We start from the raw sequence: 57671 nt of genomic DNA, 5'->3' as shown, positions 1-57671 counted from the left end.
TGTCATCTTGTGCGACAAATTGCCCTTGTGGGTTGGTGAACACCGCAAAATGTGGGTTAGCACTTATTGGCGAGTGGGTCAGCTCTCCCCCTAACGATGACTGAGTTGATACATCGATGCTAGTTTGAGTATGGATAGCTTGAGCATGGCTGGTTTGGGTAGTGCTTGTTTGAATAGTGCTTGCGGCGGGTTCACCGTCAAGTGCCTGCAAAAAGATATCACCCATCATCTCATTGTCGGCAAACGCCATGTCTTGCGCGTCATCAAAAGACGTATCGCTAAAATCGCGGGTTAACGCTGAGTGAGTGAGGACTGGGTTGTTATCGGTTGACATTGGGTTCATGGGCGGGTCTTTTTTTTTACTATCAAAATCAGGGTTTTTATCACTAAAATCCGATTTAACATCTAAATCAGTGGTAGGATTGGGTGGATTTTTAATCACTTTGTTAAAGCTTTTGGGCAGTTGGTCTATGCCTTGGTTTGCAAGCTTATCGGCATATTCATTGCCATCATGACCGGCATGTCCTTTGACCCATTGCCAGTCAATTTGTCGCTGCTGGCACAGCCCATCAAGTCGCTGCCATAATTCCACATTTTTGACATTTTTCCAATGTTTCTTTTTCCACCCTGCCAGCCATTCGCTGATACCTTTGATGACATAGCTAGAATCTGACCAGATTTGAATCGGTAACGCTTTTGGGCTATTTTCCAGTGCGGCAATCGCCCCCATCAGCTCCATGCGGTTGTTGGTGGTATGTGCCTCACCCCCGCAAATATCAATTTGCTCACCCGTCGGTAAAATCACCACAGCGCCAAAGCCCCCTTTACCAGGATTGCCACGGCAGGCGCCATCAGTGTAAGCAAGGGTTCGACCCACAAGGGGCGTTAAGGCATGATTTGACATAGATAACAACCCATATAAAACAGCAAAACAATCAAAAAAAATAGCCCTCAGTATAAGAAAAAAAAGCATAAAAAGCCATGCCAAAACGTCTATAATAACCGCTTATAGTTGCTATCTGCTGGTTGTAAAGGACGTCTATGCAAAAAAAATCTCGTGCGCTCGTGTCAGCTGTGTTGACCAAGGTGGGTATGGCTATGGTCTGTGCGATAAGCCTAAATTTGGCAGCTTGTAACAAGCCCCAATCCCCTGCAACGACTAGCAGCGATGACGCAAAACCGTCGCCAGCGTTATCACAACCTGCCGCTAGCGATGATGTGTTTGTGGGTTGTTACACAGTCAGCCATACAGAACCTGCCCAAATCAAAATCATTAAAAATGGTGACAACTATGCCATGCAAATGCGCGAGTTTAACGACCCCAGCAAAAATTGGGACAAGCCTGAAGCCATGCAAGTCATCGCAACAGACAGCCCAGATATACAAAAATACTTTGACATCAAAGCCGATGAACATCAATACTTAGAAAAAGTCATCGCCCGTCCCGACCGCGTGTTTGTGCTCGCCAAAATCACCGATAGTTTTGCAAGCCTAAACCCGCAATTTGACAGCCCGTATCTGGGTTATATCTACAAAGGTAGTAATACGGTCTATAAAGTGGCATGCGAGCAAACCACCAAACTTTAATCACCTGAGTCGCTGCTTGATTTGATGAGCTTGATTTGATGCTTGATTTTATGCTTGAATTAATATATCTCATCCAAATTTTAACCCAAACGATTAATAGAGAATAAGCGATGAATTTTTTTGCATGGTTAGTGCTAGGCTTAGTGGCATACACTAGTGGCTTTAGTATCCGTCATTTTCACTACAAAGACGCCGCCATCCCAACTGATAAAAAATGGCAATACACGGCGATTTTTTTTGTGGTCGCGCTCGTGGTCTTTGCGCTATTGAATTTATATGTTATGCACAAAGCTGCGCTTGATATGATGTTTGTGTTGGTATCGAGTTTGGTGGCGACAGGGGTCTTTTACTATGGTATTTCGGCAGATACCAACAATAAGATGAATCTACCGGATTAAACATACCCGATTAGTTGAACCATGATTTTTTGTAAGTCGATGAATTTGTTTGGATAATAAAATGTCTCAAAAAACGGCGAATACTCACGCCCCCATGACTACCACCCACTTGGCTGGCTTGACGCGGCGCCGACTGCTAAAAACAGGGATAGCGCTATCGGCAGCGACGGTAACGGGTGCAAAAGCGGATTTGACCATTAGCGGGCAAGTGATTAGCCAACCTTCACAGCGGTATGGGTCAAACAATGACCCTAATAACATGGCTTTTGGCGAGCCAAGCGCTATGCCCAATGGCAATACGCCCATGGAAACATTGCCCATCAATCCCCAATGGCCCCAATGGGACTTTGCGACCATCAAAGCCAATTGTGAAGCCCTCAAAGGTCGCGGTGTCCACCTCCATTTGGTAGCGCCATCGGGATTTGGTAGTGATGAACAGCGTAACTTACTGGCGATTCACCGACTCACCCAAGCGGGATTTTATATCGACAATCCAGAAGTGATTAGCCGACGTTATTTGCGCTTTGCAGGTTCAGACAGTGAGCGCTTGGACGATATTACCGCCTTACTTAATCGACCTGTACATGAGCTGCCTAAGATATTACTCGGCGTGCGTGGCGGCTATGGCGCGATGCGTTTGCTCAACAAACTAAGTGATCAGCAGTGGCGAATGCTGACGCAAAAACTCAAAGAGCGTGGCACACTACTGATGGGTTTTAGTGATTTTACTGCCTTGCAGCTTGCCATGTACGCCAAAGGTCATCTCCCCTATGTGGCAGGGGCAATGCTCAGTAGTGACTTTGGCAAAACAGAGGTGAATACCGATACCATCCAAAGTTTTATCAATCTTTGTACCCAAAACCAGCTACGTATCCAAGTGCCAGAAGCTCAGCTTTATCGTGACACTGCGCGTCCTTTGGCTAAGCCGATAAAAGGCACCTTATGGGGCGGTAATCTTAGCGTGTTATCTGCAATGGTGGGCACGCCGTATATGCCAACTGTTGACAATGGGATTTTATTTTTGGAAGATACCGGTGAGCAGCCTTACCGTATCGAGCGTATGCTACAAACCTTGGTGTTATCAGGTATTGTGGCAAAACAGCAGGCAATTGTGTTGGGCAAATTTAATTTTAGCGGCATCAGTGATGCTTACAATGGTGATTACACTTTTGATACCGTCATCCGTACCATCCAACAAACCACAGGGCGACCCATCTACACCGATTTCCCCTTTGGGCATGTGGCAAGACGCATTAATTTTCCGCTCGGTGTGCCTGTCACACTTGACAATGTCGGTAGTGGCTATCAAGCGACATTCAACCAGTTTTATCATCTTAAAACCGATGCAAACTTTGGCAATTTGGACTTAACTAAATTATTCGTCTAACGTATTTTCGGCAGATTGCTTGCCTTTTTACTTGCAAGATTAATTGTTAGACAAACGTAAAATTTTAACCGCGCCACTGGCGACCAAGGCAAAGACCAAGAGCCCAATCAACAGATCGGGATAGCGCGACTGGGTAAACCACGTTAACACCCCAGTCAAGATGACACCTAAGTTGACAATCACATCATTGGACGTGAATATCATACTGGCTTGCATATGTACGTCTTTACTTCTACTTTTCTGAAGTAGATATAGACATAAAGCATTACCGAGTAACGCCAACATCGAGATACCTATCATCATCGCAAAATTTGGTATCGTCTCTGCACCTAAAAATCGACGCACCACTTCCATCAATCCCGCTACAGCAAGCAGTAACTGCAACACACCTGCGACCTTAGCAGTCAGCTGTTTGGTTTGCAGCGAATGACCTACGGCAAACAACGCTAACCCATACACGAAGCTATCGGCAAGCATATCTAGACTATCAGCGACCAATCCCATCGAGCCGCTTAGCCAACCACTCACGGATTCTATGATAAAGAACAGCAAGTTAATAGCAAGCACTTGCCATAACAATTTGCTTTGTTGGTGATCGTTGCTAGTTTTGCTATTGGCTGCATCAGTCACTTGGGTGAGTTCCGAGCCAATGATAGAACTGTCAATATTTAGCGGCTGTAGTTGCTGCAATATCACGGCAGCATCGCCTTCGTGAATTACTGTCATCTGACGATTGGCAATATCAAAGGCTAGCGAGTGAATTCGGGTATTGGGCGCTAATGCCATCCGAATCATTTGCTCTTCAGATGGGCAATCCATTTTAGCAATTTTAAATAGCGTTTTTTGCATAACTCATCTAATTGAAGACATGGTTAATTGGGGCTTATATTATTTTAAAACCTGTTTGAATTTTAACATGCAAACAGGCTTGTAATTTTTCAAATACGCTCGCATTGACTATCAGATTTCAATTTAGAAAATCCGGTTATTGTCATGCGTTTTGGCAAATTTGGCGATATTGGCTTCGATATTTTTAGCGATATTGAGATAATAGTCGGCAAATTCATCGCCTGCGCCTTGATTGGCAATGACGGATGGCTCGCCCTTATCGGCTTGCTCGCGGATGCCTTTTGCCAGTGGTAATTGACCCAGCAGCGGCACTTGATACTGTGCTGCCATTTTATCTCCGCCGCCTTCGCCAAAAATCGCTTCGGTATGCCCACAGCTGCTACAAGTATGCAGTGCCATATTTTCTACCACGCCCAGCACAGGGATATGGGTTTTGCGGAACATCTCAATGCCTTTTTGCGCATCTAGCAAGGCAATATGCTGCGGGGTGGTCACAATCACCGCACCGGTCACAGGAATACGCTGGGCGAGCGTCAACTGAATATCCCCCGTCCCAGGTGGCATATCAATCACCAAATAATCAAGATTTGGCCAGTTGGTTTGGTTGTAAAGTTGCATCAGTGCGCCTGTGGCTTTGGCACCGCGCCAAGCAATCGGGGTGGTGTCATCACTCAACAAGCTACCGATAGATAGCATCGGTATGCCTTGCGCGGCAATCGGTACGAATTGCTCATGCTCGAGCTGCGGCTGCTGACCTGCCACGCCAAGCATACTTGGAATACTGGGGCCGTAGATATCGGCATCCAGCACGCCCACGCGTTTGCCCAATTTTTGCAGCGCCAAGGCGATATTCACTGTCGTCGTCGATTTACCAACGCCGCCTTTGCCCGAAGCCACCACAATAATATGCTCGATACGTGGATGCGGTGTTAATTCAGCTTGGGTGGTGGCTTTTTTGGCAATCGCAGGTTCAGGGGTTTCTGTGACTAATTTGTCACTTTGTGGCGCGGCCTGAGTGACGGGTGGCATGGCATTGGTGGTTTTGGGTAGGGTTGAGCCACTACCTTTGGTCGTAGGTTTTGGCGCAGTAGTGCTGTCAAACAAGGTAATATTCATATTCACTTCACTGACCCCATGAATATGTAGCTTTTGGCTCAAATCATGATGGATTTGTTCAGGATTGCAGTCATCGGGCAAGCGCAAATCCAATGTCAGACTATTACCTTGCTGTTTAACCCCTTTGACATACTGGCGAATTGGCTGGTTATTGACGCGATAGTCATCAAATAACTGATTAAGCGTGGATTCATCCACTGTCGCCACGGTTTTTGGTTTGATAAAGTTAAACATGATAGTTGCTTACCCCAATGTTGTAATTTTAACGATTTTAACCCCTGTTAAGTGGGGTTTATTGCCAATTTTCACAGAGACAGATTGAACATATCTGTGTGAAAAGTAATTTTTCTTGTTTGATTGATGCCCATTGGTTGGGAAATGATGCGATTTAAGCTATCATACAGCAATAATGACATTTTTTTAAACAAATCAATAACAGGTGTATTGTGAGAAAAATTTTAGTTACTAGCGCCCTACCCTATGCCAATGGTCCGATTCATTTGGGGCATTTGGTTGAGTACATCCAGACCGATATTTGGGTACGCGCCATGAAATCACTGGGTCATCAAGCGACCTATGTGTGTGCCGATGATGCCCATGGCACAGCGATTATGCTCAAAGCAGAAGCCAACGGTGTCACCCCTGAAGAGCAAATTGCCGATGTCAAAGCCTCCCATGAAAAAGATTTTGCGGGATTTTTGGTTGATTTTGACAACTACTACTCAACCCATAGCCCAGAAAATGAGCATTACTCTCAGCTGATTTATAATCGCTTGTATGAAAACGGTCATATCTCGCACAAAGCAGTTGAACAGCTGTATGACCCAGAAAAAGGCTTGTTTTTGGCAGACCGTTTTGTCAAAGGCGAATGCCCAAAATGTGGCGCAAAAGACCAATACGGCGATAACTGCGAAGTCTGCGGCACGACCTACAATGCCACCGAACTCAAGAACCCTTACTCAACGCTTTCAGGTGCAACGCCTGTTTTAAAATCATCCATCCATTATTTCTTTAACCTGCCAAACTTTAGCGAATTTTTGCAAAACTGGACGCGTAAAGAAGGTCGCCTGCAAACCTCTATCGCCAACAAATTACAAGAATGGTTTGATGCAGGGCTTGCCAGCTGGGATATCAGCCGCGATGCGCCGTATTTTGGCTTTAAAATCCCAAACACCCCAGCCAGTGAACCAGACAAGTATTTTTATGTGTGGCTCGATGCGCCTGTGGGTTATATGGCAAGTTTCAAAAACTTGTGTGATCAACAAGGTGCGCAGTTAGGCTTAAATTTTGATGACTATTGGTCAAAAGAAAATCATAACAACACCGAAGTTTATCACTTTATCGGTAAAGATATTGTGTATTTCCATGCCCTGTTTTGGCCGGCCATGCTTGAAGGCGCAGGATTTAGAACACCCACTGCTATCAACGCGCATGGCTTTTTGACCGTCAATGGCGAGAAAATGAGTAAATCTCGCGGCACCTTTATCAAAGCCGATACCTACTTACAAAACCTTGATCCTGAATACTTGCGTTATTACTTTGCTAGCAAATTATCAGCCAGTGTCGAAGATATCAATCTGGATCTTGAAGACTTCATGCAAAAAGTCAATTCAGACTTGGTGGGTAAAGTCGTCAATATCGCCAGCCGCTGTGCAGGATTTATCCATAAAAATCATGGTAGTAAACTGGCACTGACAATCAGCGAGCCTGCTTTGGTGCAACAAATCATTGATGCGGGCGAAGACATCGCTGCCGCTTATGAATCGCGGGAATTTAGCAAAGCCATGCGTCTGATTATGGCGTGCGCAGACAAAGCCAATGAGTACATTGATGACAAAAAACCGTGGGCACTCAACAAAGTTGAAGGTCAACAAGCCGAAGTACAAGCGGTGTGTACCGTCGCGCTTAATATCTTCCGTCAATTAGTGGTTTATCTTGCCCCGGTATTGCCATTGATGTGTGAAAAAGCACGAATTTTTCTCAATGTTGACAGCTTAGACTTTGATAGCCGTCATGCGTTATTGGTCGGGCATACCATCAACGCCTTTACCCCATTGATGCAGCGTGTTGACAAAGATAAAGTGGCTGCGATGGTGGACGCCTCAAAAGAAGATTTAAACAAACAGCCTGCTATCGCCAATCAACCAGCAAATGGGCAAGCGGGCACGAGCAAAGCCAAAGCCGCCGCTAGCGAACAACCCACTGGCGATACAGCATTGATTGGTATCGATGACTTCGCCAAAGTCACCATGACCGTAGCAAAAGTACTAGCTTGCAACAACGTGGAAGGTGCAGATAAATTGCTGCAATTTACCCTAGATGTGGGTGAGACAGATGCGCAGGGCAATGTGAAAACGCGCAATGTGTTTAGCGGTATCGCTAAATTTTATAACCCTGAACAATTGGTGGGCAAAACCGTGGTCTGCGTCACCAACCTTGCGCCACGAAAAATGAAGTTTGGTATTTCTGAAGGTATGATTTTATCGGCTGAAAAAGCGGGTCAATTGACCGTGGTTACGCTAGATGACCATATCCCTGCGGGTGCGACCCTTGCTTAATGCGCTTAACTGGGATTGACTGCTATGAATTGAAACATTTTGAAACATTCTTAATCATTTTTTTGGTCACAACAAAAAACCGCTAATAATCTTCAGCGGTTTTTTATTAAGCTATCCTAAATATCAAATAATCTATATTGTCGTACGATTAACGTTCGCCTTTGCTTACGCTGATGCGAACGGGGATAGATTTTCGATTGGCTCTAACTGGATTAGCTGCCTTATTATATTGGCAATAATGGGGTGCTTCAGCCGAAGGTAGAATAGCACCAACTACTAATACGCCTGCCATCAAGTTTGATGAGTTCATATAGCCTCCTTGTTGAGTTAGTGTACGATGATTCCATCTGTGAATCATTTACCTTTACTAAGCACAGACATGTTTAACTTAATCAACGCTGCAACGAATCGTTTAAAAAAGATAAATAATGCTGCGAGTAGAAGTTGTATTCTAAAAGATATCAAAAGATTTTCATACCATTTTATTATGACAATTTCATGAAATATCCAATTATTTTGATTCTTTATGTTTCAATTAAGGTCTTTTTGTTTCCATTAAGCGCTTTATGTAATTAAACCTACTCAGACAGCAATATTTACAACATTTTTTTAAAAGACTAATGTTCATAAAAACCGCTAAACAATAAAAAAACTTATGTATAATATGTATAGAGGATAGCAAACTTTCATTTATGTTATAGCAAACTAGTACATTGAAATACTATACTCGATTCACAAAACAAGTTTGATGATTGGGGAATACTATGTTGTCAACCACACACGGTAAATTATCCGCTCTTTGCGCCATTGTTGGATTATCTTTAGCCGCCTGCTCACCTCAGAAACCATCCGCGCAAGCTGCAGACACGGCTAGCAAACCCTCAGCCACTGCCAACCAAAAACCCAATAAAACTATCGCCATTTCTGCGATTGTGGCACACCCATCGCTTGATGCCATTCGCCAAGGTATCCTTGATGAATTGGCTGCTGAAGGGTATATCAAAGGGCAAAATCTAACCGTAAATTTTCAGTCAGCACAAGGCAATACAGCAACGGCAGGACAAATATCCAAACAATTTGTTGCTGACAAACCTGATGCCATTGTGGCAATCTCCACCCCTACTGCCCAGTCGTTGGCTGCCGCTAGCAAAGAGATACCGATTGTTTATACAGCAGTGTCAGATCCTGTGGCTGCCAAGCTCATTACTCAACAAAACACCCCGACTCAGCCCAACATCACAGGTTTATCCAGCCAATTACCGTTAGCACCGCAGCTTGACTTTATACAAAAAATCATGCCGTCAGCCAAATCCATTGGCTATGTGTTTAGTGCAGGTGAGATGAATTCGGTAGCGCTGCGAGATAAACTCAACATTGCGCTACCAAAGCGTGGCATGAACTTAGTGGATATCCCAGCCAACCGTCCGACTGACATTGCCATGGCAACTAATAGCCTTGGCGGCAAAGCCCAGTTGATTTATACCTCAATGGACAATAATGTGGCGTCGGCATTTGAATCGATGGTGCAATCAGCCAATGCGTTAAAACTTCCCATCATCGCCTCCGATGAGTTTAGCGTCCGCCGCGGTGCTACGGCAGCACTCGGTGTCAATGATTATGACTTTGGACGTACCACAGGCAAAATGGTAGGCAAAATTTTGGATGGTACACCTGTCACTCAAGTTAAACCCGAAGTGATGAACCAATTAACTTTATACGTGAGCCCAAAACACGCCCAAGCACAAGGCGTAACACTAAATCCTGAACTATTAAAAGGTGCGATTAACGTTGATACCACACCCGAGCAAAAAATTGACAAATAATTGCTATGGGTAAATAAGAAAAAACCCGCCTAACTAAATAGACGGGTTCTTCAAACTGGGCAGTGAAATGATGCGTTATTTAAAGCACATTTAAAATAACACGTGTCGCTTCAATGACATCAAGTACGCGGTTGTCAACACGTAGGCGAACTTCACCTGGGCGCGGGCGACTGATAATCTTTGCCTGGCGATAAGCATTGTTATTTAACACATAGACATTACGGTCATTATATCGCTTGACGCTGTAATAACGACTGTCTAGTTTTTTTGCCCAGCCTGGTGGTACCGCTTTACCATGTGCAACATTTTTTTGCAGACCTGGGGGCAATTGGCGATACTGCTCGTGGGTTAGGTAGCGACCCGTACGACTATCGTAGTATCGATTGTCGCTTCTGTCGCGGTCTCTATCATGGTTCGTGTTGTAGCGTTGGTTTTCTTTGCGGTCATCTTTATAGTGTTTTTGTTGCTGTTTCCAGTTTTTTTCTTGTTTATATTGAGCTTTACCATGACCGGGGTCTGCCAAAACAACGGGTGAAGCCACGAACGAGCCCGCTAAAAGTAAGCTAGTTAATAATGTCGATTTTTTCATTGTCATACACCTTTATCTGTACCTTGTATAAGTAATTTTGTATGAAGCTATATTATTATGAAATTAAAATGTAACTTAATATGACAATGCTGTGGTAATTTTCTTTCTACTTAAAAACAATGCGCTATGACTTATTAGTTAGCTGATGACTTAGCGAATTATTATTGAAAAATGATACATTAGCGAAATGAGGCAGATTGTTATGTTATAGGAATTTATCAGATAATGCCTTTTTAATCAGTTACCCAAAACTTTGATTAGGGCTACTATATATAACGCTATGCGACTGCAAAATTAGCTGATAAAATGTAAATAATGTTTAACAATGCTGTATGATATTGTTATTGAAGTGTAAGATTTTCCTTTTTTAAGATTTACCTTTTTAATTGTTACCCTATGGATGGATTTTTGGAGTGATATATGTTGAACGCTACATTTGGTGTTTCTCGTTTGACCAAAGCAATGATGCTAGGTGGAATTTGTATGGCAAGCCTGATGGGCTGTAGCCAATCTAACAATAAAACAGCTGATGCCAGTAGCGCAAGCACAGCAAGCGCAACGACAGCTGCGTCAGGCGATACCAAGTCTGTCGCTATCACGGCAATCGTTGAGCACCCAGCATTAGATGCCGTCCGTCAAGGTGTGATTGAAGAGCTGGGCAACGAAGGCTTTAAAGAAGGTCAAAACCTAAAAGTAAATTTCCAATCAGCCCAAGGCAATACGGCGACTGCCGGTCAAATTGCCAAACAATTTGCTGCGGATAAACCCGATGCCATCGTTGCTATTGCTACCCCATCGGCGCAATCCGTCATTGCAGCGACCAACTCAATTCCTGTTATTTTCTCTGCGGTTACCGACCCTGTCGAAGCGAAACTGATAAAATCTTGGGAAGCATCTGGCACCAACGTGACAGGCGCATCAGACATGTTGCCACTTGAGCCACAGATTGAGCTGATGAAAAAAGTCGTACCAAATCTCAAATCAGTCGGCTATGTATACAGCCCAGGGGAAGTCAACTCAACGGTAGTACTCAAAGAGCTTGAAACAAAATTTAAACCGATGGGTATCAACATCGTTGCGGCACCTGCACAGCGCACTACCGATATTCCCCAAGCCACTCGCGGTCTACAAGGTAAAGTTCAGCTCATCTATACCTCACTTGACAACAACGTGGTATCCGCTTATGAGTCGCTTTACCAAGCGGCTAAAGAAATCAAAGTACCCCTAGTGGCGTCCGATACTGACTCCGTTGCACGTGGTGCAGTCGCAGCAATGGGTATAAACTACAAAGACTTAGGCATCGAAACAGGTAAAATCGTTGGACGCGTCCTAAAAGGCGAGAAACCAGGTACCATCAAGCCTATCACTATGAATAAGCTTGACTTATACCTTAGTCCAAAACACGCGCAAGAAGTCGGTATTACGCTGCCACAAGAGTTAATTAGTCAGGCAGCCCAAGTAGAACCTGCGCCAAAAGCTAAACAATAAATCATTCGTTAGTTTTAGCTGTTTTAATGTGATTGCAAATTTGATTTCCCAGTGGCAACTAAAGTTTCAAAGCGCGTATTTTTACTTTAGTCGCATTACGCTTAACGCCACTTGGTTTACCTTAACACCTGACTGCTTGTTGAATTAACAAGCGGTCTTTACTTTTTTGTGTGAACAGTTATGTCGTTACTTGCTTTATTTGGTGCCCTAGAAAGTGGTCTAATCTATGCGTTAGTGGCTTTGGGCGTATACATTTCATTTCGGGTGTTAGATTTTCCAGATTTGACCGCGGATGGTAGTTTTCCCTTAGGCGGTGCTGTCGCAGGCGTGGCAATCATCGCGGATGTCAACCCTTGGCTGGCTTGTATCTTTGGTATGCTTGCTGGGGGTGTTGCAGGTTTAGTAACGGCTTGGCTACATGTCAAACTTGGTATTTTACAGCTGCTCTCCAGTATTTTAGTGATGGTCGCGCTGTATGCCGTCAATTTACGTATTATGCAAGCGCCAAACTTGGCGTTGCTCGGTGAGCCAACGATATTTGGCGAACTGGTGACTGATAGTAACGGCTATTGGATGCGCTGTGTGGTGATTGGTGGTGTGGTGATTGCTGCCAAGTTTTTCTTGGATTGGTTCTTTAGCACTGAGATGGGCTTGGCGATGCGAGCAACTGGCTCTAACCTTAGAATGTCACAAGCTCAAGGGATTGCTACCTCTCGTAGCATTTTGTTAGGTATGGCGATTTCTAACGGGCTGATTGCGCTTGCTGGTGCGATTTTTGTGCAAACCCAAGGCGGTGCCGATATTTCCATTGGTGTTGGTACCATTGTGATTGGTCTCGCTGCCGTTATCATTGGTGAAACCATCATCCCTGCCAAAAAGATGCTGTGGATTACCCTATCTGCTATTGTCGGGGCGATTCTTTATAAATTCTTTATCCAAATTGCGTTGTCAAATGATACCTTACGTGCGATTGGTTTTGGTCCTCAAGATGTTAACTTGGTCACCGCACTGCTGGTGGTGATTGCTTTAATCCTACCAAAAATCAAATCAAAAATTTTAAGCAATCGCCATAAGCATGCCGCTTAACTTGGTATCAAATAGTTGATTTTAACTTTGGCACTTAACAACTTATAAAGCAAAAGGACAATGCCTTATGATGAACGCAGACAACCTACGATTGACCTTCAATCCTGGTACGCCCATTGAAAACCCTGCCTTACGTGGTATCAGCCTGCGTATTGAGGCGGGTGAATTTGTCACGGTCATTGGTACCAACGGCGCAGGTAAGTCGACGTTTTTAAATGCCGTCGCTGGCACGATTCGGGTCGATAGCGGCAAAATTACCTTAAACAATATTGACGTGACCAAAAAATCCGCCCACCAACGGGCACACTGGGTAGCACGCGTTTTTCAAGACCCAATGGCAGGTACTTGTGAAGCCTTAACCATTGAAGAAAACATGGCACTTGCTTACAAGCGTGGCGAATCGCGTTTTTTAAAAGGCGCATTGAATCACAAAAACCGTGAAATTTTCCGTGAAAAACTGGCAATTTTAAAATTAGGGTTAGAAAATCGACTCACTGACCGTATGGGTTTGTTATCAGGCGGGCAACGCCAAGCGGTTAGCCTATTAATGGCATCCCTGCAGCCATCAAAAATTTTACTACTTGATGAACACACGGCTGCCCTTGACCCAAAAACCGCCGCTTTCGTCTTGGAACTAACCGATAAAATCGTGCAAGAAAACAATCTCACTACCATGATGGTCACTCACTCCATGCAGCAAGCGCTCAATCATGGCACGCGCACCGTCATGCTACACCAAGGGCAAGTGGTACTAGACGTATCAGGCGATGAACGCAAAGGCATGACTGTCCATGATTTACTCAATATGTTTGAACGCACCCGCGGCGAAGTGGTAGAAGATGACAGCTTAATTTTGAGCTAACTTAACTGGGCCCAATCAAATAAGATGGGTTAAATAAGATGGGTTAAATAGAATAAGTTAAATAAACCCTAGCACTTAACATGATGAAGATGGATAACATAAGTTATCCATTTTTTTACACACAGTGATAAATTAATTCTTCATAATAACACTGGATAAGCAAGCAGTGCCAATACTGCTATTTTTCTCAATTTTAATTATAAAAAACAATATCCTTTGAGGTCACTATGTTTGATTTAAAATCACTTGTTACGAAAGCTGTCGAAGACAAAACGTTAAATGTCAATGAATACATCTTTATGCCAGAGCGCGTCGATATGATGGTAAAAGATGGACGGTTAAGCTGTGTACTAAACACCAATGGTAAAGTTGATTTTATTTACCATAAAAGTGGTATTACCGAAGTGCGTTCAGGTCTACGTAAAAGTCCGTTTACCTCGTTTCGCAATGAACTTCACTATGGGGTATATGATGATGTGGTGGATGAAGTGATTGAAGCGGTTGAAAAAATCATTGGCAGTCAATCCAAATACTTTAATTTTGCGGCTGATGCAGAATAAAAAAGTCAATTATAAAAAAGCTGAAACATTACTTTTCAGCTTTTTTTATGTCTTTTATTTATAGATGATTCCTTTATTTATAGAGAATTAAAGGCGCTATCAATCGCATCATCTAATCGCTCAACCGCGATGATTTTGAGACCTTGATATTGCTCTAATTGCGTTTTGGGGGCATTGGCTTTGGGTACAATCGCATGGGTAAAGCCATGTTTTACCGCTTCTTTTAGACGCTCTTGACCATTGGGCACAGGTCTGATTTCACCCGATAGGCCTACCTCACCAAATACCGCTAGGGTATAAGGTAAAGGCTTTTCCTTGATGCTAGACGCACAGGCCAATAAAACCGCCAAATCTGAACCTGTTTCAAGCACCTTAACCCCGCCTACCACATTGACATACACATCTTGCCCATTGGTTTGGATACCGCCATGACGGTGCATGACTGCCAGCAACATAGCTAAGCGCTGATAATCTAAACCTAGTGCCATGCGCCTAGGTTGTCCTTGCGATTCATCCACTAGCGCTTGTACTTCAACCAGTAGCGGTCTGGTACCTTCACGGCTAACCATGACCACTGAGCCTGCAATCGGTTTATCATAACGACTTAAAAATATCGCCGATGGATTTGCCACTTCTTTGAGTCCTGCGTCCGTCATGGCAAAAATGCCCAACTCGTTGACGGCACCAAAACGATTTTTTACCGCACGAATCATTCGAAAACGGCTGTCCGATTGCCCTTCAAAATACAGTACCGCATCCACCATATGTTCTAGCACGCGAGGGCCTGCCAGCGCCCCTTCTTTGGTCACATGCCCGACCAAAAATAACGCTGTACCCGTTTGCTTGGCATAGCGCGTCAGAATCGCCGCTGATTCACGAATTTGACTGACCCCGCCTGGTGCGGATTGGATAGCTTCGGTAAACAAAGTCTGAATTGAGTCAATGATGGCGACGGCTGGTTGCTCTTGGGTCAAGGCCTGGCAAATCATTTCAACATTGGTTTCTGCCAATACTTTTAAGTTGTTATTGGGTAGCCCCAAACGACTAGCCCGCATCGCCACCTGTGACAACGATTCTTCACCCGTAATATACAGTGCACTTCCGGCGAGACTTTGATTTTCTGCCATGTGAATCGCCGTCTGTAGCAAGATAGTTGATTTGCCAATACCCGGATCACCCCCAATCAGCACCACAGAACCTGCCACCAAGCCACCGCCTAACACCCGATCAAACTCACCAACACCCGTTGGTAGCCTAGTATCGAGCGACATAGGCACGGCATTAAGTGGCATGACGCTCGATTGTTCGCCCGCGTAGTTGCTGGCTTTTTTGGTGACAGGTTTATGATGTGGCATGCTGACCGTCGGCGCTTCGACAAGGCTATTCCATGCGCCACATTCGGCACACTGTCCCGACCATTTGCCGAAATTTGCGCCACACTGTTGGCACACGTAGGATGATTTTGATTTTGCCATAGAGTCCAATTTGCAATGAAAAATTTAAAAATAAAGAAAAATTTAAAATAAAAAAACTTAAAGCGTATTGGTGGTGGTGAGAGGTATAAACTATGCAATGAAATTAATACGATGACATTAATGCAATGAAATTAGGGATAGCGAGCTATGTTTGACACACAAATTTTGACCCGCAAGATTGCTGTTATTTGCGACTATATTTATGGGCGACTAGGTCATAAATCCAGTAAAAAATAAACCCATATACCAAAATAAGTAAGGTCAACGAAATATCGAGCATAAACGCCTGCCACAGTCCAATATTCATCACCCACATTACCAGTGGTAAGGTAAAGCCCAACAAGCCACTTTCAAACCCCACTATATGCAGTACCCTTAGCCATAGCGGTCGAGCCAGTTTTTCACCGGTAAAAAATTTATCAAACAATAAGTTATAAATAAATGTCCAAATCATGGCGATAAATGAAATGCCAATCAGCAGCGCCAATATACTTGAGTTAGGCTGTGATTCACTATCCGTAAAGCCAAAAAAGCTGAGTAATTTTACCCAGCCTAATGATAGCAGTATGGCGATTGTCTCAAATAAAATCGCTTGCCAGATGCGTGCTTTGGTGGTCATCACGTTTTGCTTGTAACCATCTTACTAAACCCTGCTTGCTAGACCATGAAGTTTTCACCCAAGTAGACCTTACGTACCAACTCATTGTCTAAAATATGCTCTGGCGTGCCTGCCGCAATAATTTGTCCTTCACTGACAATATAAGCATGTTCACAGATAGCCAAAGTCTCACGCACGTTGTGATCGGTGATGAGCACGCCGATGCCGCGCTGTTTGAGCTTAATAATCACCTCTTTGATATCGCCTACCGAAATCGGGTCAACCCCTGCAAAAGGCTCGTCAAGCAAAATAAACTTGGGATTTGAGGCAAGGCTGCGGGCAATCTCACAGCGTCTGCGCTCACCACCAGACACGCTCATTCCTAATGAGTGGCGCACATGACCCAAATTAAATTCCCCAATCAGCTGCTCAAGTTGCTGCTGCTGCCCCGCTTTATCCAAATCTGTGCGAGTCTGCAAAATCGATAAAATATTTTCTTCAACGGTTAATTTGCGAAAAATTGACGCTTCTTGTGGTAAGTAGCCAATGCCTGATGCGGCGCGCTCGTGCATGGACAATGCCGACAAATCTTGATTGCCGAGCTGTATTTGCCCTTTGTCCATATTGACTAGACCGACGACCATATAAAAGCTGGTAGTCTTACCCGCCCCATTTGGACCGAGTAACCCAACCACTTGCCCTTGTTCTACCGAAAAAGACACGTCTTTAACCACCCAACGCTTGCCATAGCGTTTGGCAAGGTGCTGCATGATCAGAGACTGGTTGGATTGCGGTTGCGACATAATAAATCCTAGAACTAAACAATGGCAATGAACAAAGCGAAAGCAAGTTAAACAATACTAGCGATTGCGAACGCCAACACGGTTGCTCGCTTGTGGCGGAAATACCAGCTCAACACGTTGGTTATTCCCTGCTTTTGCCTCAATATCACCCACTTTTAGACTGTAATGGATAACATTGCCAGAAAAACTACCGCCATTTTGGGTCAAGCGCGCATTACCCGTGAGGGTGACGAGCCCTGTTTTGACATTGTAGTCAATTCGATTTGCCTGACCTTTCGCCAAACCCTTCTCTTGTGTCACAATTTGTTGGATAGTGGCAGGACGCCCGGTTGCGACTGCACTTTCAATAGCACGGGTTGGCGTCAAATTGACGGTTAAATTATCCGCAGCCATTTTGAGCGTGCCTTGGGTAATGGTAACGTTGCCTGTATAGCTTGTCACCCCAGAGCGCTCACTGTACGTCGCTTTATCTGCCAACAACCGAATCGGCTCATTGGCGTCTGATGGCAGGGCGTTTGCCACGTTCGATGCCGCAAGCATGCCAGCAACTAACACACCGCCAGCCATTATTAATTGTCGAGTCTTCACCACAATCATGTTAAACCTTTTATATAAAAATTTTAAAATCAACAATATAGATTAAATTAGCACCGAAGTTAAAGATTTTTGATACTCACTTAAGTCCCGTCAACATCGCAACTGAGTTGCTGTCTTAACAGTAGCCACTCTACTCCATAGAGATAGGGTTAGCTACTGTGCAGGTTGAATCATCACACTCACTTGTCCAAAACCGTAATCACCCGTTGCCAAGTCACCACTAAATTGTTTGGCATCAAACCGATTATTCCCATGGATAAAGGTCAGCGGTTCATTAGTCATCACTGTATTATTGACCAAATCACCGACAAAGTTTTTACCTATCATTTTAACAGGCAAATTCAACATACTGGTATTTTGGGTGAGCAACGGAACGCTAGTTAAGGTCACGTTACCTATCAGTTTGGCAATCTGCTTATTTTCATCCAATTGCGCTTGGTCAGCCACTAAAGTTACTTCACGCTCATTTTTTGGACGGATAACAATCTGCGGCTTGGACATCACGGCGGTATTGGCATTTTGGTAATGGGTTACCTGCGCCGCTGTTAACTGATAGCCAACACTACCTGTTTCGGTCGTTTGTAATGCTTTAATTTGCTCTGCTTGGTAATCAATATCGGTCGGTTTGAGTGACACTTGGGTCAAGCGAGCATCGTTTTGCGCATAAAAATAGGCCGATACGATAATAAATAGTAAGCCTAAAATAAATAGCGTTTTTGTTGACACGATTGCCACCTAACATTGCCAAAAAATTTGATAAAAACGGACGTTACCACACTAAACCGCATACGCAAATCACTTAAAACAAATTGCTTAAACTAAATCACTTAAAATAAATCACTTTCAAAAAAATCACTTAGAACAAATCCCTTAGCATAAGTCCCTTAAACCAAGTTATATAACCTAAATCACATAACTGGCCAAAATATCATCGTAATGACCCGTTGCTTTTAATATCAAATCACATAACTCACGAACTGCCCCTTGTCCGCCTGAGCGTGTGGTAACCATATCGACCCGTTTGATGACTTCGCCATTGGCATTTGCCACGGCTACAGCAAACCCGACGGATTGTAAGGCTTTGATATCTGGCCAATCATCACCGATATAAGCACATTCTACTAGCGAGATACCAATATTAGCTAACAATTCATTGAGCGCCGTCAATTTGTCTTCCCGCCCTTGCACGAGATGGGTGATTTTTAATTCTTTGGCACGATGAGTGACAATGTCGCTAGTACGACCGGTTATAATGGCAGTTTGAATCCCTGCTTGGTGAATACGCTGAATACCAAAGCCATCTTGAACATTAAAGCTTTTGGTTTCAACCGTGTTGGCATCATAGATAATTTTTCCATCGGACAATACACCATCCACATCCATAACCAATAGTTTAACGTTTTTTGCTTTAGTGAGCAGACTTTGCATGACTTTATCCTTATTATTGTAAGCCTAGTTACTTTAAAAGTAGTTATTTTAAGCCTATTAATTCACACCCGCATGCAGTAACTCGTGCAAGGTCAAAATACCCGCCAAAGTCTTATCATCATTAATGATTAATAGCTGATTTATCTTTTGTTCGTTCATTAATGTGAGCGCATCAGACGCACGAACATCAGGATTGACGGACTTTGGATTGGTTGACATCACCTCACTAATCTGCGTATCAAGCCCCAATTGGCGCGCTAAGCTACGGCGCAAGTCACCATCGGTAAATACGCCCACGACTTGATTGTTCGCATTGGTAATCACCGTCATCCCCAGTCTACCACCCGTCATGCTAAATAAGGCTTCGTTAAGCGTCGAATGCTCATCAATAGTTGGCAGGTTATTTACATGCATTAAGTCCTTCACTTGGGTCAATAATTTGCGACCCAATGCCCCCGCAGGGTGCGATAGAGCAAAATCTTCTGAGGTAAAATGCTTACTATGCACCAATGCCACCGCTAACGCATCTCCTAGCGCCAAAGTAGCTGTGGTACTTGATGTCGGTGCCAAACCAAGGGGACATGCTTCTTCAGATGCCCCTAAAGTCAAAGCTACATCGGCAGATCTTGGCAAAATACCGCGTTTGTCACGGCTGATACTAATGAGCGGAATGCCCAGTTTTTTTACCACAGGCAGTAACGTGCGGATTTCATCTGACTCACCTGAGTTTGAGATGCCAATTAACACATCGCCTTTGACCAACATGCCTAAGTCGCCATGACCTGCTTCACCAGGATGCATAAAAAAAGACGGCGTTCCCGTTGAGGCAAAAGTCGCTGCAATTTTGCGACCAATAAGCCCTGACTTACCCATGCCTGTCACCACCACACGCCCCTGACAGTTTTCGATCAAATGGCAAGCGGTCACAAATCGTTCATCTAGCTGTTCAATCAGCAAATCTAAAGCATGTTGTTCTGTTTTGATAGCGTCTTTGGCATGCTTTACATAATCAACCGATGCATCCAAGATAATTCCTCACTAATTTTTCAAAATGGCTGTTGGTGCGCTTTTTTTGGGCACTTATCTTTACGCGGTTATCGCTATCCGCTTATTCGGGCGTTTAATAGTTAGCATAAACAATCTTTAAAGCTAAAAATTTAAAATTTTTTAAAGTCTGATTATCATAGCGTAATTTCAGCCAATATTCACGGGATAAGTCCGAAAATACATATTTTGACAACATTTCATCGAATTTATATTAACAATCTACGCATTGCTAAATCAGTTCCAAATACACTATAAATGATAAGCTATAAAAGCTATAAAAAATGGCGAACACTGATAGGGTTCGCCACGTAATATCATGTTTGGAATTTAAAAATTAATACTTGTCTTCACCATTGCCGTTTGCATCATCGTCAAAATTGGCATCGTCTTTGGTAGGCTCAAAATTCATATTGTCGTAGCCGCTATCAAAACCACGATCAGCAAAACCACTGCGATCATACGGTGCTTGCGCAAATCCTGTACGCTCCTGCGGGTAGCCACGTGGGTCATTGTCATAACCGCCGCCATCAAAACCGCGGTCACCAAAACCACCACGATTAGCAAACCCTGTGCGATTTGCGCCATAGCCTTGTGGCTCAAAACCGCCTGTTTGACCAAAGCCCAGTTGGCTAGATTGGCCGTATCCACTTGCCCCTGGCATTGGCGTAGCTGAACGGGGATTACGGGCAGGTACCACCGTTGAAATGGCGTGTTTGTAGACCATTTGACTGACGGTGTTTTTGAGTAATACCACATATTGATCGAAAGATTCGATTTGACCTTGAAGTTTGATGCCATTGACTAAAAAAATAGACACTGGAATACGGTCTTTACGTAAAGAGTTTAAGAAAGGGTCTTGTAGTGTTTGACCTTTTGACATAGGTTTCTCCCAGAAATAAACAGAAAGTTGGTTAAATTATTATATTTTTAAACGAATTTTTAATTATACCTTATTAGCTTAATATGGATTGTCGAATCACCATATTAGATAAGCACTCAAATAGTATCACCCAAGCATGTCACTGCTGTTAACTTGTTTTTATTAGCAAATTTCTTGCTTGATCAATAGTTGCCAAGGGTCTGATATCAAAACGCTCAACCAATTGTTGTGTGCTAACCAGCTTACGCATCCATGTATATTGGCGTTTTGCTAACTGTCTTGTAGCATATAATGCCTCATTTTGCATAGTTTGTCTATAATCTTGAATTGGGGAGCTGTGCGTGTTTAGTAAAAAACGCGCCACATCATCATGAAAATTTTCTTCATTATTATCATATGTAAACACTGTTGTATTTTGTATTTTTTCTAAAAAATCCCAAGCTTGCCGGTAGCCAACGCAGCGCATGGATGGCAGATCAGCCGTGAGGTGATATTGTTGTCGCAGGGCAATCACTTCCTGCAAAAAGCCTTGTTGCCACATGATATCTAACCGAAGTGCGATGCGCTTGTGTAACCAATCACGATCTGGCATCACGGCTAAAATCTGCCAATGCTGATGTGGATTGTCGGCCAATGCCCTAGCTGGCTGGTTTTGCCAAGCGCTTAATGGCTTACCTGTTTGCAGATAGATTTCGACCGCTCTGCCAATTCTTTGGGTGTCTGTGGTTTTAAGTTGCTTAGCAAGGATAGGATCTACCTGGGTTAAATAAGCGTGTAGCTGTTCAATCCCCTGCTCGGCAATCAATTGGGTGACTTGTTGGCGAATCTCAGGCAAGGTTGCTGGGATATCATTAATACCTTGAATCAGTGCCATATAGTACATCATGGTTCCACCCACCAGCACAGCTGTTTTATTTTGCTGATGAGCAAGATTGATATGATAGTCCACATCGTTGACAAACTGGGCAACGCTGTAGCTTTGCTCAGGACTGATGATGTCAACGAGGGCATGTGGATAGTGTACCAATTCTTCACGTGTCGGTTTGGCGGTACCGATATTCATATCCCGATAAATCAAGGCAGAATCTACCGAAATAAGACGATATTTGCCTGTTTCGTAAAGTTCATACGCCAACGCTGTTTTACCACTGGCAGTAGGTGCTATAAGGCAAATCACGTCTTGTTTATCGGCTGTTATCATAGCTTATTCTGGGGATTGTTAAGGTTGCTAGCGATTAGGTAAATGCGAATGCGACAGCAGCCATTGTAGCATGTCAGTTTCACTGACTCGAATGGCATTATCAGCAATGTGGGTAAAATCAGCTTGATTCAAATAAGATTGAACATAGGCTTTATCATCACTGTCTATATGATGATATTGTAAATCAATCAGATAAAAATATCCTTGCCAAAAAATTAAAGCAAAAGTTTGATGCTGGTTTTCACATTGATGCTGTCTTTCAAATTCATGCTTGTTTTCAAATTCATGCTTGTTTTCAAATAAGGTTACTAGCTGTATCGAGTCGCTATCCGTTACCCTATCGACAGCACCCTTTATTGCTAGCTGATTTCCCATCTGGATTCCCAGCTGATAAAGCGACTGATTTTCGGCAACGTGAGTTATGTGATTGGTGGGTTTGTCATTAGGCTTTATATACTGAATGGACGTAGCTTTACCCGCAGGCAAGTTTTGAAATTTATCGACGTTACTGTCATCAGTATTTGTCATGCAAGCTTTTCGTTGCAGGGTGTTTAGCTCCATCATTTTAGGCGGCAATTGCTCTAGCATATGCTGAGACAACCAAGCTAATATATTGGTCAATGGTTGGATTTTGACTTGTTGTTTACTCGGGTGAATATTAACATTTATCCACTCGGCAGGCAGCTCAAAAGACAACGCATAGCCCATTTGTAGCGAATTATCGATGCCAATCCCTAGCTTGCGACCCACTTTTTGTATGGCCTGACTAATCGCCAAATCACTGACCAAACGATGATTGATATAAATCAGTTTTGGCAGATTATTTTTATGGGCGATAAAAAACCAGCCGGTGACTTTGGCACTTAAATCCTCTGCCTGTGCTTGTAAACCTTGCAGCGATAAATAAAATGGCTGTGCAATGTCAGCCAATGGCAAATTTAACGCTTGTTCAAGCCGCGCCAAACTAAACGCGGGCAAAAAAGGCAATGCAGCACCCTCTAAATTTTGGTGAGGGGCTTGGGCTGACTGCGTTAAGCTAAAACGCAATTTGTCTTGATGATATAATTCAATCTGCACATCGGCAAAACTAATCGCTAATCGCTGCACGACTTGTTCAATATGGGCAAATTCTGTGGCGATACTTTTTAGGTGCGAGCGTCTGCCTGGCACATTGAAGTACAAATCGCGAACGCTGACACACGTGCCGCGATGTTTTACGATAGGACGAATAGTAGCTTGGCTTACCTCACTACCGCTCACGCTCAGCTGTTGCCCTATACCGCTGTCATTGTGACTACTGGTTAATGTCAGATGCGATATCGCCGCAATGCTCGCTAGTGCCTCACCGCGAAAGCCTAAACTATGAATACCAACCAACTCATTGACATTAGCAAGTTTACTGGTGGCATGGCGAGTGACTGCAAGCGTCATGTCATCAGGATGAATTCCCATGCCGTTGTCACTAATTTGAATCAACCCAAGCCCGCCTTGCTCAATATCGATTCGAATATGAGTAGCGTTGGCATCGATCGCATTTTCAATCAGTTCTTTGACCACAGAAGCAGGGCGCGTCACTACCTCGCCAGCGGCGATTTGGTTAATAAGCAGTGGGGATAATTTATGAATACGGTTTTCAGGCAAAACTTATCGTCACTTCTCGTTGTTCGTCATCTAGGCGTTTGATATCAATGGTGGCATTGGGCGGCGTCAAATAGCCTGCTGCACGACTCGCCCACTCAATAATCACCAAACTATTTTGCTCATCTTGATATTCATAAAAACCGATAAATTCCAATTCTTCAGGATCATTGAGACGGTATAAATCGGCATGGTAAACCGGCTTAATTGTACCATCGTCCTGCGTAATACGATAAGGTTCAACCAGGGTAAAAGTCGGACTTTTTACCGCGCCTGTATGCCCCATTGCCTGTAGCCAATAGCGGGTAAGCGTGGTCTTGCCCGCACCCAAATCACCCGACAGCCACACGCTACCGGTTAAATTCATCTCGGCAAGCTCTTTGGCGAAGGCTTGGGTGGCGGTTTCGGATTTTAGGAGGATAGTTTTATTCATGTCGATTTTTCCAGCTTGCCCCATGTTTGTCCTGAATCAAAAATCGTTACAACAACCCCGTCAGATACCAACAGCTTAGTCAACTTGTAAAACCACTGTCGGATTGACAAATTTCTCGCCTTTTTTTAATTTGTCATACATGTTTGGGTCATGCCATTCGGCTTTTACTTGCTCGCTAAATTCAAAATCACCCAGCGTCAACGCGCCCATTTGGGCATTATCGACATCGTCTTCAAAGCATTGGGCATAGCCTGTCGCTGTTTCGTGGGCGATGACGGAATACACTTTGACATCGGTTTCGCCGTTTTGCATTTGGGTTTGTTTTAAGATTTCTCTTGCCCAAAAAAACACCACGCGGCTAAACTGCTCTGCCGAGGGCGAAACAGGCAAACTAATCCAGCGCGCGCTAAATTTTTTACAGGCGTTAATATAGTCGGGGTCATCTTTATCCCAAAAACAAATAGCATGATCGAAACTATCAATGATGTCTTTGATCGATGATTTTAACAGCCCAAAATCATACACCATTTGCCCGTGATCGAGGCGGTGCGCTTCTAAAATCAGCTCGATTTGGTAACTATGCCCATGAATCGAGTACTTACAGCGATCGGAGCTACAATTGCGCACGATATGGGCATTTTCAAATTTAAACAGCTTTCTAATTCTCATAATGGGATTCGCATTTTTTTAGCAGTAATAAGGGTTTGAATGCTGACTATTATAAAGCTATTGGGCAAGTTAAGCGAATTTTCGTCATGTGCCCAAATTTGCCTACCTAAATTTACCCGTAACATGAACAAAAAATCTCGTCATATTTAAGACAGTAACTCACGTCTTAAATCGCTAACTGTGCTAATATAAAAACTTGGGGATAGACAGTTATTGTTGAAAAATGAGTTTTTTTAGCTGACTCTTTTTTATATAAATTTTTGTTGATATAAAGTCTTGTTAATATAAAGTGTTATTGATACAAAATTTTGTTGGCATAAAGATAAGCACGGTGGAGATAAAAAATGATGATTAGAGTATTGGTCGTTGACGATCATGATTTAGTCCGAATGGGTATCGTACGGATGCTGTCAGATAGCCCGGATATTGATGTAATTGGTGAAGCTGCTGATGGTGAAACCGCGATTATTAAAACCAAACAATTAAAACCCGATGTGGTGTTACTTGATGTCAATATGCCTACCATTGACGGATTAGAAGTCACCAAGCGCTTGCTGCAAACCGATAAAAATACCAAAATTTTGGCGGTCAGCTCTTTGGTTCAGCAGCCCTACCCATCCATGCTCATCAAAGCAGGGGTGAGTGGCTATATCACCAAAGGGACACCGCTTGATGAGATGATTAAAGGCATCAAAAAAGTCCACCAAGGCGGGCGTTATTTTAGCGCCGATGTTGCCGAGCAGCTTGCTGATATTTTATTCACTGACAATTCAGAGTCGCCATTTGATGCGCTAAGTGAGCGAGAAATGCAGGTGGCGATGATGGTGGTCAATTGCAAAAGTCCACAGCAAATCGCCGATCAGTTGTTTGTGAGTGTCAAAACAGTCAATACCTACCGTTATCGTATTTTTGAAAAGCTTAATATCGACAGTGATGTCAAACTTACCCATTTGGCTATGCGTCACGGTTTGATTCAACCCTAAACCATGATTACCAATCCTGCGTTTTCATCGCTATTTGACAAGCCAAGTACCCACGATAAAACCAAAAAAATCGGTAACGTCTACAATGGTTACCGTATTATTATTGCTATCTTTTTTTCCTTTAGTTTTATGTTGGCACTAAAAAATGCCCAGCATGACTATTGGGTATTGATTAATCTTTTTCCTACCTTTTTCTATTTTTTCTTTAGTATTGCTTTATTTACTTTGTATTACTTTTATCCTAAAAATCCGCTGTTGATGGTCGGACTAACTGTTGATGCGCTAGTACTCACTACTTTGTTGTATTTTAGCGGTGGTAATGACTTACAAGTCATTTTGTTGTTTTTGGTGCAAGTCGCGGCGGCCTTTATGTTGGTGCGCTCCAACCAAGCTATTTTGCTCACTATTTTTGCCATCACGCTGGTTATTTATCAGCAGTTTTATCAAACCCTAAAAAGCGATGTGAACTACGCGCTAGTCAATAACGTGGCTTCAATGGCGATTAGCTTTATCGGGGTGGCTTATTTAAGTTATACGTTATCCAAACGGCTTAAACAAATTGAGCGGCTCTCTGAGCGCCAAGTCAATGAAGTCAATGCGCTAAATGCCATCAATAATAAAATCGTGCAAATCATTGACCAAGGCGTGGTGGTATTATCCCACGATTTAGAAATTTTTATCGCCAATGATACCGCAATCGACCAACTACATCTGCCAAAGACACTTGATAATTTTAATTTGCCAGATATTTCCCCCCTATTAGCTGCAAGACTTGCACCCATCATCGAGGAGCCTGAAGCAACTTTAATAGTGCGGCTCGATGTACCGACCGCTAGTACACCTTTAGCCGTTGGCATTGAGCCTAATAACCAAAGTTTTAATGACTTGCGACTTCGTATCACCCAATTAAGACAGCAATATGCCATTATTTTTATTGAAGATTTACGCCATGAGTTTAGCCGTGCACAGCAGCTAAAACTTGCGTCACTAGGGCAATTATCCGCCAGTATTGCCCATGAGATTCGTAACCCACTGGCAACTATTAGCCAAGCCAGTCAATTATTAATGGAGGAAGTTAATGAGGCTGACAGCGGCTTATCCGATGATAATATCTTGCTATATGAGATGATTTATCACCAAACCATTCGGGTCAATAAAATCATCGAAGATGTGCTGAAATTATCTCGTCAGCAGCGCCCTAATTTTGTTTATATTGAACCCAAAACTTGGCTAAACGATTTTATACAAGAAAACTTTAGCGGCCATGATATTTTTCTGCACTGCCGTACGGATGAAGGCTTTATGTTTGATAACTATCAGCTAGCACAGATTTTGGTCAACCTCATCAATAACGGGCTGCGTTTTAGTAGCAAAACCGAGCCCCACGGCTTTGTCACCCTTGAAGTATATGAATTTGGCAAATCTATCCATATCGATGTGATAGACACGGGTCACGGCGTTGCCAAAGAAAATATTCAGTATTTATTTAATCCGTTTTTTACCACCGATAGTCAGGGCACGGGTCTGGGGCTTTATTTGTCGCAGGCCTTCTGCCAGGCAAATTATGCCAATCTAGAATATGTACGAAGTGAGGGGCAAACTTGCTTTCGGATGATTTGTCAAACCAAAACTTTACCATCCGTCTAAAATATCTTTGTAGCTAAAATTTTTAATTGAATTTTTTGGCTAAAGCATTCATATTACAGTAAGTTTATCGATATCACTTTAGCAAAAATTGTTGGCAACTTGAGTGTATATGTGTTCACTTTTTTCCATTTTTTCAGTACAATATAGCGTCAATGATTAAAAAAATACATGTCGTATTTTGATCATCCTCAGGACATTTATCTCTATGGCACAACCTCAATCTTTTGAAAACGCGCCCATCAATTGGATCCCTGCGTTTGTCTTAATTAGCACGCCTTTGGCGGCTTTATTGATTGTACCTTATTACTTGTGGACACATAGCGTCAGTTGGCAAGTTTGGGCAATTTTCGCATTCTTTATGGCTTGGAATGGGTTAAGTATTACCGTCGGTTATCACCGTTTATGGTCACATCGTACTTACCAAGCGCATCCGATTGTCAAATGGTTCTTTCTGATTGGCGGCACCTTAGCTGTTCAGGGCTCAGTATTTGACTGGTGTGCAGGACACCGTTTGCACCACCGCCACGTCGATGATATCTATCAAGACCCCTACTCTGCCAAGCGTGGCTTTTGGTTTTCACATATCGGGTGGATGCTCAAAAACTACCCAAGCGGCCATTATGACTACAAAAATATCCCGGATTTAAAAGCTGATCCTGTGTTAGTGGCGCAAGATAAATATTATGCCCTGTGGATTTTATTAGCCAATATTGGCTTGCCAGCGCTGTTTGGTTGGATGGTGGGTGATGTTGCAGGTACCTTAGTACTCGCAGGACTACTGCGTTTGGTGTTAAGCCATCATTTTACTTTCTTTATCAACTCGCTTTGCCATATGTTTGGTACCCGTCCTTATACCGATACCAATACCGCGCGTGATAATCCGATTCTGGCGATTTTCACTTGGGGCGAAGGCTACCATAACTACCACCACTTTTTCCAATATGACTATCGCAATGGGGTAAAATGGTGGCAATATGATCCTAGCAAATGGATTATTTATGGCTTGTCAAAAATCGGTTTGACTTGGGATTTAAAACGTGTCCCTGACGTTACCATTCAGCATGCACAAACAGAAATGGCATTCAAACGTGCTGAGAAAAAAGTTGCGACTTTTTCAGGGAATTTAACCAGCGACTTTCAAGTGATAAAAGATCGTTTAAACAGTGAACAACAAGCCTTTAAACAAACGATTGCAGAATGGCAAGCGTTAAAAACGCAAGCCATTGAGATGAAAAAAAATGAGTTCGCCCAGCGTATTCATGAAGTTGATGATAAGCTAAAAGACCAGTTTAGTGGCATCGAGGATAAACTTCGCAATCATGCTCAACAAATTGAAAATTTGGTTAATCATTTAAAAGGCAAACATGTTTGATTAAAACATGAAAATGTTTAAAGGTTGACTGTGTCAAAAAAGGTAGGATAAAGTCCTACCTTTATTATTTTTATGGTTTTGTTGGGTACCGATTAGTCTTGTAACGGATAAGAGGGTGAAAATGGGTCTAACAATTCAATCAATCGGCGTTCATAGCACTGTCCACGCCAAATAAAATGTACTTTTGCATCACTAAAGGGTTTATCATCAAACCACAAAAACACCCCTTCCATCATTTTTGGCCAATCATCCCAGCTAATTTCACCCACGCCCATCATCACCGCTAAAAACGCTGACAATAGCGTATCATGACTAACCGCCAGTAATAAATGCCCGTGCTTTGGCTGATGCTGAAATAAAAGCGCTAATAAATCCAAACCGCCTTTATGTGGCGCTTTAATCCCTGCCATGTCGCCCGCCAAAAAACGATTGATAAAGTTTAGCGCACCAATTTGTTTGAATACCTTACTCACTTCTTCATGGTCCACGACCAAACTACCCGGCTCTACCAACAGCGATTGGTGCGACACATTTCTAGAGATGCCAGCACCTGCTTGCATTAAAACTGCGGTATCAATACAACGTTGTATCGGGCTACTGATGCTATCTACATCCATCGAGTAATCTAAGTTGGCAGCCAACCAACGCCCCCAAGACTCCGCCAACACTCTGCCTTTTGGTGTCAGTGGTAATGCATAACTGGCAAAGCCATTTTTATCTGACATTTCGCGCAATGAATGACGGGTAAATAAGATTAATCGCTCATTTTTTGGCAGTAGCTTAACCGAGTCAATCATACTGGGCGGTAAATGAGCAGGCATGGTGTTGATTGAATTAGACATTTAACTACGCATTCCTTATATCTTTTTATCTTTGCACCATAAATTGATACTATAAATTGATGAGGTCAAAACATTTAAGCGATTAAATGGGATATTACTGGGGCAAACGTGCCAATCATACCATGACTTCAACAACTTTATGCCAGTCAAAAACTACACCCGTACTACTGATTTCATTGGGGTAGGCTCTGGGATTGACAATAACACGTGTATGACCTTGCTGATAATCAAACGCTTCATGGGTATGTCCATGCAGCCAAATATCAGGCGCAAAATCGCTCTGTAGCCATTCGCCCAAATCAACGACAAATCCCGCATTACTGGGAAAATTGGCATATTTTGGCGCGATAGATAATGGGCTAATACTATGATGTGTCATAACCACGGTAGGCATACCATCTTTTTCGCTTTGTTTTAAGGCGTTTTGCAACCATGCCCGCTGCCGCTGATGAATAGATACAGTATCTTGGGGCGTTAACAGTCGGTTATCATAATAAATCTCGCGATAATCGCGCATAAACTGCTGAGCAATCTCCAACGTATTATCTTGTGGTTGATATTGATAATCCGTCCAAAGCGTTGTACCAATAATTCTGACACCCATAAATTCAAAGCTCGCGCATTGTAAAAAATGCACTTGCGTATTTTGCGTCAATGCTTTTATCTGCTCATCGAGAGTAAGAATATTATGACCAAAATACTCATGATTGCCCACAATCACAAAAATTGGTTTCTCAAGTCGCTTTGATTCGCCGATGAGCCATTCGATGCCCAAAAGCCCATTGGATGTGTCGCCCGCTACTAAAATAGCATCGGCGTTTGTGTAAGGGATTTCACCAATGGGCAAATCCCTTCTTGCATAGCTATCAATATGTAAATCACTTAACACTTGAAAACGTACTGGCATACATGACTCGAAATGGGTTATTTTAACGTATCCAAGATATATTGCAGTTTGGCGGTGGGATCCGCTGCTGCCGTAATTGACCGCCCAATGACCAAATAATCAGACCCATTTGCTATGGCATCTTTGGGCGTGCAAATGCGGGTTTGGTCATTACTGGCATCTTCTGGCAGCCTGATACCTGGCGTGACTAACAGAAAATCCTTGCCGCAAAGCTGTTTAAGCATATTGGCTTCTTGCGCAGAGCAAACTACCCCATCAAGCCCTGACTGCTGCGTCAATAATGCTAATCGCTTGACATGATTTTCTACTGAGTCGGTGATGCCCACCTCAGCCAAATCTTGCTGTGACATAGAGGTCAGCACCGTCACCGCAATCACTAAGGTTTGGTAGTTTTGCGCTGATAAACGCGCTTTCACCGTTTGCATGGCGGTACGCCCCGCACTGGCATGGACATTCACCATCCACACCCCCAAATCAGCCGCCGCTAATACCGCCTGCGCGGTGGTATTGGGGATATCATGAAATTTTAAATCCAAAAACACTTCAAAATCACGCCGATGTAAGGATGCCACTAAGCTATTACCATATTTGGTAAACAGCTCTTTACCAACTTTCACCCGGCACAAGGTAGGGTCTAACTTATCTGCCAAGCTTAATGCCTGACGGTCATCCATGTTATCCAATGCCACGATAATGGGTGACTTGATGAGTGATGTTGCTTGCGGTGCTGCCACTTGATTCATAACAAACTGACTCTTTTTTTAACTCGATAGTATGCATTGATTATCGTACGGGTGGTAAATTAGGGTTGGCTACTGTAGGTGCAATCGTTGCATTGCTGGTTTGCGCTAAATGCTGTTCATAATTATGCTGCGTTTGCATCAATTTTTCTTGGGTTTGCTTTAACTCTTTAGATAAGCGCTGATTTTCCAGTTTCATCTGTAACACACGAAATAAAATCAACCCCATCAATAGTCCCGCGATGACCCCTAAAACAATGCTAATAATCAGCAGTAACCCTAAACTCATTTGTGGCACTTGGCTAAACAGTAAATTTACTTCGACTTGGTTGTTATTCACCAATACCAGCATCAATGAATAACCAACGACCACGAACAACAAAATCGCTAACAGGTAACGCATAGTTTCCTCCTTGGTTATTTTAATTAATCTACATTTTTGAATGCCACTATTATTACAGATAATTCAAAAAAAAGAGTGGATTTTTTGTCCACTCTTTTTTGATCAATCATATGTTAAACCATATCGCTAGTTCAATAACGTTAAATGACTCAAAAACCGCAACTAACGATGATGATTGACTGCCTCTCGCAATGCTTTGCCAGGTTTAAAATGGGGTATCGCCGTTGCTTTCACGGTAACTTTCTCGCCTGTTTTAGGGTTGCGCGCCACACGTGGCTCACGATGATGCAAACTAAAACTACCAAAACCGCGTACTTCGACACGTCCGTTTTGAGATAAGGTATCGACCATCAAATCAATGATTTGCTTGGTGGCTTCCTCAATGGTTTTTTCTGGTATATTCTCACATTCACTTGATAATCTAGTGATCAAATCAGATTTGTTTAACACTTTTTCCATACTACCCCTAACACGCTAAACGTAACTGTCGTAATCTAAATTACAGAATGATTGTTTTAAAAACTTCGTTACAGTCCAATTTCATCCAACAATCTAATAACAATTCTAATAATGAAAAATTACATTTCATTACTTTTCTTCGCATATTATAACAAAACCGCACTAAATTCGTCGTCTTTTTTTAGACTAAATCTTTCATTTTGTTACCTAAAAGGCAAGAATAAAAAAAGCGACTAAGTTAGTCGCTTTTTTTATTGCTCACAAAACCGATTATTGGTTTTGTTGTTGCTCTTTGATTAAGTCACCAATCGTTTTTGGTTGTGCATCTGCCGCAGCATTTGAACTTAATGCTTTAATAGCATCACGTTGCTCTGCTTCGTCTTTTGCACGAACGGATAGGTTGATACCGCGAGTTTTGCGGTCAACGCTGACAATTTTCGCTTCAACTTCATCACCGACATTCAGTACAGTGGTCGCATCATCTACTTTGTCCTGTTGGATTTCTGACGCACGTAAGTAGCCTTCTACATCGTCAGCTAGTTTTACTTTAGCGCCTTTGGCATCAACGTCAGTCACTACCCCTTTCACTACCGCACCACGATCATTTGATACTAGGTATTCGTTGAATGGGTCACTGTTAAGTTGTTTGATACCTAAGCTGATACGGTTAGCTTCTGCGTCTACAGACAAGATGACCGCTTCAACGGTATCACCTTTATTGTAGTTACGAATCGCTTCTTCACCACTTTCAGTCCAAGAAAGGTCTGATAAGTGAACTAGACCATCAATACCACCTTCTAGACCGATAAAGATACCGAAGTCAGTGATTGATTTGATAGTACCAGATACTTTGTCACCTTTTTGATGGTTCTTATCAAACTCTTCCCATGGGTTTGGCATGGTTTGTTTGATACCTAGGCTGATACGACGACGATCTTCATCGATATCAAGGATTTGAACCATGATCTCGTCACCGATTTGTACCACTTTTGAAGGATGAATGTTTTTGTTGGTATGATCCATTTCAGAAACGTGTACCAAGCCTTCGATACCATCAGCGATTTCAGCAAAACAACCATAATCAGTCAGGTTAGTTACACGTGCTTTAACGTTAGTACCTTTTGGATAGTTGTTAAGAACGTCTTGCCATGGGTCAGTGCCTAATTGTTTTAGACCTAAGCTGACACGGTTACGTTCGCGGTCAAATTTTAATACTTTAACTTTTAATTCTTGACCCACTTCAACCACTTCTGATGGGTGCTTGATACGGCGCCATGCCATATCTGTGATGTGTAATAGACCATCGATACCACCTAGGTCTACGAATGCACCGTAATCAGTCAAGTTTTTCACCACGCCGACCACTTCTTGACCTTCTTCAAGGTTAGATAGTAGTGCTTCGCGCTCTGCTGAGTTTTCAGATTCCATCACAGCGCGGCGGCTAACAACGACGTTGTTGCGTTTTTGATCCAGTTTGATGACTTTAAATTCTAGCTCTTTGCCTTCTAAGTGCGCAGTATCGCGTACTGGGCGAGTGTCCACCAATGAACCTGGTAAGAACGCACGTACTGAACCGATATCAACCGTGAAACCACCTTTAACTTTACCAGAGATAAGACCGGTTACGATCTCATTGTTCTCATAAAGTTTTTCAAGTACGTTCCAAGTTTCAGCACGTTTTGCTTTTTCACGTGACAATAGGGTTTGACCCATACCATTGTCAACCGCATCTACAACGACTTGAACTTGGTCGCCAACTGCTACTTCAAGCTCGCCTTGTTCATTCAAAAATTCTGAACGCGCAACGATACCTTCTGATTTTAGACCCGTATCTACGGTAATCCAGTCGCTATCAATCGCAACTACGGTACCTGCGATAACTGCACCGCGTTCTACGTCAAGTACTTGGCTTGCTTCAAACAGTTCAGCAAATGATTCCATCATAAAATTTACCTTTGTATAGCCGTAGCCTGTCCAGCACAGTACGGTTCAAATTAAGATTTTTTATAAACATAAGGCTGGTTTTAGTGCCTATAAAAAATCGATAAAACTTTTAAAAACTGTTAGTTAAAAAATAGTTAGTTAATTGTCAAACCGCGCTCAACACATAGTTGCCAAACTTGGTTAAACACTTGCTCAGCATCGATGGCTGAGCTATCAATCACTATCGCATCATCGGCAGCCTTAGCCGGTGAGGCACTGCGTGTACTATCACGCTCATCACGCGCAATAATTTGTGCCAAAATTTCGTCAAAATCTGCCTGTTTGCCAGCGTTGGTCAACTGACTGACACGGCGCGCGGCTCGTGCCTCAGAGGATGCGATCAAATAAACTTTCAGCGGCGCATCGGGGAAAACCACTGTTCCCATATCACGCCCGTCTGCAATCAAGCCCTTTTTTGGGTTGCCTTGCGACGTTGCCATATTTTTTTGTAACTCTAATAGCGCTTGACGCACCTTCGGGAATACCGCGACTTTTGACGCAAAGTTCCCCACTTCTTCGGTGCGAATCACTTCGCTCACATCGTTGGCATTCACGAGCACTGTCACATGCTCAGAATCCGCTTTTGCGGCTGCAAACTCAATTTTCAACGATTGGGTTAAATCAGCTAACGCAGTTTCATCAATGTTGTCCGTTAACAAACCCGCTTGGTGGGCTGCAAGACCCACAATCCGATACACCGCCCCTGAATCCAAAATTTGATAATCCAGCAGCTTTGCCAGTCTTGCCGTCAATGTGCCTTTACCTGCACCACTTGAGCCATCAATGGTGATGACGGGCAGGCTTGCGGTTAGATCAAAAGACGGTTGCGTTAAAGTTTGTGACATGCCATTTTTATAAACAAAGCAAAAATAGTCGTATATTTTACGCCTGAAAGCTATTTTATACAAGTAATTTGACACAAGGATTGACTAAATTGCGTCTCATTTTTTACCAATAGAAAAATGCATAAAAAAGGCGCAAAAAATGAGAAATGCACCGATACGCAGAGTAATGATTAACCATTGTGCGATAGAAGAAAAAAAGCTATCGACTTAAAGGATTAAGCATAAGCTCACCTTTAACAATCGCTGGCTTTTAACGATCACCGACTAAAACTGCCAGAGCTTTCAGAATTTCCAAAATTTATAGCGTAAAGGTGGGTTTATCTGAGTTGATATGACCCGCTAACAGGCGGTCGACTTCATTTTTGATGCGTAAACCTGCTTCATCTTTGCCAAGCTGTAACGCATAGCCTGCGGGGCGCTGTGCTTGTGCGCGGTGGTTGACCCACACCACTTTACCATGTAGCGGCATTCTCTCACTCGAATTTGGCAAAGTAATTGCCACAAAGGTTTGACTGCCTAGTTGTTGCTGTTGGTTTGTAGGAATAAATAACGCACCGTTTTCAATAAAAGGCAGATAGCTAGCATACAATTTTTCGATCGTATCATAGTTAATGGTGGTGATACCGCCACGAGATGGCATTGCCATAATCACTGTTCCTTTTACTAACGCATGGGGTTACCAACGCATGGTGAATGATAAATAATATAGATAATTGGGTAATATAGATAATTAAATAAATTAGCAATCAAGCATGGTGCTAAAAATTTTATCATAGCATAACTTATCTTGAATATGTTGTTGTCTATCTTGCCAGATTTGATCGATGACCTGTTGTAACTGGCTAATTTGCTTTAATGTAGGTGGTGGCTGCAGCTTGCCAAAATCCAAGTCATTGGATGACGCTGAGATACCGACGGCAAATTGCCCCAATGGTACTAATAAGGCTTGCGACAAGTATAAAAAGTCCGTCAATGTCAGCGTTTTTTGCCAATAGTTGCTGGCTTGTACAGGCATACGTTGCCCACTACGAACCGCTTGAAAGCTGTTTATCCAAGTTTGGCGGTGTTGATACCATTCGCTGTTTAACATTTGTAGTGCTAAAAAAGGCGCATAACCAGACAATTCACTCACTTGTTGTAGCGTCGCAGTATCGGTATTTGGCAATAACTGCTGCATCGCTTGCATTGACTGATCGGGGGTCACATGACTCACCGAAAATGCCTGTAGCCGCGAGCGAATCGTTGGGAGGAGCTGCGAAGGGCTATCGCTAATTAACAGCATCAACACATTTTCGGCAGGCTCTTCTAAGGTCTTAAGAAGCGCGTTACTGGCTGCTAGGGTCATCGCATCCGCTTGGTGAATAACCACAATTCTTAATCCGCCACTCGATTGCGTGACAAAAGGCTGTAATTCCCGAATTTCGTCAATCTTGATGCTATAACCTGACTGATGGGTTGGGGCTTGCGCCACGAGGGCGTTGTTTGCTTTAGGTTTAGGCGACGCGTCACGCGCCACGGTGGGTGTGGGAATTTGATAAAGATCGGGGTGGGTATTGGCGATCAGCCATTGGCAACTTTGGCATTGCCCACAGGCAGTTGTGACACCTTGTTCATTGTCCCGTTGATTCTCACACAAAGCCCATGCGACAAACCGATAAACAAAGGCGCGTTTCCCCGTCCCTGCATTGCCTGCAAACAACATTGCGTGCGGCAAGGCATGTAGGTGGGTGGTCAAATACTGCCAAGTTGGCTGTTGCCACGGCAATAAATCCATAAACAGCCACTGCTGTATCACCTGTTGGCTCACGGGATCTGGATAGTAGTATTGGGTTACTTCATTGGGTGTTGATTCGACATTGGGTTGTTTGGGGCTTTTTGATTGAGAGGTGATAGTCGATGCCATAGAAAAAAATCAGTCAACAGAGTAACCATAGTATAATCGCTGCAGCTAGATAATCAATTAGGATAATCGGTCAGGTTGTTTTCTTGAAGACATGAATGCGGTAACACGTCGGGTTATTTTATCCCTTACTGTCTTTAAACCTTGGCCCATAAGATTTTTGTTGCAAATAAATGATGGATTTTTTTTGATGAGTCGATTAAATTTTCATCTTAAGATATCTATTTTCGTACTTTTTCTTATAGTTGTGATTCACCCTATTTAAAAAAACGATTCAATTTTCTGTTTACTTCGAGGTTAGTTTGACGAATTTATCGCAACCTAATAATCAAGATACGTTACTCAATGACCAACATCATTATGATGCGGCGGATATGGCAGACCAATTAAAGGTGATGCCAACCTTAGAAGCGCGTTTAACTACTATTTTAAACGAAATCAATGCGCTGCGTGATTTTCCGCAAGTTACCCTATTTAAACAACTGCTAGATACCCTGCGCAACCGTGCAGATGATGCTACAACCGCCAATGAGCAGATGGCGCTATTTGTTCGGCTACTACGCGGCAATCGTGTGTGGGCAGAAGGGTTTTGTGTGTTTATGCTTACCTTGATTAATCGTTATCGTCAGGTGTCGCTATACACGGATTTGGGTATCTTGTCAGATGCTGGCTTTACTTCACAATTTTTTGACTTGGTCGGTGAAAAGCTATTACCCTCCGTACCTGATGACCGCGATTTGATTGCGCTATTTAATGCGTTTTTTGCCACACCAAAAACCCGCTACTGGGTGCGCTTAATCCATGAGCGTTGGTGGATTGAACTGATACTCATCCTTAAAGTACCTGCAGGTAAAGAAGCGTTAGTGCAAGCGCTTGAAGCCAATGTGCTCAAAGCCATTACTATTTTAACGGCGCGTATCAACGGCATCGGGCTCAATGCCGATTTAATAAAGGCATTTCCCAATCCGATTGACAACCAAGATACTTTCATTGCGCTGAATCGCGAAGTCGCTGAATTTGTCAGTCAATACCAGCTCAGCATGCAGCCAGGGGATGAACAAGCGATGCCCCAGCCTGAGGTGGATAGCAGTCAAATTTTAGTGTTGACCGACCAAGCCCGCACTATTATGCAAAACATCCGTCGCCGTATTCATCGAACGGGTATTACTGTGCGTACCACCAATATGTTGGTGCGCCTTGAGCAAAGCCTGCAGCGTCTTGAATTGTTGGTGTCACTACTATCTGACAACGATCATATCAAGAAAAAAACCATCATAGAGCTTATTAATACATTGTATGAAGATTCATACCACCGCAGTAGTTTTAGATATTTATTTGGCATCAATACCGCGCTGTTGTCTCGCCGTGTGACTGAGACTGCCAGTAAGGTCGGCGAGCATTATATCAGTACCGATAAAGCGGGTTATCGCCGTATGTATAAAAAAGCGGCATTGGGTGGTTTACTCATCGGCTGTATGGCGACCCTTAAAATCCTAGGGAAAACCCTACCCTTGGCACCGTTTGGCGTGGCTTTTTTAAACAGTATGATTTATGGTCTTGGCTTTGTGGCAATTCATATCATTGGCGGCACAGTGGCGACCAAACAGCCTGCCATGACAGCTGCCGCCATTGCTTCAACCATCTCAGAGGTAAAAGGGCGCAAAGCGGCGCAATTTACCAAGCTGACCGAATTGGTCGTTGATATCATGCGCACCCAATTTATTGCCATTATGGGTAATATTTCAATTGCAATGCCGATTGCGCTACTGATTTCATCCATGTGGCTGTATGGGCTGGGTCGTCCGTTAACATCGGAAGCTAGCGCAGAGCACTTGCTGCATGATCTCAACCCGTTTACCTCGCTTGCTATCTTTCATGCCGCGATTGCTGGGGTGTATTTGTATATTTCGGGATTGATTGCAGGCTATTACGATAATCTTGCGGTACACAACAAAATTGGTGAGCGTATCCGCAACCATCCTACTCTCAAACGGATAATGAGACCTGTGACGTTATTGCGTTTTAGCGATTTTATCGAGCGCAATCTGGGTGCGATTATGAGTAACTTTTTATTCGGTTGCTTTTTGGGTAGTACGGCGACCATCGGTTATATTTTTGGCTTACCGCTCGATATTCGCCACATTGCCTTTGCGTCTGCCAACTTTATTCACGGGATTTTTAACATTTATGCCAACACGGGCGAGTTTCCAGAAATCGGTATTATTTTGGTTAGCCTATTTGGAGTGATGGTCATCGGTATGATTAACTTGTTGGTGAGTTTTTCACTCGCCTTAATGACCGCCCTACGCGCTCGTAATGTGAAAGTCTTTGAGTGGAAATTCTTATTTGAATTGGTCGCTTCGCATTTGATGACCCAACCCTCTGACTTTTTTATCCCGCGTAAACATCCGATGAACTATGCGCTCATCGATAGCGATGGTAATATTATCTATGATGATAAACCGATTGCAAACGATGGTAAAAATAACAAGGGACATAAAACTGCCCTGACATCACAGCCAGAAGAACATCCGCATGCTACTACGCCCCATATCGACAATATCAGTCATACGGAAAAACTGACCGATGAAGAAATTGCAGAGAAAAAACAGGCAATTAAAGAAAAAGTGGTGCAAAAGGCGGTCGATAATATCACCCCAAATGACACGGCAAGTAAGCTACCTAAATAACCGATGAAACACTGAACACGATAGAAATATGATGACTTTTTTGGAAACTACAATGAACCAACCTGCGACCTCAATAAGTCCGATTCAATTGGCTCATCGGTTAAATGAGCTATTAAAAATTAATGAATTCCAAGATTATTGCCCCAATGGTCTGCAAGTAGATGGTGGACAGCCGATACAGCACATCCTCACCGGTGTCACAGCCTCTGAGGCATTGATTGAACAAGCGATTGCGCACAACGCCCAAGCGATTTTGGTGCATCATGGCTATTTTTGGAAAGGGGAACCTGCGCCGTTAATTGGCATGAAAGGCAAGCGTATTCGTTTGTTGATGCAACATGGTATTTCCTTACTGGCTTATCACTTACCGTTAGACGCCCATCCCCAATTGGGCAATAACGCCCAATTAGCGCGAGCGCTGGGCTGGACTGATTTGTCGCCACTATACCCTGACGAAAAACACCCGATAGGTAATATCGTGGATTTAGCAGCGCCGTTGTCGATTGCAGCTCTCACCAACAAACTATCGTCTACCTTAAGCCGTCCGCCCCTACATTTATCCGGGGGTAATCAAGCAATTTCGCGCATCGGTCTGTGTACGGGTGGCGCACAGGATATGATTGAGCAAGCGGCACAAATGGGTTGTCAAGCCTATATCTCCGGTGAAGTGTCAGAGCGAACCACTCACATAGCCCGTGAGCTAGGTATTGATTATTTTGCTTGTGGACATCATGCCACTGAGCGAGGTGGTGTGCTGGCATTGGGGAATTATGTCAAAGAAAATCTTGCCTTAGCCGTTGATTTTTTCGATATCGATAATCCCGTGTAAAATTGGGCAGTTTATTGACTAATTATTACCCGTTAATTGCATTTTAGCGGGTTTTTTACGCTTTTTATCATAAATTTGCCTTTCGTTACGTTCAAAAACATGACGCGTAACTTTAATTTCAATACAATACCCCCATTGTTTTATATAACTAACTGTATTGCCATGCAGTAAATATTGTTATTGTTTATTTATTTTATGCGTGCCATACGTTAACCTACGTTAAATTCTTTAGGTAAGCGCTTGGGCTTATTAAACAATTTTTAATTTGCCAGTACTTACAAAAATTTTAACCGTCTTACGGTTTTTAATTGATTATTATTTATTTCGATAGTTCTCTACGATGGATAGGGAATTATCACCGTCCTAGGTATAAGGGGAGCCAACCTGTTTGGCTCTTTTTTTAGCGTTAAGTTAATAACGACCTATTTTGGATGGAAGCTTTTTTGTTAAGATTTAGGATAGAGTTAGATAGTTGGAAGCCATGTACTTATTTGGCTTGTCTGACTGGTGCTTATTTTGACTAGTACTAGGTTTAACTGGTGCTTAGTTTGATGGGTACTAGGTTTAACTATCGATTCGGTTCTTAGTTTCATAAAATGTTTTCATTTGGCATAGTTGTTTTTTATTAATTTAACGTATCTAACGTATGTGCACCGTGGAGTGACACATGCCGCTAAACTCATCATTTGAGTATTGTGATGATTTGGCTTTGACCTATCCTGCCTCGATTTCGATGTCGGTCAAAGCATTTTTAAGCCCTTTAACTTTATACCCGTTTCAACACCCTTTATTACGCTTTAGTAAATACGCGACCCAATTTAAACGCTTGCAATTCTTCCCGATTCAATTCAAGCCTTGTTTGGGTGGGGTGATGTCGCCAAAAACTACCCAGTCGCGTGTGCCAGCGGTGCCTAGCCATGTGCAAGATTTGGCGCAACTGGCTAATCCGTCCACTAGTCTCATTGGGCGCTTTATCAAGCCGTTAAAATGGTTGGGCGCCAGTAAAAAGCTGGTAGTTGTGATGGGGATTGGTTTGCCCTTAGCTTATGTTGCCACCCAGATGGGCGTTACTGACAAAGTCGACAATGGCAATCCTAATACCTTTGCCTCACCTACTAGCGTGGTTGCAGCACCAAAAATGGCGACCTTTGATAGTATCCTATCTCAAAAGCAGCTGCGTATTGCCACCGTCAATGGTAATACTACTTATTTTGCTCAAGATGGTTTTGAGCACGGCTTTGGCTATGATGTCATGCGCCATTATGCCAAGCGATTGGATGTCACCCTAAGCACACAAGTATTTGCCACTGATGCGGACGCGATGGCGGCTGTCAAAACAGGCAAAGCCGATGTCGCCTTAACCAATGTGTCGGATCACCAAAACGCCACCGCCACTGCGTTATCATCGCTGAGTCTAAGCTGTGACAAAGATTATTTATCAAAGCAGGGTCTCAACGAACATGTTGCCATACAGCTAAACCCCAATGATGTCAAACTCAACGACGATGTAAAAAACTTCCTTTGTGGCGGTCAATCGCTCACCCGTAATCAACATTTAGCCGCGTTTTATAGTCAAACACCATTGGCAGAGCCGTTTAATCAACAACATTTTGCCGATACCATGACACGCGTGTTGCCCATTTATGAACCATCTTTTAAGCAGACAGCAAACAAATACCGTCTTGATTGGCAACTGCTTGTGGCAATGGGGTACCAAGAATCGCATCTGGATGCAGAAGCCACTTCGCCAACGGGTGTGCGCGGTATCATGATGTTGACCAATGCCACTGCAAATGCGATGGGCGTTGATAATCGGACTGACCCGACCCAGAGTATCCAAGGGGGCGCTAAGTATCTAAGTCAGCTGCAACATGAATTTGCCCAAGTGCCAGCATCGGATCGAGTATGGTTTACCCTAGCGGCATACAATATGGGTCCACAAGCGATTAAAGATATCCAGCAGATTTTGGAAAAGCGCGGTATTGATGGCAACAATTGGGCAGCCGTGTATCAGTATTTAAAAGTTAATAGTCAAAGCAATAGCCGTTATGTGCAGTGCTTAGATTACGTCACCCATATCCGCAGTTATTTGGAGGCGTTAAAATTAGATAAAGTCAATAATCGTCAATTGACTTGATGGTTTTGCGTATAAAAACTAAACATTTTCAAAAAAGAATGGTTTAACGCCATTCTTTTTTTTATGCTATCACTTTGTCGTTTTTAAAAATTACTGAATTTATTGTTAATATTATTAATCTAAGGATAGCACGTGACCCAGCTTCAGAATCAGCCCCTCACTCAATCAAGCACTCAGCCTGTTTATGCCACCCAATACCGTATTTATTTAGAAGATACCGATGCAGGCGGGATTGTATATCACGCCAATCATTTAAAGCTGTTTGAGCGTTGTCGTCGTGATTGGTTACGGGAATTGGGTATGACCAGTTATTTTTATCAAGCGCATTCAGCCGACGCTGTGAGTCAAGACGTTACTCACCATAGCGATAGTGGCAAACCTGATATCCAATTTGTAGTGAGCCAAGCCAACATCCGCTATTTGCGTCCGATTCTGCTTGATAGCGAAGTCACCGTTGTGATTGAGACGGCAGACTGCAAATCTGCATCATTACAGCTTGAGCAACGGATTTATGATAGCCACCAACAGCTTTTAAGCCAAGCCGAGATAAGTATTGTATGCGTGGCTACTAGTAAAGATGAAAAAGGGCAAACCCAAGTTCGCCCTACCCGTTTGCCCAAAGCGTTTGTGCAGCTGCTGCAGCTCGCTCAGTAAATGTATGATTGTCCTGTCTTACAAAGGTTATTTTGCTTTACAAGTTTGACAGGTAACTTGCTCATCTTCTAGGCGGTATGCCATCATACTGCCGCCCCACACACACCCTGCATCCGTGGCTCTGGCATTTGCCAAATCGACTTTGGCTTTTAGCGCCGCCCAGTGACCAAATAAGATTTTACGTTCGCGCGGCACTTGCCATTCAAACCATGGACGAAACCCCTCTGGCATTTTATCATCCAAACTGGATTTAAAGCTAAACTCTAGCGTGCCGTCCATTTGACAAAGGCGCATACGGGTAAAATAATTGCAAATCGCCCGCATACGCGCGTAGCCTGTCAGCATATTTGACCAAGGAACAGCGGTATCGCTATACAGGTTTGGCAGCAGTCTATCGAGTTGCCATAAGCTACTTCGTAGCTGAGTTTGCAATTCTGACGCATGCATGGCTGCTTGGGTGATACTCCAGTTTGGCGGGATGCCTGCATGCACCATCACGGTTTTATCATTGGGATAGACAAGCAGCGGCTGGCGACGAAGCCAGTTGAGTAATTCATCACAATCTGGGGCGTCAAAAATCGCTTGTGTTCTATCCTTTTTTTTGATCTTTATGACACCACGCCATACCGCGATCAAGTTAATATCATGATTGCCCAACACCATTTCGGCAGCACCAGCTTGGCAAAGACGTTTTACCAGACGCAGCGCGCTCAGCGAGTCTTCACCGCGTGCCACGATATCGCCAACAAACCATAATTTATCTTGCTGTTCATCAAACCCAATTTGCTTGAGCAGTGCCTGCAAATCGGCATAACAGCCTTGAATATCGCCAATGACAAATTGATGTCGAAAACCCATAACACCTCATATATCTTCAAAGTAAAATTTTAAACAGCTACAAAAAAATTAACCATTTGCCGCGATGCTGTTTGCCGCTATACCATTAGCCGCGATGCCATTAGACAAGGTCACAAAATCTTGTACTGATAACGTTTCAGGACGCGCCAGTGGATTAAGCCCCCATGCCACAAGCTGGGGTTCTGTGACCGCAGGCAAAATCGGCGATTTTTTAAAAATCGCGCGCAGTGTTTTACGGCGATGATTAAATGCCTCACGCACCACAAGGGCAAACAGCTTTTCATCGTCAGCCACAATCGGTTTTTGTTGATAAGGTCTGAGTCGAAATACCGCACTCGTCACTTTGGGTGGGGGGTTAAATGCCCCATTTGGCACCGTCAGTAAATAATCAGTTTCACAATAATACTGCATCATGATGGATAAGCGACCATATTCTCGGCTATCCACCGCTGCGGTGATGCGATCCACCACTTCCTTTTGTAGCATAAAATGCATGTCTTCAATGACATCGGCAAAACTTAGTAAATGAAACAATAACGGCGTAGAAATATTGTATGGCAAGTTACCGACAATGCGCATTTTCTTGTCGGTGGTAGCATTAGGGTTATCGCCAATGACTTGTTGGAACAGCGCACGGTAATCCACTTCCATGGCATTGGCTTTGACAATGGTTAAGCCATCATGGCTATTGGCGCCAATACGAATGCGCAAGCTGTCTGCCAAATCGGTATCAAGCTCGACAACGGTCAAGCGATTGACTTCCTTGAGTAGCGGCTCAGTAATCGCGCCCATGCCTGGACCAATTTCAACCATCAAATCATCGCGACCTGCATGAATACTGTCAATAATTCTCCCAATAATCACTTGATCGTGTAAAAAATTTTGCCCAAAACGTTTTCTAGGCTGATGGGATAAAAAAGCAGAGACCGTCACTCAAAACATTCCTATAAAAATGAAATAATTATCAATGTTGTGCAGTATACGATAACCCTCACCGTCATCAGACACAAATCACTATTAAACTGCTCATTATAGCATAGCTTGACGCTCCATTATGACAATTTCATGACAACTCTAGACTATGGCAATAGGATAGCAATAGCTTTGCAACAGCATGACAACAATCTGCCCAATCGCTCAATTTGAATTTTTGTAGTTCATGTCATGCTACAAATTTTTGATGGGTCTATTTTTTGATAGGTCAATCGCCTGTCGAATTCTGATGACTAAGTTGTTATAATGCAACAAATTTAACTAACCCTTTATTTAGTGAGCATTGTATGGGCTTTAATTGTGGTATCGTCGGACTGCCAAATGTTGGTAAATCAACCCTGTTTAACGCATTGACCAAAGCTGGGATTGCGGCAGAAAACTTCCCGTTTTGTACCAAAGATCCCAATACTGGGATTGTGCCTGTACCCGACCCACGTCTCAAACAACTTGCCGATATCGTCAAACCTGAGCGCGTTGTGCCCACCTCAATGGAATTTGTGGATATTGCCGGTCTGGTGGCAGGCGCATCCAAAGGCGAAGGTATGGGTAATCAGTTCTTAGCCAATATCCGTGAAACCGATGCGATTGCCCATGTGGTGCGCTGCTTTGATGATGACAACGTGATTCACGTTGATGGACGCGTCAACCCATTATCCGATATCGAAACCATCAACACCGAACTTGCCCTAGCTGACCTTGAAGCCGTCAGCCGTGCGATTATCAATGTCGGTAAAAAAGCCAAAGGCGGTGATAAAGACGCCAAAGCCATGCTGGATGTGTTTAACAAAATTGAGCCATTTTTAGCCGATGGTAAGCCTGCGCGCATGGCAAATCTGGATGAGGATGAGAAAAAAATCATCCGCAGCTATGGTTTAATCACCCTAAAACCCACCATGTATATTGCTAACGTGAGCGAGGATGGCTTTGACAACAATCCTTATCTTGACCAAGTACGTGAGTTTGCGGCAAAAGATGATGCGTTGGTGGTCGCGCTATGCAACCAAATCGAATCTGAAATCGCCCAGCTGGATGACGATGAAAAACAAGAGTTTTTAGAAAGTATGGGTATGACTGAAGCAGGGCTTGATCGGGTGATTCGCGCAGGCTACGAGCTGCTTAATATGCAAACGTATTTTACCGCAGGGGTCAAAGAAGTGCGCGCTTGGACGGTCAAAGTGGGTGCCACCGCACCAGAAGCAGCAGGCGTGATTCATACTGACTTTGAGCGTGGTTTTATCCGTGCCGAAGTGATTGCGTTTGATGATTTTATTGAATATAACGGTGAAAAAGGCGCGGCAGCGGCCGGTAAATCTCGCCTTGAAGGTAAAACCTACATCGTGCAAGATGGCGATGTCATGCACTTTAGATTTAATGTCTGATTGTGCACGCATACGCCGATTGATATAAATAGGCAATTTTAGTTGCCTATTTTTTGCAAGTTTATTTTTTAAAAATGCTTGACTTGTATTGCAAGTCACTATCTTAATCCCTATAATATGCGTTCGTAATTTTGAGAGCCCTCGTTTCCCAGACACTCACTCTCAACTATTAACTCAAAAAGGTTTTTAAACATGAAAACTATCAGTGCTAAACCACATGAAGTGACACACGATTGGTACATCGTCGACGCTGAAGGTAAAACATTAGGTCGCTTGGCGAGCGAAATCGCATCACGCTTACGTGGCAAGCATAAGCCTTCTTACACCCCTCACGTTGACACAGGCGATTATATCGTTGTGATTAATGCTGAGAAAGTTGCCGTGACTGGTAAAAAAGCGCAAGACAAAAAATACTACCGTCACACCGGTTACCCAGGTGGTATCAGAGAGACTAACTTTACTAAACTTATCGCACACAAACCTGCTGACGTACTTAACAAAGCCGTTAAAGGTATGTTGCCAAAAGGTCCATTGGGCTATGCGATGATTAAAAAGTTAAAAGTTTACTCAGGTACTGAGCATCCTCATACTGCTCAACAACCTCAAGTATTAGATATCTAAGGAGTAACACATGGAACGCAATTACGGTACAGGTCGTCGTAAAACTTCAACAGCTCGTGTGTTCTTATCTGCGGGTACAGGTAACATCGTCGTCAACGGTAAACCACTTGATCAATACTTTGGTCGCGAAACATCAGTAATGGTTGTACGTCAACCTTTAGAATTACTAGATGCTGCTAGCAAATATGATATCTATGTGACTGTAAAAGGTGGCGGTATCAATGGTCAAGCAGGCGCGATTCGCCACGGTATTACCCGTGCATTGATCGAGTCAGATGAAACTTTAAAACCAGCGCTTAAAGAAGCGGGCTTTGTGACTCGTGACGCGCGTGAAGTTGAACGTAAAAAATTGGGCTTACGTAAAGCACGTAAACGTCCCCAATTCTCAAAACGTTAATATTTTTCGTGGTCGAAATTCTCGTATCGACCGCGTTTTTTGGCGTTTACAAAAAAGACTCTTGTTTACTGCAAGGGTCTTTTTTATTTACCTTAGGTAATTTATTTTATTGCAAAAATAGCATAAAATAGCAAAATTAGCGTAATTTAGGCACAGCTAAGGTGGCAATTCTGTAACAACTGATTTACAATAGCCACAAACCCAGTGTGGGAATATGGTTACCCACTTCATTAATCTGGAGGAGTTCTTAATGAGCCATGCCGAAGGCGTCGACGTTAAGCGTCGAAGAGTTTTAATCGCATCCACTGCCGCTATGGGCGCAGTCGGTGTCGCTGCTATTGCTACGCCGTTTGTGCGTTCATGGTATCCAAGTGCAAAAGCAGAAGCTGCGGGCGCACCTGTTAGCCAAGACCTAAGCAAACTCGAAGCAGGACAAATGATTGTTATCAAATATCGTGGTAAACCAATTTATCTTGTCAAACGTACCAAAGAGATGATGGATAATTTATCAAAAGTAGAATCATCACTTGCCGATCCAAAATCAGAAGGTTCATTACAACCTGACTACTGCAAAAATAATAGCCGCTCAAAAGACAATAGTGAAGTTCTAGTGTGTGAAGGGGTTTGTACTCACTTAGGTTGTGCACCAGGTTATCGTCCTGATGTCGGCGCAGCAGATTTGGGTGGCAGCAGTTGGGTTGGCGGATTTTTATGCCCCTGTCACGGTTCAAAGTATGACTTAGCTGGACGTGTTTTTAAGGGTCAACCTGCGCCTCGTAATTTGCCAGTTCCTGAGTATAGCATCAGCGGTACTATCTTAACGGTGGGGGCATAATATGAGTGCAAAGAAATTTATGCATTGGGTGGATGCGCGCTTTCCAGCGACAGAAACTTATGAATACCATATGTCAAAGTATTACGCACCAAAGAATTTCAACTTTTGGTACTTCTTTGGCGTGTTATCTATGGTGGTATTGGTCAATCAGTTAGTGACGGGTATTTGGCTAACCATGATGTTCAACCCAAGTGCAGAAGGCGCATTTGCTTCTGTAGAATACATTATGCGTGATGTACAAGGTGGTTGGTTAATCCGTTATATGCACTCAACTGGTGCTTCGGCATTTTTCGTGGTCGTGTATCTGCATATGTTCCGTGGCTTGTTGTATGGTTCATACCAAAAACCCCGTGAACTGGTTTGGCTCATCGGTATGGGTATCTATCTGTGCTTAATGGCAGAAGGTTTCTTCGGTTACTTATTACCTTGGGGTAATATGTCTTTCTGGGGTGCCCAGGTTATTTTAAACCTACCAGCAGCGATTCCATTTATTGGTGATGCATTGGGAGAATGGGTAAAAGGTGACTATATCATCTCTGGTATTACCTTAAACCGTTTCTTCGCCTTGCACGTTGTTGCGATTCCTTTGATTTTAGTGGGTCTGGTATTTGTTCACTTGGTAGCATTGCACCATGTTGGTTCTAATAACCCAGATGGTATCGATATCAAAAAACTTAAAGATAAAAATGGTGTACCCCTTGATGGTGTGGCTTTCCACCCATATTACACCGTACATGATATGATTGGTATCGTGGTATTCTTTATCATTTTCTTTACTGTGGTATTCTTCTTCCCAGAAGGCGGCGGTTTCTTCCTTGAGCCACCAAACTTTGAAGCAGCAAACCCACTTAAGACACCTGCTCACATTGCCCCTGTTTGGTACTATACGCCTTTTTATGCGATGTTACGTGCAACCCCATCTATGTTTGGTTCAGCCCTGCCGGGTGTTATTGTGATGGCAGCATCAATTGCTATTTTATTTGTATTGCCTTGGTTAGACAAATCGCCTGTGCGTTCAATGCGTTATAAAGGTATTTTGTCAAAAATTGCGCTTGCTATCTTTGTTGTTAGTTTCTTGATCTTAGGTTACTTAGGGGTAATTCCATCAAGTGATACCGCAACGATTGTGGCACGTATTTGTACTATTTTGTATTTCTTGTTTTTCTTGCTAATGCCAATCTATACATCGATTGAAACTTGCAAACAGCCACCTGAACGTGTAACTGGAGGTCACTAATGAAAGCGGTTAAAAAATTAGTTGCTGGATTGGGTTTGACAGTTGCACTAGGTTTGGGCGCGACAGCCGCACAAGCTAGCGAAGGCGGCTGTGGCACTTACAAAACAGTTGATGGTAAAGAAGCGCATTTGGCTTGTGAAACCGCCCCTGTAGATTTGACCAATAAAGCATCTATTCAACGTGGTGCCTCATTATTTATGAGTTACTGTGCAGGCTGTCACTCAGCGCAATATGTTCGCTACTCAAAAATGTATAAAGACTTGGACATTCCAAAAGAGTTGGTGGAAAAATACTTGATGCTGACCACTGACCAAGTCGGTGACCATATCAATGCAGGCGTAGACCCAGAGCTTCAAAAGGCTTGGTTTGGTGCACAGCCACCTGACTTGTCACTTGAAACCCGTCTACGTGGTAATGATTGGGTTTATACGTACTTGTTAGCCTTCTATGAAGATCCAAGTCGTCCTTGGGGTGCCAACAATATCGTACTGCCGAATGTTGCCATGCCGTTCGTCCTTCATGATATGCAAATGAACACCTCAAAAGAAGAATATCGTCGTAATATTGGTGATATCGTCAACTTTATGGCGTGGATGGCAGAGCCGCAAGCGCACCAACGTAAAGTATATGGTTTTTGGGTCATCTTATTCTTACTTGCGTTATTAATTCCAGTATACTTACTCAATAAAGAATTTTGGAAAGACGTTAAATAAGGGTTCATATAAGAAAAGGTAGCTTAGGCTGCCTTTTTTTATGCGCATCTATTGCTTGATTGGTACGATAACTTTCACAGTTATTGCTAATTCAGTCATTTTAAGCTAGGCTTATCCTTTACGCTGATACAGCTTATTATTTTTAACTATGTTGACCCCTACTTCGAACACCCCGTTGATTTATGCCGATGATGGCTACCTGAGTCACCAATTAAGACTGGTTTTACTTGAGAAAAAAATAGAATTTAGTGAGACGAACATTCGTGATGATGAGGATTTTGCCGAAGATTTACCTGATATCAATCCTTACAACACGCTACCGGTATTTATTCATCGTGAATTGATTTTATATAACAATCGCATTATTTTTGAATACCTTGAAGAGCGCTATCATCAGAACAAACTGCTACCTGAAAATCCGATTGAAAAGGCACAATACCGTCAATTATGGTGGCGCATTGAGAAAGACTGGATTAAACTGGCAGATACGCTATTGACCCATAAGGATACCTTAGATGTCAACCAAGCAAAGATTGCAAGAAAGCAACTGACTGAATCTCTTGTTACCATAGCGCCGCTGTTTGCCCATAAAGCTTTTTTTCTTTCAGATACTATGGGTGTATGTGATTGCATTTTGTCATCGATTTTATATCGCTTAAAACCCATGGGTATTGAATTGCCGCTGCATCTGTGCCGTCCGTTGTATCAATATATGGATCGGATGTTTAATCGCCCAACCTTTAAAACTAGTTTAAAATAGTAATCATTAAAATAAGAGAATCATCATGGAAAACGACTTTCAACTCACCCCGACTCGCCCTTATATGGTACGCGCTATTTTTGAATGGCTTGAAGACAATAACCTAACTCCACATATTATGGTCGATACGACGCAGCCCAATGTCACCGTGCCTGTCGAATATGTGCAAGATGGTCGTATCGTACTTAATATCGCCAGCCGTGCCACAGGTAATTTGGTCATTAATAATGATTTTATTAATTTTCATGCGCGATTTGGCGGTGTTTCGCAAGAATTATGGGTACCGATGCAAGCGGTGATGGGGATTTATGCCAGAGAAAATTCACAAGGCATGTTCTTTGACCCAACGGAATACGATAATGCCCCGCAATCTGAAATCAATGCCAGTCAACCAGCAGAGTCCACCGACGCACAACGTCCAAAACGTGAGAACAAAGCAGGGTTAAAAATCTTGGATTAGTGCATTGTCACTGGCAATATGGGTTTAATTTTGTTAAAATAATCAATTACTTTTTTAGTTTTGAATAGGATAACCATAGTCATGGCACGTGTCACTGTAGAAGATTGTCTAGAAAATATCCACAACCGTTTTGATTTGATTCTTATTGCCAGTAAACGTGCGCGCCAAATCGCACGCGGTGTATCAGAACCTATGGTTGAGCGTGAAAATGATAAACCAACCGTACTTGCCCTGCGCGAAATCGCTGAGGGCCTTGTGACTAAAGAGATTTTAAATCAACCTGAGCGCGAATTGCCTAACAAATTTCACCATGTTGATTTGAGCATTTCAAGTGGTCATGGATTCTAATGGTAGCTTAAGCCACTGTTACTAGTTAGCGACTATTATTTTATAAAAAGTCACCTTTTTTAGGTGACTTTTTAGTTGAATGAAACGTGGAATGAAACGTGGAATTATATGTAACTTAGCTTGACAATTCGCAGTAATTTTGCGAATAATTAAGATATCTTTATAATACGTTTTTACTAACTTTAGCTGGTTTGATGCCAGCTATTTTTATCCAACCGTTTTTTATGATAGAGTTAACTGCTGACCAGGACAATATGAATTTTTTAGCAGGTTAAACCTATCGATCGTACGTTGAGGGCACATTTTTGAATATATCAACTTTACCAAAATTAAGCCATCCTGATGTGGATATTGCACAGTTTGACCTAATGCGTGTATTGGATTATTTGGATGATGCCGAACAGCAAATTGTTCTCAAAGCCTGTGCCTTTGGCGACCAAGCCCATATCAAAGATAAACGCAAATCTGGCGAGCCTTATATCACCCACCCTATGGCGGTAGCGGAGATTTTGGGTAGTTTTCGTATGGATGTCGATACCATTGTGGCGGCAATTTTGCATGATACCGTTGAAGATACCCCTACCACTGAAGAAGATTTGACCCGAGAGTTTGGCAAGGCAGTTGCCCAAATCGTCAATGGTGTTACCAAATTAAAATCCTCCAATGAAAAACACATCAATAAAGCCGCGACTTTTTATCGCATTATTACTGCAACGCTAGAAGACCCGCGGGTGTTGATTGTCAAATTGGCAGACCGCCTGCACAATATGACCACCATCGAAGCGGTGCCTGAGAAAAAACAACAGGCAACCGCACAAGAAACGTTGGATTTTTATGTGCCGTTTGCTCGTACCCTGGGGCTTAATGATTTAGCCGACTATATCGAGATTTTATGTTATCGCAGCCTAAATGCGCCTATGTATAACAAGTTATCAGATAAGCTTATGCAGCATGGTTTGGGGCGCACCTTTCAACAAGAAGCTATTCATAACTATTTAAATATCGTTTTGAGCCGACTGGATGTTAAAGGTTATGTCAAAGATGTCGATAATCGCGTGACTTTGTTTCGCCAGTTCTTTAAAAACCGCGGCGAAATCACCGATTTGCTGTGGCATTATGAATTTATGCTGGTCATGGATAAAGTGGAAGACTGCGACCAAATCGCCAAGTATTTTATCAATAAATACCAAATTGCGCCTGAGTGTATCGAAGACAATATCCGCCATCCGCGTGCGGGGGGCAACCAATCACTGACCATTACCTATAAAAACGGCCATGATACCATCAAAGTGGTCATTCTGACTAAAACCATGCTCAAAACCACCCGTTTAGGGATTTTGATGGGTGAAGCCGCATCGCCGCTTAGCCAGTCAGTGATTCAGGCCTCTCTACGCAATCTGCAAAACTTGATTGCCGACAATGAAAGCGATATCGAAGAGCAGCCATCTGATGCGGTGACGGTGGTTGATAAACTGATTGATTATCTTCACGAACGTAAAATTATTTGCTATACCCCAAACGGTGATGCTTATGAGTTGCCGCGCGGCTCCACAGCGCTTGACTTCGCCTATACTATCAGTACCCATATCGGTAACCGTGCAACCGGCGCTGAAATCAATGGCGTAGAAGCCAAACTGGGTACGATTTTGAAAACCGGCAATAGGGTCAAAATTCATACCGACCCCAATGCGATTCCAAAAGCGGAGTGGCTGGGTTTTGTGGCAACCAATAAAGCGCGGCGTGCCTTGTTTGAATGGTTAAAAGGCTTAAATCCAGAGCAAAAAGAGCACGAAGGTAAAACCGCCTTTGAGCGCGCGCTTAAAACGCAAAATCTTTCACTCGCTGATGTGAGTGATGAACAATGGCAATTGCTACTTGATTGGCGTGGCTTACAGGATAAAAGTGCGTTCTTTACGGAGTTTACCACAGGTAAATTGCTACCGCAGATTGCCGTTTCGCGCTTATTGACCCAAGAGCAGCTTGCCAAAAACCAAGCCAGCGCCCATGCCGCTAACCAACCGCAAAGCTTGATTGCGGATGCCGCCAATATGGAGATGAATTTTTCCAGCTGTTGTCATCCTGTGTATGGCGACCCGATTGTCGGGCATATTTCAAAAAATGGCTTGGTGGTGCATCGACATAAATGTTTTTCGATTGATGAAATTCGCCGTGTCAATGAATACCAAGTGATTCCGCTACATTGGCGAGTGTCTAACAGTGAGGATGAGATATCCAAGCGTATTTATTTTGATGCCGCGCTAAAAATTAATCAAAACCTGACCGATGAGCAAATCAGTGATTTAATCTTTATTGTACGTGATACTCAGGCGGGTTTTGAATATATCGAACAGCGTAATGGCTACACCTTGCTGTTCGTGGTGGTGCAAAGCCGTGACCAGATTGCAAGCTTAATTCAGCGCCTACGTACCTTCTTGGGCTACCCCAATATTGTAAGGCTGTATCAATGGAATGACGAAGTGCTACTTTCTCAGAGCCAAAACACATCTGCAGCAAAAAATAAAGATATTTTATAAACCCATCATACTGTAATAGGAAATAATATGAGCCGTGACATCATTCATACTGACAATGCGCCTGCTGCGGTAGGCACTTATTCACAAGCCGTGAAAGTTGATAAGACTGTCTATATTTCAGGTCAAATCGGACTTGACCCAAACAGCATGACCCTAGCCGATGGCTTTGTTAATCAGACCAACCAAGTCATGTCAAACATCGATGCTATCTGCCAAGCCGCAGGTGGTTCGCTTGCCAATGTGGTGAAGTTTAATGTTTCGCTCACCGATTTGGCAGATTTTTCTGCCTTAAATGAGATTTTTGCGGCGCGTTTGTCTGCCCCTTACCCTGCTCGTGCCGCGGTGCAAGTGGCAGCCTTGCCAAAAGGTGCGGTGGTCGAAATTGAAGCGATTTTGGTTTTAGATTGATTTTGGTTTTATAATGTTAACCCGCTCAAATGGAAGGTGAGTTACCAGACTTGCCTTTTTTTATGTCAAATTTTTGTCCATCTGACCACAGTTTAACGTATAGAATTGGGCTATAATTCAACCCTACAACAATTTTTAAAGGTGTGTTTTGCTAATCCAAGTTGCCTTACCTGTGCCCATTGATTCGGTGTTCGATTATCGCGTTGTGGGCGATGCGTTGCCCGCGATTGGCTGCCGCGTCCGAGTACCGTTTGGTGCGCGCAAATTGGTCGGCATTGTGGTGGCGCATATTGAGCACAGTCAGCTTACGCAAAATGCCATTAAACCTGTATTGGATATACTTGATGAGCGGCCGATTGTCGATGAGGCGTTGCTAAAACTCGCTTATTGGCTGTCTGCTTATTACTGCTATCCGCTTGGCGATGTGTTCGCTGTCATGCTGCCGACTTTGATTCGTCAAGGGATGACGCTTGACTACCGACAATTATGTTGGCAACAATTACGTGATGCCACTGACGAGGATTTTTCTGCCAGCGCAAAAAAGCAACGCCAACAATTTGCTTTATGTGAACTGGTCATCAACTCGCATGGCAATTTACATCGCAATTCGCATGGCAATGCCACAAAACTTGTAACTGAGTTTGCGCTGGTAGACAACGGTGTCGAGCCCGCTTATTTAAAAAAATTTGAGCAAAAAGGTCTGATTGCGCCTGTTTATCAAATGCCATCTTTACCCAAGCTTGCTAAGCTTGCCACCACACCGCTCACCTTAAATTTGCAGCAACAACAAGCGGTGCAAAAAATCACCCGCGCCTGCCAGCAGCCACACTACGAAGGTTTTTTGCTCAATGGGATTACGGGAAGTGGCAAGACCGAAGTGTATTTGCAAGTGATGCAAACGGTACTGGCGCAAGGCAAACAAGTGCTGATCTTAGTGCCAGAAATTGGGCTGACCCCACAGACCAGACAGCGATTTGCCGAACGATTTGACGCCCAAGTATTGATGTTACATTCGGGACTTAATGACACCGTGCGGCTTGATGGCTGGCAACAATGCCGACTGGGCTATGCGCAAATTATTATCGGTACCCGTTCGTCAGTGTTATACCCATTTGCCAATTTAGGGCTGATTATTGTCGATGAGTCGCATGACCAATCTTATAAACAGCAAGACTCACTGCGCTATCACGCCAGTGACGTGGCGCTCTATCGTGGGTTTCAGCTTAATTGTCCGGTGATTTTGGGTACCGCGACGCCATCGCTTGAAAGCCTGTATTTGGTACAACAAGGTAAACTCACCGAGCTTACTTTGACCCAGCGTGCAGGCGATGCCAAACCTGCCATTATGCAGCTGATTGATGCGCGCCAACAGGCATGGCAAAACGGTTTGGCGCAAAGCTTAATCCAAGCCATTCGGCAAACGCTGGACAAAGATGAGCAAGTATTGGTATTTTTAAACCGTCGTGGCTACGCGCCCATCTTATTATGTGATGCTTGCGGTTGGCAAGCAGACTGCCCGCGCTGTGATGCGCATTTGACAGTGCATTTTCAGCCAGTGGCAATGCTAAAATGCCACCACTGCGATTGGCAGCAAGCCATCCCAAATCATTGCCCCAGCTGTGGTAGTAGCAATCTTGACCCTGTGGGCATGGGTACTGCGCGGATGGTTGAAGGGTTAACTGAGCTTTTCCCCGATGTGCCTGTGATTCAGATTGACCGCGATACCACGCGTAAAAAAAACAGTTGGGAGCAAGTGTATCAGCGTATTGCTGATAATCCCAAAGCCATTTTGGTGGGCACGCAAATGGTGGCAAAAGGGCATCATTTCCCCAATGTGACCTTGGTAGCAATCCCCAATGCTGACCGCGGTTTTTTATCCTCAGATTTTCGCTCGCCTGAGCATACCGCCCAGCTGATTATCCAAGTGGCAGGTCGTGCGGGTCGTGCCGATAAAGCGGGTCTGGTACTGATACAAACCCTGCAACCTGAAAATCCGGCGTTACTGACTTTGGTACGTGAAGGATATCTAAGTTTTGCCCAGCAATTATTGGCTGAGCGGCGCATGTTGGGATTGCCGCCATTTACTTACGCTTGTTTGGTACGGGTGGAAAGCAAATCGTTAGAAAACAATCAGCAAATTTTGCATCAAGCGATGGCGCTGTTGCCATCACGCCAGCACATGACAGCCTTGGGCATTGCCATTAATGGCCCGGTGGATGCGCCGATGGCAAAGAAAAACAGTCGCTATCACTCGCATTTATTAATTTTGACCAAAACACGCCACGTTCGCCAGCAGCTATTGTCGGACTGGTGGCGACAGACGATTGCGTTGCCATCGGCAAAGTATGCCAGACTATCGATTGACATTGATCCGATGAGTTGGTCTTAACCTGACTTGCAAAACCATTGATTTTGCTAAAGCGCTTATTTCACACTGATGTTTAAATGGGCTTTTTTCAACTCGCTGATTGGGCTACAATTTAGCTAATTTTTGCCATTGATTAGGGTAAGTAAATAACAATGACCCCAAAACCGCTTCAAGATTCAAAGCAGCCTACTGATGTGCACCCTAATGCGCATAGTCATGGCAACAATCATCACCATAAGGACATAACAATGACCCCAAAACCGCTTCAAGATTCAAAGCAGCCTACTGATGTGCACC

56 protein-coding genes (1 of these 56 only partly in view) are annotated in these 57671 nt (G+C 43.3%); 28 read left to right on the top strand and 28 right to left on the bottom strand.

The window, feature by feature from the left end; translation table 11 throughout:
• Positions 1-904: the 5' portion of a DNA polymerase III subunit epsilon gene (gene dnaQ, locus RTP55_RS04290; protein ID WP_312384447.1), read on the bottom strand. 794 nt of this gene lie to the left of the window's left edge; the window shows 904 of its 1698 coding nt (coding positions 1-904); the start codon lies at positions 902-904; the stop codon falls past the left edge of the window.
• A 137-nt stretch (positions 905-1041) separates the two neighbouring features.
• On the opposite strand from dnaQ, the gene RTP55_RS04285 reads away from it, so the two are divergent.
• The 3 genes from RTP55_RS04285 (at position 1042) to RTP55_RS04275 (ending at position 3372) form a co-directional block, all read left to right on the top strand.
• On the top strand, positions 1042-1587 hold the full coding sequence (locus tag RTP55_RS04285; protein ID WP_065252415.1) for a hypothetical protein: 546 nt from the start codon (positions 1042-1044) through the stop codon (positions 1585-1587).
• A 110-nt stretch (positions 1588-1697) separates the two neighbouring features.
• Positions 1698-1985 carry a hypothetical protein gene (locus RTP55_RS04280; RefSeq protein ID WP_060994799.1) on the top strand — a complete coding sequence of 96 codons (288 nt, stop codon included), beginning with the start codon at positions 1698-1700 and terminating at the stop codon, positions 1983-1985.
• Positions 1986-2046: 61 nt separating this feature from the next.
• The gene (locus RTP55_RS04275; protein ID WP_312384442.1) at positions 2047-3372 is read left to right on the top strand and encodes an LD-carboxypeptidase; all 1326 of its coding nucleotides are present in this window, start codon (positions 2047-2049) and stop codon (positions 3370-3372) included.
• A gap of 39 nt (positions 3373-3411) precedes the next feature.
• On the opposite strand, the gene RTP55_RS04270 is transcribed toward RTP55_RS04275, so the two are convergent.
• Together RTP55_RS04270 and apbC are read right to left on the bottom strand one after the other, a co-directional pair.
• The gene (locus tag RTP55_RS04270) at positions 3412-4221 is read right to left on the bottom strand and encodes a cation efflux transmembrane domain-containing protein (RefSeq protein WP_219331000.1); all 810 of its coding nucleotides are present in this window, start codon (positions 4219-4221) and stop codon (positions 3412-3414) included.
• A 123-nt stretch (positions 4222-4344) separates the two neighbouring features.
• Positions 4345-5571: an iron-sulfur cluster carrier protein ApbC gene (gene apbC, locus RTP55_RS04265; protein WP_203171658.1), complete on the bottom strand. Its 1227-nt coding sequence runs from the start codon at positions 5569-5571 to the stop codon at positions 4345-4347.
• A 212-nt stretch (positions 5572-5783) separates the two neighbouring features.
• On the opposite strand from apbC, the gene metG reads away from it, so the two are divergent.
• Entirely contained in the window at positions 5784-7895 is a 2112-nt protein-coding gene (gene metG / locus RTP55_RS04260) for a methionine--tRNA ligase (RefSeq protein WP_060994795.1), read from the top strand.
• A 148-nt stretch (positions 7896-8043) separates the two neighbouring features.
• On the opposite strand, the gene RTP55_RS04255 is transcribed toward metG, so the two are convergent.
• Positions 8044-8205, bottom strand: a complete 162-nt coding sequence (locus RTP55_RS04255) for a hypothetical protein (RefSeq protein WP_156652031.1) — start codon at positions 8203-8205, stop codon at positions 8044-8046.
• A gap of 454 nt (positions 8206-8659) precedes the next feature.
• Here RTP55_RS04255 and RTP55_RS04250 point away from each other — a divergent pair, with 454 nt between their 5' ends.
• The gene (locus RTP55_RS04250; RefSeq protein WP_312384434.1) at positions 8660-9718 is read left to right on the top strand and encodes an ABC transporter substrate-binding protein; all 1059 of its coding nucleotides are present in this window, start codon (positions 8660-8662) and stop codon (positions 9716-9718) included.
• A gap of 79 nt (positions 9719-9797) precedes the next feature.
• Here RTP55_RS04250 and RTP55_RS04245 read toward each other — a convergent pair whose 3' ends face one another.
• Positions 9798-10307 carry a hypothetical protein gene (locus RTP55_RS04245; protein WP_144917381.1) on the bottom strand — a complete coding sequence of 170 codons (510 nt, stop codon included), beginning with the start codon at positions 10305-10307 and terminating at the stop codon, positions 9798-9800.
• Between the two features lie 495 nt (positions 10308-10802).
• On the opposite strand from RTP55_RS04245, the gene RTP55_RS04240 reads away from it, so the two are divergent.
• The 4 genes from RTP55_RS04240 to RTP55_RS04225 all read left to right on the top strand — a co-directional run bounded on the left by RTP55_RS04240 (position 10803) and on the right by RTP55_RS04225 (position 14303).
• A complete protein-coding gene (locus RTP55_RS04240) occupies positions 10803-11795 on the top strand; it encodes an ABC transporter substrate-binding protein (RefSeq protein ID WP_409418414.1) in 993 nt (330 codons plus the stop codon).
• 180 nt (positions 11796-11975) lie between these two features.
• Positions 11976-12881 (top strand): ABC transporter permease, encoded by a 906-nt coding sequence (locus RTP55_RS04235; protein ID WP_050324121.1) that lies wholly within the window; start codon positions 11976-11978, stop codon positions 12879-12881.
• A 67-nt stretch (positions 12882-12948) separates the two neighbouring features.
• Positions 12949-13743, top strand: coding sequence for an ABC transporter ATP-binding protein (locus RTP55_RS04230; RefSeq protein WP_036593505.1), 795 nt, complete (start codon positions 12949-12951; stop codon positions 13741-13743).
• 227 nt (positions 13744-13970) lie between these two features.
• Positions 13971-14303: a hypothetical protein gene (locus tag RTP55_RS04225; RefSeq protein ID WP_007116343.1), complete on the top strand. Its 333-nt coding sequence runs from the start codon at positions 13971-13973 to the stop codon at positions 14301-14303.
• A 77-nt stretch (positions 14304-14380) separates the two neighbouring features.
• Here the strand turns inward: RTP55_RS04225 and radA are convergent, their stop codons facing one another.
• From radA to RTP55_RS04165, 12 genes are all read right to left on the bottom strand, one after another.
• Positions 14381-15778, bottom strand: coding sequence for a DNA repair protein RadA (gene radA / locus RTP55_RS04220; protein ID WP_138019017.1), 1398 nt, complete (start codon positions 15776-15778; stop codon positions 14381-14383).
• 184 nt (positions 15779-15962) lie between these two features.
• Positions 15963-16397, bottom strand: a complete 435-nt coding sequence (locus RTP55_RS04215) for a PACE efflux transporter (RefSeq protein ID WP_312384427.1) — start codon at positions 16395-16397, stop codon at positions 15963-15965.
• 38 nt (positions 16398-16435) lie between these two features.
• A complete protein-coding gene (gene lptB, locus RTP55_RS04210; protein ID WP_312384424.1) occupies positions 16436-17179 on the bottom strand; it encodes an LPS export ABC transporter ATP-binding protein in 744 nt (247 codons plus the stop codon).
• 57 nt (positions 17180-17236) lie between these two features.
• Positions 17237-17746 carry a lipopolysaccharide transport periplasmic protein LptA gene (gene lptA / locus RTP55_RS04205; protein ID WP_115304596.1) on the bottom strand — a complete coding sequence of 170 codons (510 nt, stop codon included), beginning with the start codon at positions 17744-17746 and terminating at the stop codon, positions 17237-17239.
• 183 nt (positions 17747-17929) lie between these two features.
• Positions 17930-18502, bottom strand: a complete 573-nt coding sequence (gene lptC / locus RTP55_RS04200; RefSeq protein WP_007975572.1) for an LPS export ABC transporter periplasmic protein LptC — start codon at positions 18500-18502, stop codon at positions 17930-17932.
• 177 nt (positions 18503-18679) lie between these two features.
• Entirely contained in the window at positions 18680-19204 is a 525-nt protein-coding gene (locus RTP55_RS04195; protein ID WP_312113932.1) for a KdsC family phosphatase, read from the bottom strand.
• Between the two features lie 57 nt (positions 19205-19261).
• On the bottom strand, positions 19262-20230 hold the full coding sequence (locus RTP55_RS04190) for a KpsF/GutQ family sugar-phosphate isomerase (protein WP_312384421.1): 969 nt from the start codon (positions 20228-20230) through the stop codon (positions 19262-19264).
• Positions 20231-20585: 355 nt separating this feature from the next.
• A complete protein-coding gene (gene hfq / locus RTP55_RS04185) occupies positions 20586-21131 on the bottom strand; it encodes an RNA chaperone Hfq (RefSeq protein ID WP_312384418.1) in 546 nt (181 codons plus the stop codon).
• A gap of 148 nt (positions 21132-21279) precedes the next feature.
• On the bottom strand, positions 21280-22332 hold the full coding sequence (gene miaA, locus RTP55_RS04180; protein WP_312384415.1) for a tRNA (adenosine(37)-N6)-dimethylallyltransferase MiaA: 1053 nt from the start codon (positions 22330-22332) through the stop codon (positions 21280-21282).
• Positions 22333-22359: 27 nt separating this feature from the next.
• The gene (mutL, locus tag RTP55_RS04175; protein WP_312384412.1) at positions 22360-23973 is read right to left on the bottom strand and encodes a DNA mismatch repair endonuclease MutL; all 1614 of its coding nucleotides are present in this window, start codon (positions 23971-23973) and stop codon (positions 22360-22362) included.
• Positions 23966-24403, bottom strand: a complete 438-nt coding sequence (gene tsaE, locus RTP55_RS04170; protein ID WP_050324505.1) for a tRNA (adenosine(37)-N6)-threonylcarbamoyltransferase complex ATPase subunit type 1 TsaE — start codon at positions 24401-24403, stop codon at positions 23966-23968. Before tsaE ends, mutL begins: the two co-directional genes overlap by 8 nt.
• 75 nt (positions 24404-24478) lie before the next feature.
• The gene (locus RTP55_RS04165) at positions 24479-25072 is read right to left on the bottom strand and encodes a 6-pyruvoyl trahydropterin synthase family protein (protein WP_050324111.1); all 594 of its coding nucleotides are present in this window, start codon (positions 25070-25072) and stop codon (positions 24479-24481) included.
• Between the two features lie 347 nt (positions 25073-25419).
• On the opposite strand from RTP55_RS04165, the gene RTP55_RS04160 reads away from it, so the two are divergent.
• The 3 genes from RTP55_RS04160 (at position 25420) to RTP55_RS04150 (ending at position 29074) form a co-directional block, all read left to right on the top strand.
• Complete coding sequence (locus RTP55_RS04160) at positions 25420-26055, top strand: response regulator (RefSeq protein ID WP_050324504.1); 636 nt, start codon at positions 25420-25422, stop codon at positions 26053-26055.
• A 3-nt stretch (positions 26056-26058) separates the two neighbouring features.
• Positions 26059-27702 (top strand): sensor histidine kinase, encoded by a 1644-nt coding sequence (locus RTP55_RS04155; RefSeq protein ID WP_312384409.1) that lies wholly within the window; start codon positions 26059-26061, stop codon positions 27700-27702.
• 205 nt (positions 27703-27907) lie between these two features.
• Positions 27908-29074, top strand: coding sequence for an acyl-CoA desaturase (locus tag RTP55_RS04150; RefSeq protein WP_050324109.1), 1167 nt, complete (start codon positions 27908-27910; stop codon positions 29072-29074).
• Between the two features lie 92 nt (positions 29075-29166).
• Here RTP55_RS04150 and RTP55_RS04145 read toward each other — a convergent pair whose 3' ends face one another.
• The 9 genes from RTP55_RS04145 to RTP55_RS04105 all read right to left on the bottom strand — a co-directional run bounded on the left by RTP55_RS04145 (position 29167) and on the right by RTP55_RS04105 (position 37156).
• Positions 29167-29916: a histidine phosphatase family protein gene (locus tag RTP55_RS04145; RefSeq protein WP_099807786.1), complete on the bottom strand. Its 750-nt coding sequence runs from the start codon at positions 29914-29916 to the stop codon at positions 29167-29169.
• A 115-nt stretch (positions 29917-30031) separates the two neighbouring features.
• Complete coding sequence (locus RTP55_RS04140) at positions 30032-30823, bottom strand: metallophosphoesterase (protein WP_312384406.1); 792 nt, start codon at positions 30821-30823, stop codon at positions 30032-30034.
• 17 nt (positions 30824-30840) lie between these two features.
• Entirely contained in the window at positions 30841-31566 is a 726-nt protein-coding gene (gene pyrF / locus RTP55_RS04135; RefSeq protein ID WP_312384404.1) for an orotidine-5'-phosphate decarboxylase, read from the bottom strand.
• 40 nt (positions 31567-31606) lie between these two features.
• Positions 31607-31966: a lipopolysaccharide assembly protein LapA domain-containing protein gene (locus tag RTP55_RS04130; protein ID WP_219330980.1), complete on the bottom strand. Its 360-nt coding sequence runs from the start codon at positions 31964-31966 to the stop codon at positions 31607-31609.
• A 162-nt stretch (positions 31967-32128) separates the two neighbouring features.
• On the bottom strand, positions 32129-32425 hold the full coding sequence (locus RTP55_RS04125; protein ID WP_007116365.1) for an integration host factor subunit beta: 297 nt from the start codon (positions 32423-32425) through the stop codon (positions 32129-32131).
• A 270-nt stretch (positions 32426-32695) separates the two neighbouring features.
• Positions 32696-34366, bottom strand: a complete 1671-nt coding sequence (gene rpsA / locus RTP55_RS04120) for a 30S ribosomal protein S1 (RefSeq protein WP_282849851.1) — start codon at positions 34364-34366, stop codon at positions 32696-32698.
• 137 nt (positions 34367-34503) lie between these two features.
• Positions 34504-35253: a (d)CMP kinase gene (gene cmk, locus RTP55_RS04115; RefSeq protein ID WP_219330979.1), complete on the bottom strand. Its 750-nt coding sequence runs from the start codon at positions 35251-35253 to the stop codon at positions 34504-34506.
• Positions 35254-35551: 298 nt separating this feature from the next.
• Positions 35552-35899 carry a PilZ domain-containing protein gene (locus tag RTP55_RS04110; protein ID WP_065252396.1) on the bottom strand — a complete coding sequence of 116 codons (348 nt, stop codon included), beginning with the start codon at positions 35897-35899 and terminating at the stop codon, positions 35552-35554.
• 93 nt (positions 35900-35992) lie between these two features.
• A complete protein-coding gene (locus RTP55_RS04105; RefSeq protein ID WP_312384400.1) occupies positions 35993-37156 on the bottom strand; it encodes a DNA polymerase III subunit in 1164 nt (387 codons plus the stop codon).
• A gap of 299 nt (positions 37157-37455) precedes the next feature.
• Here RTP55_RS04105 and RTP55_RS04100 point away from each other — a divergent pair, with 299 nt between their 5' ends.
• From RTP55_RS04100 to RTP55_RS04085, 4 genes are all read left to right on the top strand, one after another.
• Complete coding sequence (locus tag RTP55_RS04100; protein WP_312384399.1) at positions 37456-39843, top strand: site-specific recombinase; 2388 nt, start codon at positions 37456-37458, stop codon at positions 39841-39843.
• Between the two features lie 52 nt (positions 39844-39895).
• On the top strand, positions 39896-40672 hold the full coding sequence (locus tag RTP55_RS04095; protein WP_312384397.1) for a Nif3-like dinuclear metal center hexameric protein: 777 nt from the start codon (positions 39896-39898) through the stop codon (positions 40670-40672).
• Positions 40673-41339: 667 nt separating this feature from the next.
• Positions 41340-42809, top strand: coding sequence for a transglycosylase SLT domain-containing protein (locus RTP55_RS04090; protein ID WP_312384396.1), 1470 nt, complete (start codon positions 41340-41342; stop codon positions 42807-42809).
• 132 nt (positions 42810-42941) lie between these two features.
• Positions 42942-43463 (top strand): thioesterase family protein, encoded by a 522-nt coding sequence (locus RTP55_RS04085; RefSeq protein ID WP_312384394.1) that lies wholly within the window; start codon positions 42942-42944, stop codon positions 43461-43463.
• 27 nt (positions 43464-43490) lie between these two features.
• Here RTP55_RS04085 and RTP55_RS04080 read toward each other — a convergent pair whose 3' ends face one another.
• Positions 43491-44321 carry a symmetrical bis(5'-nucleosyl)-tetraphosphatase gene (locus RTP55_RS04080; protein WP_096488653.1) on the bottom strand — a complete coding sequence of 277 codons (831 nt, stop codon included), beginning with the start codon at positions 44319-44321 and terminating at the stop codon, positions 43491-43493.
• 48 nt (positions 44322-44369) lie between these two features.
• On the bottom strand, positions 44370-45254 hold the full coding sequence (rsmA, locus tag RTP55_RS04075; protein WP_312384391.1) for a 16S rRNA (adenine(1518)-N(6)/adenine(1519)-N(6))-dimethyltransferase RsmA: 885 nt from the start codon (positions 45252-45254) through the stop codon (positions 44370-44372).
• A 347-nt stretch (positions 45255-45601) separates the two neighbouring features.
• Between rsmA and ychF the strand changes: the two genes are divergently transcribed.
• The 12 genes from ychF (at position 45602) to RTP55_RS04015 (ending at position 57395) form a co-directional block, all read left to right on the top strand.
• The gene (gene ychF, locus RTP55_RS04070) at positions 45602-46693 is read left to right on the top strand and encodes a redox-regulated ATPase YchF (protein WP_062334373.1); all 1092 of its coding nucleotides are present in this window, start codon (positions 45602-45604) and stop codon (positions 46691-46693) included.
• Positions 46694-46885: 192 nt separating this feature from the next.
• Complete coding sequence (gene rplM, locus RTP55_RS04065) at positions 46886-47314, top strand: 50S ribosomal protein L13 (RefSeq protein ID WP_007116509.1); 429 nt, start codon at positions 46886-46888, stop codon at positions 47312-47314.
• Positions 47315-47324: 10 nt separating this feature from the next.
• Positions 47325-47711 carry a 30S ribosomal protein S9 gene (gene rpsI / locus RTP55_RS04060; protein WP_007116510.1) on the top strand — a complete coding sequence of 129 codons (387 nt, stop codon included), beginning with the start codon at positions 47325-47327 and terminating at the stop codon, positions 47709-47711.
• 250 nt (positions 47712-47961) lie between these two features.
• Positions 47962-48546 (top strand): ubiquinol-cytochrome c reductase iron-sulfur subunit, encoded by a 585-nt coding sequence (gene petA / locus RTP55_RS04055; RefSeq protein WP_007116512.1) that lies wholly within the window; start codon positions 47962-47964, stop codon positions 48544-48546.
• Between the two features lie 19 nt (positions 48547-48565).
• Entirely contained in the window at positions 48566-49783 is a 1218-nt protein-coding gene (locus tag RTP55_RS04050) for a cytochrome b (RefSeq protein ID WP_175405749.1), read from the top strand.
• On the top strand, positions 49783-50496 hold the full coding sequence (locus RTP55_RS04045; RefSeq protein WP_007116514.1) for a cytochrome c1: 714 nt from the start codon (positions 49783-49785) through the stop codon (positions 50494-50496). The genes RTP55_RS04050 and RTP55_RS04045 overlap by 1 nt, the downstream gene beginning before the upstream one ends.
• A gap of 148 nt (positions 50497-50644) precedes the next feature.
• Positions 50645-51256 (top strand): glutathione S-transferase N-terminal domain-containing protein, encoded by a 612-nt coding sequence (locus RTP55_RS04040; protein ID WP_312384386.1) that lies wholly within the window; start codon positions 50645-50647, stop codon positions 51254-51256.
• Between the two features lie 25 nt (positions 51257-51281).
• Entirely contained in the window at positions 51282-51716 is a 435-nt protein-coding gene (locus tag RTP55_RS04035) for a ClpXP protease specificity-enhancing factor (RefSeq protein WP_007116516.1), read from the top strand.
• An 81-nt stretch (positions 51717-51797) separates the two neighbouring features.
• Complete coding sequence (rpoZ, locus tag RTP55_RS04030) at positions 51798-52064, top strand: DNA-directed RNA polymerase subunit omega (protein ID WP_007116517.1); 267 nt, start codon at positions 51798-51800, stop codon at positions 52062-52064.
• A gap of 368 nt (positions 52065-52432) precedes the next feature.
• Positions 52433-54598 (top strand): HD domain-containing protein, encoded by a 2166-nt coding sequence (locus RTP55_RS04025; RefSeq protein ID WP_312384594.1) that lies wholly within the window; start codon positions 52433-52435, stop codon positions 54596-54598.
• Between the two features lie 27 nt (positions 54599-54625).
• Positions 54626-55006 carry a Rid family detoxifying hydrolase gene (locus RTP55_RS04020; protein WP_312384383.1) on the top strand — a complete coding sequence of 127 codons (381 nt, stop codon included), beginning with the start codon at positions 54626-54628 and terminating at the stop codon, positions 55004-55006.
• A 148-nt stretch (positions 55007-55154) separates the two neighbouring features.
• Positions 55155-57395, top strand: coding sequence for a primosomal protein N' (locus RTP55_RS04015; protein WP_312384381.1), 2241 nt, complete (start codon positions 55155-55157; stop codon positions 57393-57395).
• Positions 57396-57671: the final 276 nt, after the last annotated feature.

Origin of the sequence: Moraxella sp. CTOTU47579 (assembly GCF_032004885.1) — a bacterium.
Taxonomy (GTDB): Bacteria; Pseudomonadota; Gammaproteobacteria; order Pseudomonadales; family Moraxellaceae; genus Faucicola; species Faucicola tetraodonis.
Note: the sequence above shows the minus strand (reverse complement) of the source record. Positions and strands in the feature narration are given on the sequence as shown.

Coding starts and splice junctions, on each gene's coding strand:
- RTP55_RS04280 (WP_060994799.1), top strand. CDS start 1,698: ATGAATTTTTTTGCATGGTTAGTGCTAGGCTTAGTGGCATACACTAGT.
- tsaE (WP_050324505.1), bottom strand. CDS start 24,403: ATGAATAAAACTATCCTCCTAAAATCCGAAACCGCCACCCAAGCCTTC.
- RTP55_RS04270 (WP_219331000.1), bottom strand. CDS start 4,221: ATGCAAAAAACGCTATTTAAAATTGCTAAAATGGATTGCCCATCTGAA.
- RTP55_RS04040 (WP_312384386.1), top strand. CDS start 50,645: ATGTTGACCCCTACTTCGAACACCCCGTTGATTTATGCCGATGATGGC.
- RTP55_RS04130 (WP_219330980.1), bottom strand. CDS start 31,966: ATGCGTTACCTGTTAGCGATTTTGTTGTTCGTGGTCGTTGGTTATTCA.
- RTP55_RS04020 (WP_312384383.1), top strand. CDS start 54,626: ATGAGCCGTGACATCATTCATACTGACAATGCGCCTGCTGCGGTAGGC.
- RTP55_RS04230 (WP_036593505.1), top strand. CDS start 12,949: ATGATGAACGCAGACAACCTACGATTGACCTTCAATCCTGGTACGCCC.
- miaA (WP_312384415.1), bottom strand. CDS start 22,332: ATGATAACAGCCGATAAACAAGACGTGATTTGCCTTATAGCACCTACT.
- RTP55_RS04050 (WP_175405749.1), top strand. CDS start 48,566: ATGCATTGGGTGGATGCGCGCTTTCCAGCGACAGAAACTTATGAATAC.
- RTP55_RS04025 (WP_312384594.1), top strand. CDS start 52,433: ATGCGTGTATTGGATTATTTGGATGATGCCGAACAGCAAATTGTTCTC.
- RTP55_RS04255 (WP_156652031.1), bottom strand. CDS start 8,205: ATGAACTCATCAAACTTGATGGCAGGCGTATTAGTAGTTGGTGCTATT.
- RTP55_RS04245 (WP_144917381.1), bottom strand. CDS start 10,307: ATGAAAAAATCGACATTATTAACTAGCTTACTTTTAGCGGGCTCGTTC.
- RTP55_RS04195 (WP_312113932.1), bottom strand. CDS start 19,204: ATGCAAAGTCTGCTCACTAAAGCAAAAAACGTTAAACTATTGGTTATG.
- RTP55_RS04240 (WP_409418414.1), top strand. CDS start 10,803: ATGGGCTGTAGCCAATCTAACAATAAAACAGCTGATGCCAGTAGCGCA.
- apbC (WP_203171658.1), bottom strand. CDS start 5,571: ATGTTTAACTTTATCAAACCAAAAACCGTGGCGACAGTGGATGAATCC.
- RTP55_RS04080 (WP_096488653.1), bottom strand. CDS start 44,321: ATGGGTTTTCGACATCAATTTGTCATTGGCGATATTCAAGGCTGTTAT.
- lptA (WP_115304596.1), bottom strand. CDS start 17,746: ATGGCTGGCGGTGTGTTAGTTGCTGGCATGCTTGCGGCATCGAACGTG.
- RTP55_RS04155 (WP_312384409.1), top strand. CDS start 26,059: ATGATTACCAATCCTGCGTTTTCATCGCTATTTGACAAGCCAAGTACC.
- pyrF (WP_312384404.1), bottom strand. CDS start 31,566: ATGAATCAAGTGGCAGCACCGCAAGCAACATCACTCATCAAGTCACCC.
- lptB (WP_312384424.1), bottom strand. CDS start 17,179: ATGTCGCAACCGCAATCCAACCAGTCTCTGATCATGCAGCACCTTGCC.
- RTP55_RS04125 (WP_007116365.1), bottom strand. CDS start 32,425: ATGGAAAAAGTGTTAAACAAATCTGATTTGATCACTAGATTATCAAGT.
- RTP55_RS04035 (WP_007116516.1), top strand. CDS start 51,282: ATGGAAAACGACTTTCAACTCACCCCGACTCGCCCTTATATGGTACGC.
- rpsI (WP_007116510.1), top strand. CDS start 47,325: ATGGAACGCAATTACGGTACAGGTCGTCGTAAAACTTCAACAGCTCGT.
- rpsA (WP_282849851.1), bottom strand. CDS start 34,366: ATGGAATCATTTGCTGAACTGTTTGAAGCAAGCCAAGTACTTGACGTA.
- rpoZ (WP_007116517.1), top strand. CDS start 51,798: ATGGCACGTGTCACTGTAGAAGATTGTCTAGAAAATATCCACAACCGT.
- RTP55_RS04235 (WP_050324121.1), top strand. CDS start 11,976: ATGTCGTTACTTGCTTTATTTGGTGCCCTAGAAAGTGGTCTAATCTAT.
- RTP55_RS04090 (WP_312384396.1), top strand. CDS start 41,340: ATGCCGCTAAACTCATCATTTGAGTATTGTGATGATTTGGCTTTGACC.
- RTP55_RS04160 (WP_050324504.1), top strand. CDS start 25,420: ATGATTAGAGTATTGGTCGTTGACGATCATGATTTAGTCCGAATGGGT.
- cmk (WP_219330979.1), bottom strand. CDS start 35,253: ATGTCACAAACTTTAACGCAACCGTCTTTTGATCTAACCGCAAGCCTG.
- RTP55_RS04095 (WP_312384397.1), top strand. CDS start 39,896: ATGAACCAACCTGCGACCTCAATAAGTCCGATTCAATTGGCTCATCGG.
- RTP55_RS04165 (WP_050324111.1), bottom strand. CDS start 25,072: ATGAGAATTAGAAAGCTGTTTAAATTTGAAAATGCCCATATCGTGCGC.
- petA (WP_007116512.1), top strand. CDS start 47,962: ATGAGCCATGCCGAAGGCGTCGACGTTAAGCGTCGAAGAGTTTTAATC.
- RTP55_RS04215 (WP_312384427.1), bottom strand. CDS start 16,397: ATGACCACCAAAGCACGCATCTGGCAAGCGATTTTATTTGAGACAATC.
- RTP55_RS04285 (WP_065252415.1), top strand. CDS start 1,042: ATGCAAAAAAAATCTCGTGCGCTCGTGTCAGCTGTGTTGACCAAGGTG.
- RTP55_RS04150 (WP_050324109.1), top strand. CDS start 27,908: ATGGCACAACCTCAATCTTTTGAAAACGCGCCCATCAATTGGATCCCT.
- RTP55_RS04250 (WP_312384434.1), top strand. CDS start 8,660: ATGTTGTCAACCACACACGGTAAATTATCCGCTCTTTGCGCCATTGTT.
- RTP55_RS04225 (WP_007116343.1), top strand. CDS start 13,971: ATGTTTGATTTAAAATCACTTGTTACGAAAGCTGTCGAAGACAAAACG.
- RTP55_RS04045 (WP_007116514.1), top strand. CDS start 49,783: ATGAAAGCGGTTAAAAAATTAGTTGCTGGATTGGGTTTGACAGTTGCA.
- RTP55_RS04105 (WP_312384400.1), bottom strand. CDS start 37,156: ATGGCATCGACTATCACCTCTCAATCAAAAAGCCCCAAACAACCCAAT.
- RTP55_RS04110 (WP_065252396.1), bottom strand. CDS start 35,899: ATGGCAATGCCATCTCGTGGCGGTATCACCACCATTAACTATGATACG.
- ychF (WP_062334373.1), top strand. CDS start 45,602: ATGGGCTTTAATTGTGGTATCGTCGGACTGCCAAATGTTGGTAAATCA.
- RTP55_RS04140 (WP_312384406.1), bottom strand. CDS start 30,823: ATGCCAGTACGTTTTCAAGTGTTAAGTGATTTACATATTGATAGCTAT.
- RTP55_RS04275 (WP_312384442.1), top strand. CDS start 2,047: ATGTCTCAAAAAACGGCGAATACTCACGCCCCCATGACTACCACCCAC.
- RTP55_RS04145 (WP_099807786.1), bottom strand. CDS start 29,916: ATGTCTAATTCAATCAACACCATGCCTGCTCATTTACCGCCCAGTATG.
- hfq (WP_312384418.1), bottom strand. CDS start 21,131: ATGTCAAAAGGTCAAACACTACAAGACCCTTTCTTAAACTCTTTACGT.
- rplM (WP_007116509.1), top strand. CDS start 46,886: ATGAAAACTATCAGTGCTAAACCACATGAAGTGACACACGATTGGTAC.
- radA (WP_138019017.1), bottom strand. CDS start 15,778: ATGGCAAAATCAAAATCATCCTACGTGTGCCAACAGTGTGGCGCAAAT.